Annotated in this window: 38 protein-coding genes and 2 rRNA genes (1 of these 40 only partly in view); 13 read left to right on the top strand and 27 right to left on the bottom strand. The window is 67.9% G+C overall.

From position 1 onward, the window contains the following. The 5 genes from B5X90_RS12215 to B5X90_RS12195 form a co-directional block, all read left to right on the top strand. Window positions 1-112, top strand: a 23S ribosomal RNA gene (locus tag B5X90_RS12215); the annotation flags it as partial. A gap of 229 nt (window positions 113-341) precedes the next feature. Beyond that, window positions 342-458: ribosomal RNA gene (rrf, locus tag B5X90_RS12210) — 5S ribosomal RNA — on the top strand. Window positions 459-838: 380 nt separating this feature from the next. Further along, window positions 839-2,242: an alkaline phosphatase family protein gene (locus tag B5X90_RS12205; RefSeq protein ID WP_179129120.1), complete on the top strand. Its 1,404-nt coding sequence runs from the start codon at window positions 839-841 to the stop codon at window positions 2,240-2,242. Between the two features lie 136 nt (window positions 2,243-2,378). Beyond that, window positions 2,379-3,227 (top strand): SDR family NAD(P)-dependent oxidoreductase, encoded by an 849-nt coding sequence (locus B5X90_RS12200; protein ID WP_079553354.1) that lies wholly within the window; start codon window positions 2,379-2,381, stop codon window positions 3,225-3,227. A 94-nt stretch (window positions 3,228-3,321) separates the two neighbouring features. Next, entirely contained in the window at window positions 3,322-3,612 is a 291-nt protein-coding gene (locus B5X90_RS12195; RefSeq protein ID WP_256860197.1) for an excalibur calcium-binding domain-containing protein, read from the top strand. Between the two features lie 121 nt (window positions 3,613-3,733). Here the strand turns inward: B5X90_RS12195 and B5X90_RS12190 are convergent, their stop codons facing one another. From B5X90_RS12190 to B5X90_RS12165, 6 genes are all read right to left on the bottom strand, one after another. After that, window positions 3,734-5,572: a putative bifunctional diguanylate cyclase/phosphodiesterase gene (locus B5X90_RS12190; RefSeq protein ID WP_256860196.1), complete on the bottom strand. Its 1,839-nt coding sequence runs from the start codon at window positions 5,570-5,572 to the stop codon at window positions 3,734-3,736. A 179-nt stretch (window positions 5,573-5,751) separates the two neighbouring features. Continuing rightward, entirely contained in the window at window positions 5,752-7,854 is a 2,103-nt protein-coding gene (locus B5X90_RS12185) for a putative bifunctional diguanylate cyclase/phosphodiesterase (RefSeq protein WP_256860195.1), read from the bottom strand. A 137-nt stretch (window positions 7,855-7,991) separates the two neighbouring features. Continuing rightward, window positions 7,992-10,265: a putative bifunctional diguanylate cyclase/phosphodiesterase gene (locus B5X90_RS12180; RefSeq protein ID WP_256860194.1), complete on the bottom strand. Its 2,274-nt coding sequence runs from the start codon at window positions 10,263-10,265 to the stop codon at window positions 7,992-7,994. Between the two features lie 139 nt (window positions 10,266-10,404). Further along, the gene (locus B5X90_RS12175; RefSeq protein ID WP_079553345.1) at window positions 10,405-11,586 is read right to left on the bottom strand and encodes a glycosyltransferase family 4 protein; all 1,182 of its coding nucleotides are present in this window, start codon (window positions 11,584-11,586) and stop codon (window positions 10,405-10,407) included. A gap of 386 nt (window positions 11,587-11,972) precedes the next feature. Further along, a complete protein-coding gene (locus tag B5X90_RS12170) occupies window positions 11,973-12,212 on the bottom strand; it encodes a hypothetical protein (protein ID WP_143264731.1) in 240 nt (79 codons plus the stop codon). Between the two features lie 66 nt (window positions 12,213-12,278). Continuing rightward, complete coding sequence (locus B5X90_RS12165) at window positions 12,279-13,715, bottom strand: flotillin family protein (RefSeq protein ID WP_079553343.1); 1,437 nt, start codon at window positions 13,713-13,715, stop codon at window positions 12,279-12,281. 356 nt (window positions 13,716-14,071) lie between these two features. Here B5X90_RS12165 and B5X90_RS12160 point away from each other — a divergent pair, with 356 nt between their 5' ends. Beyond that, window positions 14,072-15,508, top strand: a complete 1,437-nt coding sequence (locus B5X90_RS12160) for a phenylacetate--CoA ligase family protein (protein WP_079553384.1) — start codon at window positions 14,072-14,074, stop codon at window positions 15,506-15,508. A gap of 41 nt (window positions 15,509-15,549) precedes the next feature. On the opposite strand, the gene B5X90_RS12155 is transcribed toward B5X90_RS12160, so the two are convergent. The 10 genes from B5X90_RS12155 to B5X90_RS12110 all read right to left on the bottom strand — a co-directional run bounded on the left by B5X90_RS12155 (window position 15,550) and on the right by B5X90_RS12110 (window position 26,057). After that, the gene (locus tag B5X90_RS12155; protein ID WP_079553340.1) at window positions 15,550-16,557 is read right to left on the bottom strand and encodes an HNH endonuclease; all 1,008 of its coding nucleotides are present in this window, start codon (window positions 16,555-16,557) and stop codon (window positions 15,550-15,552) included. A 127-nt stretch (window positions 16,558-16,684) separates the two neighbouring features. Further along, on the bottom strand, window positions 16,685-17,893 hold the full coding sequence (locus B5X90_RS12150) for a serine hydrolase domain-containing protein (protein ID WP_079553338.1): 1,209 nt from the start codon (window positions 17,891-17,893) through the stop codon (window positions 16,685-16,687). 192 nt (window positions 17,894-18,085) lie between these two features. Then, complete coding sequence (gene fdxA, locus B5X90_RS12145) at window positions 18,086-18,415, bottom strand: ferredoxin (RefSeq protein WP_026537861.1); 330 nt, start codon at window positions 18,413-18,415, stop codon at window positions 18,086-18,088. A gap of 6 nt (window positions 18,416-18,421) precedes the next feature. Beyond that, window positions 18,422-19,897 carry an aldehyde dehydrogenase family protein gene (locus B5X90_RS12140; RefSeq protein ID WP_079553335.1) on the bottom strand — a complete coding sequence of 492 codons (1,476 nt, stop codon included), beginning with the start codon at window positions 19,895-19,897 and terminating at the stop codon, window positions 18,422-18,424. A gap of 40 nt (window positions 19,898-19,937) precedes the next feature. Then, window positions 19,938-20,726 carry an SDR family oxidoreductase gene (locus B5X90_RS12135; protein WP_079553333.1) on the bottom strand — a complete coding sequence of 263 codons (789 nt, stop codon included), beginning with the start codon at window positions 20,724-20,726 and terminating at the stop codon, window positions 19,938-19,940. Continuing rightward, a complete protein-coding gene (locus tag B5X90_RS12130) occupies window positions 20,726-21,658 on the bottom strand; it encodes a dihydrodipicolinate synthase family protein (protein WP_079553331.1) in 933 nt (310 codons plus the stop codon). The genes B5X90_RS12135 and B5X90_RS12130 overlap by 1 nt, the downstream gene beginning before the upstream one ends. A 61-nt stretch (window positions 21,659-21,719) precedes the next feature. Next, entirely contained in the window at window positions 21,720-22,550 is an 831-nt protein-coding gene (locus B5X90_RS12125; protein WP_079553328.1) for an enoyl-CoA hydratase-related protein, read from the bottom strand. Continuing rightward, on the bottom strand, window positions 22,547-23,809 hold the full coding sequence (locus B5X90_RS12120; RefSeq protein ID WP_079553326.1) for a CaiB/BaiF CoA transferase family protein: 1,263 nt from the start codon (window positions 23,807-23,809) through the stop codon (window positions 22,547-22,549). Before B5X90_RS12120 ends, B5X90_RS12125 begins: the two co-directional genes overlap by 4 nt. After that, window positions 23,806-25,188 carry an FAD-dependent oxidoreductase gene (locus tag B5X90_RS12115; protein WP_079553323.1) on the bottom strand — a complete coding sequence of 461 codons (1,383 nt, stop codon included), beginning with the start codon at window positions 25,186-25,188 and terminating at the stop codon, window positions 23,806-23,808. The genes B5X90_RS12120 and B5X90_RS12115 overlap by 4 nt, the downstream gene beginning before the upstream one ends. A gap of 260 nt (window positions 25,189-25,448) precedes the next feature. Beyond that, a complete protein-coding gene (locus tag B5X90_RS12110) occupies window positions 25,449-26,057 on the bottom strand; it encodes a helix-turn-helix domain-containing protein (RefSeq protein WP_028277301.1) in 609 nt (202 codons plus the stop codon). Between the two features lie 590 nt (window positions 26,058-26,647). On the opposite strand from B5X90_RS12110, the gene B5X90_RS12105 reads away from it, so the two are divergent. Beyond that, window positions 26,648-27,952 carry an MFS transporter gene (locus tag B5X90_RS12105; protein WP_079553321.1) on the top strand — a complete coding sequence of 435 codons (1,305 nt, stop codon included), beginning with the start codon at window positions 26,648-26,650 and terminating at the stop codon, window positions 27,950-27,952. 87 nt (window positions 27,953-28,039) lie between these two features. Continuing rightward, a complete protein-coding gene (locus tag B5X90_RS12100) occupies window positions 28,040-28,549 on the top strand; it encodes a hypothetical protein (RefSeq protein ID WP_079553319.1) in 510 nt (169 codons plus the stop codon). A 234-nt stretch (window positions 28,550-28,783) separates the two neighbouring features. Here the strand turns inward: B5X90_RS12100 and B5X90_RS12095 are convergent, their stop codons facing one another. Further along, window positions 28,784-29,203, bottom strand: a complete 420-nt coding sequence (locus B5X90_RS12095) for a DUF4383 domain-containing protein (protein ID WP_256860192.1) — start codon at window positions 29,201-29,203, stop codon at window positions 28,784-28,786. 220 nt (window positions 29,204-29,423) lie between these two features. On the opposite strand from B5X90_RS12095, the gene B5X90_RS12090 reads away from it, so the two are divergent. Further along, window positions 29,424-30,743 (top strand): cell division protein PerM, encoded by a 1,320-nt coding sequence (locus B5X90_RS12090; protein ID WP_079553315.1) that lies wholly within the window; start codon window positions 29,424-29,426, stop codon window positions 30,741-30,743. 21 nt (window positions 30,744-30,764) lie between these two features. Here the strand turns inward: B5X90_RS12090 and B5X90_RS12085 are convergent, their stop codons facing one another. Next, window positions 30,765-31,208 (bottom strand): hypothetical protein, encoded by a 444-nt coding sequence (locus B5X90_RS12085; RefSeq protein WP_079553313.1) that lies wholly within the window; start codon window positions 31,206-31,208, stop codon window positions 30,765-30,767. Between the two features lie 39 nt (window positions 31,209-31,247). Between B5X90_RS12085 and purN the strand changes: the two genes are divergently transcribed. Beyond that, window positions 31,248-31,835 carry a phosphoribosylglycinamide formyltransferase gene (gene purN, locus B5X90_RS12080; protein ID WP_079553311.1) on the top strand — a complete coding sequence of 196 codons (588 nt, stop codon included), beginning with the start codon at window positions 31,248-31,250 and terminating at the stop codon, window positions 31,833-31,835. A 230-nt stretch (window positions 31,836-32,065) separates the two neighbouring features. Next, window positions 32,066-33,010: a collagen-like protein gene (locus B5X90_RS21795; RefSeq protein WP_079553382.1), complete on the top strand. Its 945-nt coding sequence runs from the start codon at window positions 32,066-32,068 to the stop codon at window positions 33,008-33,010. Between the two features lie 73 nt (window positions 33,011-33,083). Here the strand turns inward: B5X90_RS21795 and B5X90_RS12070 are convergent, their stop codons facing one another. After that, entirely contained in the window at window positions 33,084-34,436 is a 1,353-nt protein-coding gene (locus B5X90_RS12070) for an MFS transporter (RefSeq protein ID WP_079553309.1), read from the bottom strand. A 148-nt stretch (window positions 34,437-34,584) separates the two neighbouring features. Between B5X90_RS12070 and purH the strand changes: the two genes are divergently transcribed. Further along, window positions 34,585-36,270, top strand: a complete 1,686-nt coding sequence (gene purH, locus B5X90_RS12065) for a bifunctional phosphoribosylaminoimidazolecarboxamide formyltransferase/IMP cyclohydrolase (protein WP_079553307.1) — start codon at window positions 34,585-34,587, stop codon at window positions 36,268-36,270. Between the two features lie 513 nt (window positions 36,271-36,783). Here purH and B5X90_RS12060 read toward each other — a convergent pair. Further along, a complete protein-coding gene (locus B5X90_RS12060) occupies window positions 36,784-37,782 on the bottom strand; it encodes a trypsin-like serine peptidase (protein WP_079553304.1) in 999 nt (332 codons plus the stop codon). A 246-nt stretch (window positions 37,783-38,028) separates the two neighbouring features. Here B5X90_RS12060 and B5X90_RS12055 point away from each other — a divergent pair, with 246 nt between their 5' ends. Beyond that, window positions 38,029-40,251, top strand: coding sequence for an NADP-dependent isocitrate dehydrogenase (locus B5X90_RS12055; protein ID WP_079553302.1), 2,223 nt, complete (start codon window positions 38,029-38,031; stop codon window positions 40,249-40,251). A 131-nt stretch (window positions 40,252-40,382) separates the two neighbouring features. Here the strand turns inward: B5X90_RS12055 and B5X90_RS12050 are convergent, their stop codons facing one another. From B5X90_RS12050 to B5X90_RS12020, 7 genes are all read right to left on the bottom strand, one after another. Continuing rightward, window positions 40,383-41,027, bottom strand: a complete 645-nt coding sequence (locus tag B5X90_RS12050) for an SRPBCC family protein (RefSeq protein WP_256860190.1) — start codon at window positions 41,025-41,027, stop codon at window positions 40,383-40,385. A gap of 158 nt (window positions 41,028-41,185) precedes the next feature. After that, window positions 41,186-41,677, bottom strand: a complete 492-nt coding sequence (locus B5X90_RS12045; RefSeq protein WP_079553298.1) for a mucin-associated surface protein — start codon at window positions 41,675-41,677, stop codon at window positions 41,186-41,188. 47 nt (window positions 41,678-41,724) lie between these two features. Then, entirely contained in the window at window positions 41,725-42,954 is a 1,230-nt protein-coding gene (locus tag B5X90_RS12040) for a serine/threonine-protein kinase (protein ID WP_179129124.1), read from the bottom strand. Window positions 42,955-43,390: 436 nt separating this feature from the next. Further along, window positions 43,391-44,710, bottom strand: a complete 1,320-nt coding sequence (locus B5X90_RS12035) for a hypothetical protein (protein ID WP_079553293.1) — start codon at window positions 44,708-44,710, stop codon at window positions 43,391-43,393. A gap of 152 nt (window positions 44,711-44,862) precedes the next feature. Next, complete coding sequence (locus B5X90_RS12030) at window positions 44,863-45,933, bottom strand: Gfo/Idh/MocA family protein (RefSeq protein WP_079553291.1); 1,071 nt, start codon at window positions 45,931-45,933, stop codon at window positions 44,863-44,865. A gap of 237 nt (window positions 45,934-46,170) precedes the next feature. Further along, complete coding sequence (locus B5X90_RS12025) at window positions 46,171-46,878, bottom strand: ABC transporter ATP-binding protein (RefSeq protein ID WP_079553288.1); 708 nt, start codon at window positions 46,876-46,878, stop codon at window positions 46,171-46,173. 2 nt (window positions 46,879-46,880) lie between these two features. Next, window positions 46,881-47,672, bottom strand: partial view of an ABC transporter permease gene (locus tag B5X90_RS12020; protein WP_079553286.1) — the 3' portion only. The gene runs 645 nt beyond the window's last position; only the last 792 of its 1,437 coding nucleotides appear in the window; the start codon falls outside the window, past its right edge; its stop codon occupies window positions 46,881-46,883.

The raw sequence follows: 47,672 nt of genomic DNA, 5'->3' as shown, positions 1-47,672 counted from the left end.
TTGCGTGTGAGAGGCCCCCAGCCAGACCACTGGGTTGATAGGCCGGATGTGGAAGCGAGGACTAACGACTCGTGAAGCTGACCGGTACTAATAGGCCGATAACTTACACCACACACCACCCCGCAAACCCGTTTCAAAAGGGGTTCGCACCCAGGGGTGGTACAAAGAAACAAGACTGCTTGCGTCCACTATGTGGTTCCCAGACAACAAACCCGTTGCCAGAGGAACAAACCACAACAACATAACAACACCACAGCTGCGGACCGAGTCCGCAGAGCACATGTTGTAACCACAGATTTCCCCACCCCCGCGACCACGCGGGTCCGTGGCGGAGCAAGGGTTACGGCGGTCATAGCGTGGGGGAAACGCCCGGTCCCATCCCGAACCCGGAAGCTAAGACCCACAGCGCCGATGGTACTGCACCCGGGAGGGTGTGGGAGAGTAGGTCACCGCCGGAACACCATTCACGGTCGAGGACCCCAACCACCAGGTTGGGGTCCTCCCGCATTTAACCCACAAAAGCCCCTCATGAATCAGGCGGGCAGTTCTGGCACATGCCTATGGACCATGGAAAAACCTTGGGAATTCCCTTAACCGGTAAAACCTTGGGAATACCTTTAAAGCGGCCGGCTAATTTGGCTATCAGCATTGAGAGGCCGGATTTGACCGGCTAGGGTTTGGATTCCCACGGACCACTAAGGCGCAGGGTGCGTCGACCGGACCTTATAGGAGTCCCGCGATGCGCGTAGATCCTGGATTCGCCTCGGGCAAGAACGCACCAAAGAGGCATCGGTTTGCCCGTTCCTTTGCAGGGCGTCGAGGGGTTTCCCTGGCGTCAGTGGTCTTCCTGGTGGCTGCCACAATTTCTCTTATTGCGGGCCCCGCCGAAGCCGCCACGCTGACGTTTTCTAATACGGCCGACGCCGTCGTGAAGCGTGACAGTCCCACCATTAACTTCAGAACGGCGACCGGCCTCAAGGCTGATAATTCGCCGGTCGAAATGATCTTCCTCAAGCTCACGGTAACCGGCACCGCCGGCAGTACAGTGACCGGCGCCAAGCTCCGGCTGTTCGCCACGGATCCATCCAACTCAGGCGGCCAGATCAGACGGGTCCTCAACAACTCCTGGAGTGAGAACACGATCACCTTCAACAATGCGCCCGTTGCGGAAACTCCGATTGTGGCTTCGCGCGGCGCTGTTGCCGACAACACCTTTGTGGAGTTCGATCTCTTCAGCGCGATTAAGGGTGACGGGACCTATTCGTTCCGCATCAGCACCACATCCTCTGACGGCGTCATTTACAGTTCCAAGGAAACCTCCGTCACCACGCAACGGCCTCGATTGACTGTCACCACGAACGCGACGCCGCCGCCGCCTCCGCCGCCGCCCCCGCCGCCGCCTCCGCCCCCCGGCGACAACCCGTGTGGCACGGCGACCGCCCCACCGGCGAAATACGACCACGTCATGTGGGTGCTCTTTGAAAACAAGACCTATTCACAGGTCATCGGGAACGCCAGCGCGCCGTACATGAGCACAAAGGCGACCCAGTGCGCCTCGGTGAGCACCTGGGCTGACGCCGGCCTGGGATTGCCCTCATTGCCGAGCTATCTGGCCATGACTTCCGGCAGCACACAGGGCGTCACTTCCGATTCGAGCCCGAGCGGCCTGCCGCCCATTACGGCGGACAATATCTTCCGGCAGGTGCGTACGTCCGGCCAGTCCTATAAGAGCTACATGGAGGACATGCCTTCGAACTGCCGGCTGAGTGCGTCCGGGCTGTATGCCGAGCGGCACAACCCCGAAATTTACTACCAGGGGACGGGGGACAGGGCGGCATGCGCGGTCAACAATGTGCCCCTGGGCACCGTGAGCGCGGGGCAGCTGGCGGGCGACCTTGCCAACAACACTCTGCCGAATTTCTCCGTGGTCGTGCCGAATGTTTGCAATGACATGCATGACTGCAGCGTCGCGACGGGAGACACGTGGCTTTCGCAATGGCTGCCGGTCATCCTGAATAGCCAAAGCTACCGGGCGGGACGCACGGCGATCTTCGTGCTCTTTGACGAAGATACTCCGGTACCCAATTTCGTGGTGGCACCATCCGTGGTCCCGGGCACCGTGATCCAGGGCAACTACAGCCACTACTCCCTGCTCCGGACCACCGAAGAAATGCTGGCCATCGGCCTGAAGCTGCAGAACGCCAGCACGGCCCTGAGTTTCCGGTCGCCGCTGCGCATCTAAGCGCTGCGGGAGATTCCCAGCAGAGTCCCGGAAAGCTCCCGGCTCCGGCGGAACGAACTCCCAGTTGCACTCGTTAGAATTCGACGGGGCTGGATTCCAAAAGACCAGCCCATCGCATCGTTCTAAGGACACCTCAATGCCCGAGCGCACTATCGTCATCACCGGAGCCAGCGACGGCATCGGCGCGTCCGCCGCGCGGACCTTCGCCCGGCAGGGGGAACGTGTGGTCGTCGTCGGGCGCTCCGCGCAAAAGACCGAGGCGATCGCGAACGAAATCGGCGCCGATTTCTTTGTCAGCGACTTCGCCGACCTTGCCCAGGTGCGGACCCTGGCCGCGCAGCTGAAGGAAAAGTACCCGCGGATCGACGTCCTGGCGAACAACGCCGGCGGCATCATGGGGCCCCGTGAGCTCACTGTGGACGGCCACGAGAAGACCTTCCAGGTCAACCACCTGGCACCGTTCCTGCTCACCACCGAGCTGATCGAGGTGCTGGCCGCCAGCCAGGCCACCGTCATCAACACCTCCAGCGTCGCGAATTCGCTCTTCGCCAAGTTCGACATCGACGACCTCGACGCGGCCCAGAGCTACTCCACCAACCGCGCCTACGGCAACGCCAAGCTCGCCAACATCCTCTTCACCGCCGAACTGCACAACCGCTACAACACCGAGGGGATCTCGACGGCGGCGTTCCACCCGGGCGGTGTGGCCACCAACTTCGCGGCCGACTCCACGAGCCCCATGCGCCTGGCCTACAAGTCCTTCCTCAAGCGCTTCATGCTGACCCCCGATCAGGGCGCGGACACCCTTGTGTGGCTCGCCAACGCCACCCCGGGCCACGACTGGATCTCCGGCGCCTACTACGCAAAGCGGACGCTCTCCAAGGCCAACAGGCAGGCCTACGACGCGGGCCTGGCCAAGGCCCTGTGGCAGCGCAGCGAGGCGATGGTGGCCCAGGACCTCGACAAGCTGGACCCCCGCCCCTGAGCCTGACCGGAAACGCCGAATTCGTGGGTTAGCATTTTCCTGCCCCTCGCCGATCCGCGGCTGAGGGCTTCTACCTGGGGGAGTGCTCTTAAACGTGCGCCTGAAGAAATTGCTTATCGCGTCCCTGGCGGCATCCGCCGTCGTCCTGAGTGCTACGGCGGTGCCGGCATCCGCCGCGCCCGCGCCGAAGTCGTACAAGAACTGCACGGAGCTGAACAAGGTCTACCCGCACGGCGTCGGCAAGAAGGGCGCCCGCGACAAGACCAGCGGAAAGCCGGTCACCACGTTCCGCGTTGACAACACGCTGTACAACCTCAACGACGGCGGTTTCCGCCAGTACGATCTCGATCGCGACAACGACGGCATCGCCTGCGAAAAGCGCTAGGTCCGGTCCAACGATTGGCCAAGAACGGCCGCTAAGCCATGCTGCTTAGCGGCCGTTTGCGTCCAATGGCGGGGTGCAGCACCGATGGGGCGCCGCAGGCGTCGACTGAGGTTCCGCACGCCTACCGCGCGGCGTCGACCTTGTCCAGGGCGTTCAGGGCACTCTCCATGGTCCCGGCCAGGTGGCTGGCGGGGGCCGGCTTGGCGAACAGGTAGCCCTGCAGGGAGTCGCAGCCGCGGTCCATCAGGTATTTGGCCTGCGCGGGCGTCTCGATGCCTTCCGCCGTCACTTTCAGGCCGAGGGCATGCGCCGCGCTGATCATGGTGGCGAAGAACGGGAGCTGTTCCTGGCCGGTCTTGATCATGGCCACGAAGGAGCGGTCGATCTTGACCATGTCCAGGGGCAGTTCCTGGAGCCGGCCGAGCGTTGAATACCCGGTGCCGAAGTCGTCCATGGCGATCCGGACGCCGGCGCCGCGCAGCTGCCGCAGCTGGCCCAGCACGTCCGAGGACGCGTCGAAGAACACGCTCTCCGTCAGCTCAAGGGTGAGCTGGCGCGGGTCAACGCCCGTGGACCCGGCAATCGCCAGCACGTCCGCGGCGAAGTCCCGGTGCTGGAACTGCAGGCCCGAGACGTTCACGGCGACGCTGTACGCAGGATCGCCGGCCAGCCACGGCCGGATCTCGGCGCAGGCGCGGCGCAGGACCTCGTCGCCGATCTCGCGGATCAGGCCGCTCTGCTCCGCGACGGGCAGGAACTGGTTCGGCGGCACCAGTCGGCCGTGCCGTTCCCACCGCGCGAACGCCTCGAATTGCACCACCGAACCGATGCCGGGCGAGACCACGGGCTGGTAGTGCACCGAGATCTGGCCCAGTTCGACGGCGCGCCGCAGCCCGGAATCGCCGTCGGCCTTGTGGGCCGCGGTGTTCAGCATCTCCGGCCGGAACCGCACCCAGTTGTTCTTCCCGGCAGCCTTCGCGGCGGTCATGGCGGCGTCGGCCTGCCGCAGCAGTTCCGCGCCGTCCAGCGTCTGCACTGACTTCGACGCCAGCCCCATGCTGACGCCGGGCCGGACCATGGAGCCGCCGACGCGCAGGGGCGCGTAGAGGGACTCGGCGATCCGCTTGGCCACCGCGTCCGCGTTGAGGCATTCGGTGAGCAGCACCGCGAACTCGTCGCCGCCGAGCCGGGCTACCGTGTCATGCGGGCGGACGCAGTTGCGCAGCCTGCTCGCCACCTCCACCAGCAGCTCGTCGGCCGCGGAGCGTCCCAGCACGTCATTGAGGTGCCTGAAGTCATCGAGGTTCAGCAGCAGGATGTCCACCGGATCCGGGCGGCGCAGGGCCGCCGCGAGCCGCTCGTTGAAGAGGGGGCCGTTGGGCAGCGCCGTCAAGGGGTCGCGGAGCGAGCCCGCCTTGAGTTCGTCGTCATGCTCGGCAAACGCGGCAGGGGCGGCAGTTGCTGGACCTCCGGAAAGAGAAGCTCCCGCTGCAGAAGTACGACGGCGGGCAAAGTCGCCGCTGAGGGTGCGCCCGGCGGTACCGGCGCTGCCGGCGCCCGGGTTCCGCCCTGCGGCGCCGCGGACCGAGAGTGCAACGGACGTTCCCGGGTCGGCCGCTCCGGCCGGGGCGGGGACCAGCGAGCACGTGATTTCGACCGGGAGTTCGGTGCCGTCGGCGCGGCGGCCCGAGCCTGCGAACGGGGAGCCTGCGGACGGCGAACCGGGGGACGGCGAGCCGGGGCTCGCGGCCTTGGCCAGCCCGGCCAGGACTCCGTGGAATTCCTCCCGCGAGGCCTCGGCCAGGAGCATGCTGTGGTCCGCGCCCAGGAGCTGCGCCCGGGGGTAGCCGAAGAGCCGTTCCGCGGCCGCATTGAGGAAGGAGATGGCTCCGTCCTGAGCGACCAGCACAAGTGCGTCCGGGCTGTACTCCAGCAGTTGTTGTGCGAAACCAGCTTCCACGATGTCTAACAGCCCCCCGGCGATGAATACGGATAGCGGGCACCTTGCGGAGAGCAGGCGCACTGCGCTGACTGAATCATATGCGGTGCGGGCTCCCCGGACGTGATGGCCATCATGCCGCAACCAAATGTGTCGACTGCGCCTGTCGAAAAGGCAGCGGCGGCGCGGTCTGCGACCGGCTACCCGGGCAGCGGCACGCCCTCGAGGTCGGCGATGGCCGCCGCCGAGTTCCGGACGGCGCGCTGCCTGGCCGGCCCGGGTTCCGGGCGGGAGAAGAGGAAGCCCTGCAGGGCATCACAGCCGTGGTCCATGAGGTAGCGTGCCTGGGCTGGTGTCTCGATGCCCTCGGCCGTGACCTTCAGGCCCAGGCTCCGGGCCATGTGGATCATGGAGGTGAGGATGGGCAGCTTTTCGACGCCGGTCTGCAGCATCGACACAAAGGACTTGTCGATCTTCACCACGTCCACCGGCAGGTCCTGCAGGCGGCCCAGCGAGGAATAGCCGGTCCCGAAGTCGTCCAGGGCCACCCGGATGCCGGCCTCGCGCAGGGTCTCGAGCTGGCCGATCACGTGGGAATGGGCGTCAAAGAACACGCTCTCGGTCACCTCCAGGACCAGCTGGCGCGGGTCCACGCCGCTCCACGCCGCAATGTCCAGGACCCGCTCGGCGAAGTCCCGGTGCTGCAGCTGCACGCCGGAGACGTTCACGGCCACGCTCCGGAACGGGTCCTCCGCGAGCCACGGGGAGAGCTCGGTGCAGCTGCGCCTGAGCACCTCGGCGCCGATTTCCCGGATCAGGCCGCTGCGTTCGGCGGTCTCGATGAACTCGTCCGGCGGAATCAGCTCGCCGTCCCACTCCCAGCGGGCCAGGGCCTCGAACTGCACCACCTCGAGCCGGTCACTGGAGATGACCGGCTGGTAGTGCACGGTGATCTGCCCCAGCTCCACCGCCCGCCGCAGCCCCGCCGTGAGCTGGGTGCGCTCCAGTAGCGCGGCCAGCATCTCCGGCCTGAAGTGCACATAGCAGTTCTTCCCGGCCTCCTTGGCCGCGTACATGGCCAGGTCCGCCTGCCGGAGCAGTTCCGACGACGTCACGGTGCCGGCGTCGCGCGATGCCACGCCCAGGCTGAGACCTGGCCGCATGAGCGTTCCCTCGATGGAGACGGGGGCGTTCAGGGTGCTGACCACGCGCTGGGCCACGGTGTCGGCATCCCTGCAACCGACCAGCAGGACCACGAACTCGTCCCCGCCCAGCCGGGCGACGGTGCCGTGCGGACCCACGCAGTTCTGGAGCCGGCGGGAAATCTCGACCAGCATCTCGTCGCCGGCATGATGGCCCAGGACGTCGTTGACTTCCTTGAAGTCGTCCAGGTCCAGGAGCAGCACGTGCACTGGTTCCGGGGTCAGCAGTGCCGCGGCGGCCCGTTCGTTGAAGAGCATCCGGTTGGCCAGCCCGGTGAGCGGGTCCTGAAACGCGAGTTCCTTGAGCTTGCCCGCCTGCTCGGCCAGTTCGTCCATGGCGCGGCGGGCCTGGTCCTGGGCGCGCCGGCGTGAGGTGATGTCCCGGAAGTTCCAGATCCGTCCCACGATCGCGTCCGCCACCTTCTGCGGCCGCGAGTACAGCTCCACGGTGCGGCCGTCGGCGAACTCGAGGACGTCGTGGCTCTGCATCAGGTTGTCCGCGTAGAGCGCAGCAACCTTTTGCAGGAAGGAGTCGGGATCCACCAGCTGGTCCGCGATGAACCGTACCAGCGCCTCGGGGTCCTCGGCCGCGATCAGTTCCGGCGGCATGCCCCACAGCTTTAGGTACTGGTCGTTGATTCCGGTGATTTGGCCTTCGTTGGAGAGCACGACGATACCGTCCGACGTCGATTCCAGCGTGGCGTCCACGAGGGAGAGGGCCAGCCGCCGGCCGGAATCGGGGTCGTTGCGGTGCCCGGCGTCGCGGACGGCTACCGCCATGGTCGTGCCGCCGTCGCCGCTCACCAGCGAGCACGTGATCTCCAGGGCGAGGTCCGAACCGTCCCGGTGCCGTCCGGCGGCCGCGAACGGGCGGCTTCCGGCCGGGCTCTTGCGCCCCAGCCGGCCAAAGACCCGCAGGAAGCCGCCGTGGGCTTCCTCCGAGAGCAGGATGGTGTGCGGAACGCCGAGGAGTTCCTCGCGGGGGTAGCCGAATAACCGTTCCGCGGCCGAATTCACGAAGGCGATGGTCCCGTCCGCGGTCAGCAGCAGAAACGCATCAGGACCCTGCTCCAGCAGGTCTTCACCAAATCCAGTTCCCACGACGATACCGGCCCCCAAGCGACGGAAGTTCATAGAGCGATGATGTTCCCGGCCGAGGTGCCCGGAGCAATGCGTTTCACTGAATCATAGGGTCCTTCGGCCCCGTGTCCAGCACATCGGCCATGGAACTTTGTGGGTCACCGGTTGCCCGGCACCCGATCGCCCCGCAGCGCGGCGATGGCCAGGGCCGCCCGGTCCAGCGCGGGCTGGAGCGTGGCCTCCGGCTGCGGGCCGGAAAACAGGAAACCCTGCAGGGAATCGCAGTGCAGACTCATCAGGTAGCCGGCCTGGGCGGCCGTTTCCACGCCCTCCGCCGTGACGGTCAGCCCCAGTCCGTGGGCCATCCCGATCATGGCGTTCAGGATCGGCAACTGCTCGGTGCCGGTGTTGATCATGGCCACAAACGACTGGTCGATCTTCAGCGTGTCCACGGGCAGGCCCTGCAGGCGTCCCAGGGAGGAGAACCCGGTGCCGAAGTCGTCCAGCGCCACGCGGGCGCCGGCCGCGCGCAGGGTCATGAGCTGCTGGATGACGTGGCAGTCGTCCTCGAAGAAGACGCTCTCCGTGACCTCCAGGACCAGCTGGCGCGGGTCCACGCCACAGGATTCCGTCACGGCCATGACCAGCTCGGCGAAGTCCCCGTGCTGCAGCTGGACACCGGAGACGTTCACGGCCAGGGACCGGGAGGAGTCCTCGTCCAGCCAGGGCTTGAGCTCCGTGCAGCCGCGCAGCAACACCTCGGTGCCGATCTCGACGATCAGGCCGCTGCGTTCCGCCGCCGGAATGAAATGCTTGGGCGGGACGAGCGCGCCGTCGCGCACCCAGCGGGCCAGGGCCTCGACCTTGGTCACGGTCCCGCTGCCGGCGGAGACGATCGGCTGGTAGTGGACGGCGATCTGTCCGCTGTCCACGGCGCGCCGCAGGCCGGCCTCGAGGTCGTTGCGGTCCACGAGGGCCTTCATCATCTCCGGCTTGAAGCGCATGTACCGGTTCTTTCCGGCGGTCTTCGCGGCGTACATCGCGACGTCGGCACGGCGCAGGAGCTCGGAGGCGTCCACGGCGGACTCGCCGATCGAGGCCAGCCCCAGGCTGAGGCTGGGCCGCAGCATGGTGCCGTCGATCCACACCGGGACGCGCAGCGAGTCGACGATCCGGGCTGCAACCCCCTCGGGCTCCAGCGAGTCGAGCAGGAGCACCACGAACTCGTCGCCGCCCAGCCGGGCCACGATGTCGCTCGGCCGCACGCACGCGCGCAGCCGCTTGCCGACCTCAATGAGCATCTGGTCCCCGGCGTGGTGGCCCAGGATGTCGTTGACTTCCTTGAAATCGTCCAGATCCAGGAGCAGGACGTCGACGGCGCCGCCGTGCTGGTCCGCCAGGGCGCTGGCGAGGCGGTCGTTGAACAGCTGGCGATTGGACAGCCCGGTCAATCCGTCCCGGAACGCCAGCGCCTTCAGCTGGGCGGACTGTGCGGCGAGGTCTGCCATGGCCCGGGTGATCCGGTCCTGGGCCACCTTGGCCGCGGTCACATCCCGGAAGCTCCACACCCGTCCGACCACCTGGTCCGCGACTTTCTGCGGGCGGGAATAGCGTTCAAAGGTCCGGCCGTCGCGGAATTCGAGGATGTCGTGGCTTTCCGCCGCGGGATCGGCGTAGAGGGCCTCGACCTTCTCGACGAACTGGGCCGGATCCCGCAACTGGTCCAGGACGAAGGCCATGACCGCCTCGTCCTCCCCGGTGGCCAGCATCTCCCGCGGGATGCCCCACATGGTGACGAACTGATTGTTGACGCCGGCGATCTCGCCGTCGCTGCTGACCACCAGGATGCCGTCGGCGGTGGATTCGAGCGTCGCGCTCAGCAGCGACATGGCCTCGCGGAGGCTGTCATCGTTCTCCGGCCGGTGCGAGGTGTCCCGGACCGCGGCGATCATGCTCGCGGAACCATTACCAGTCCCGTCCCGGGCGCCTGAACCGGTGAAGAAAATAGATCCGGCCACCTCGGCCTGGAACTCCGTACCGTCCCGCCGCACCCCGTAGGCCTCCACGGGAGCAGTGTCAGTGTCAGTTCCGGCGGCAACGGCGTCGCCGCCGGTGTGGGCGCCGCGGCGGAGGTTGAAGAACAGCCGCTCGAGGCCGTTCCGGAACCCCTCGGCCAGGAGCATGCGGTGGTCCGAGCCCACGAGCTCCCCGCGGGCGTACCCGAACATGCGCTCCGCGGCGGTGTTGACCATCCTGATGGTCCCGTCCTCGGCCACCACCAGCAGCGCATCGGGGCTGGATTCCACCAGGTCCCCGTAGCCCGGGACCGCGGCGGAAACTTCCTTGGGGACTGTGTTGGGGACTGCGCCGGGCGCTTCCTCCGGGTACGACGACGCCGTCACCCGGCTACCGCCGTGCGAACCTGAGACCACCAACGAGACATTTAGAACCCTCCCATCGGGAAATCATAGGCGCCGGAAGCCTCCCTTGGGGGTCAAGAAGGTGTCAACACGTGGGCGGGGCCGGATCCGTGCCCGTGGCGGAGGACCAACCGCCCCGTTGCGCCATCACCTAGGGTGCTTGAAACCCCGGTTTGGCAGCCCTCAGGGATAAGGCAAGGCGGGGGGAGTGGCCCACCCGGGACTCACCGATCACGGCCTGGTAGTGGCCAACGAGTTCGGCGCCGAGCACGGGCCACGTCCGGCCCTGGACCGAGGCGTGCGCGGCCGCGGCGAACGCTCGGCGCTTGGCGTCGTCGCCCATCAGGTCCATCACCCGGGCACGGAACCCGGCGAGGTCGCCGGGCTCGTACAGCCAGCCGGTCCGCGAGTTCTCCACGAGGTCCAGCGGGCCGCCGCGGCCCGTGGCCACCACCGGCACCCCGGACGCCATGGCCTCCTGGATGGTCTGGCAAAACGTCTCGAACTCGCCGGGATGGACGAAGAGATCAAAGGAGGCCACCGCCCGGGCGAGGTGGTCGCCGCCGAGAAATCCTGTGAAGACCGCCTGCGGCAGGGCAGCTTCCAGGGCCGCCCGCTGCGGCCCGTCGCCGACGATCACCAGCCGGGTCCCGGCAACATCCGCCAGCACCGCCAGATCCTCCACTTGCTTCTCGGCCGCCAGCCGGCCCACGTAGCCGATGAGGCGCTCGCCGCCGGGCGCCACGGCAGCCCGCCAGCCGGCGTCGCGCTTCGCGGGGGTGAACCGCTGGGTATCCACGCCGCGCCGCCACATGTCCACGCGCGGAATGCCGCGGCCGCGGAGCTGGTTGAGCGCGAAAGTGGAAGGGACCAGGGTGCGCGAGGCCAGCAGGTGGATCTGGTCCACCCGGTTCCAGGCCCAGTTCTCCAGGAAGGGGACGCCGTAGCGGCCCGCATAGCCGGGCACCTCGGTCTGGTAGATGGCCACCGTGGGAATTCCGAGCTGGTGGGCGGCCTGCGCTGCCCGCCAGCCGAGCACGAACGGGGACGCGAGGTGCACGACGTCGGGCGCATAATCGGCAAGGATTCGCTTGACCCGATACACACCGCCCATCGCCACCCGCAGATTCGCATAGCCGGCCAGCGGGACCGAGGGGAGCCGGAGGACGTGGGCGCCATGGACCTCGTCCGGTATATCCGTGTCCTGCGTGGACGGCGCGATCACCAGCACCTCGTCCCCGCGCTCCTGCAGATGCTCCAGCACGCGCAGGATGGAGTGGGTGACCCCGTTCATGAGCGGCAGGAATGATTCGGCGACGATTGCGATCCTCACCCCTCCACGGTGGGGGCGGCGGTTTGCGGCGCGGGGGAGCAGGCGTGGCCTGGAGGGGAAGAGTGGGTTAACAGGTGGGCGAACTCAGGAGGGACCCGCCAGAGGGCACGAACAAAGGCGGACGGTTGGCGGGACCTACTCGGGCACCCTCAAGCGGGCGCACTTCAGCGCGGCCATGCGTCCACGGCGCAAACCCTACAAAGCAGCGGTGCCGGATGGCATGACGAAAGTCGAGCTACAGCGGGTCGGGCCAGTTGCCGACCGGGAAGCGGGCACGGATGCCCGAAACCGGACCGCAACGCGCACGCTTGTTGCCTTCCATCAGAAATACCTCCAGAGGCTACGGAACTTCAGAATACGCCCGTCGCCTCCTACCGTCCAGAGGGTCAATCGGCCTTGAGGACATCCGGAAGTTCGTCCACAAACACCGTCTGTGGCGGCTCAAAATAGATGACCAGTACCTGCTCACCCACGGCGAAAACGCTGGTCTTGTCGAAGGGATGCGCGTGGAAGGCACTGGTTCCCCCGCGGACCGGCAGCATGACCTCGCCGATGGTGCCCGGGCCGATCCGTCCGGTCACGCGGCCGATCTTTCCGGTCAGGCTCCGGTCAACATCCTTATGCATCAGAACTCCAGTACATCAGGATCCCAGTACATCAGGTCCTCCGGTTCCCCGCGCGCATTCCCGCCCCTACGCCTCAGGCGCCTTCGCGGGCCGTTTCCCGCCATCCCGGGTGTTTTTGAGGGCCGTGGAGAGCGCCGGCAGGTAGTCGCCCACCTGTGCCAAAATACCGCCGATCATCCGGTTGACCCCTTCGCCGCCGTTGAGGACGGTCATCTGGCCGACATGCGCGAACGGCTCTGCCGCCGCCGCCACGATCGCCGGCATGTTCTCGGCGAGCTGCTGGGAGATGACGGCGTCCTGGTTGGTGCCCAGTGCTTCGGCGCGGGCCTTGATGCCCTCAGCCTCGGCCAGTGCCTTGGCCTTGATGGCGGAGGCGGCGGCATCGCCGCGGGCTTTCGTGGCGGCGGCCTCGGCCTCGCCGGTGACCTTGGTGGCCCCGGCCGCTGCGGCTGCCGCCGTCGCGTTCGCCTGCGCCTGCACCTCGGTCCGCCGGGCGTTGGCCTGGGCCTCGAGCTCGGTGCGCCGGGCCAGCGCCTCGGCCGCGCTGATGTCCGCGGACTTTTGGCCTTCCGCGTCGGTGCGCTTGGCGTATGCCCTCGCGTCGGCGGGCTTGCGCACGGTGGTCTGCAGTTTCTGTTCCTCCCGGTCGGCCTCGAGCTTGGCCACCTCGGTTTCCTGGACCACCACCTGCTGGCGCGCCGTCGCGTCCGCCAGCGGCCCGGCCTGGGCCGCGTTCGCCTTGGCGCGCTCGGCGTTGGCCTGCGCCTCGGACTGCCGGATGGCGGACAAGCTCCGGGCGTCGGCAATCAAGGCCTCGGCCTCCGCTTCCTTTTCCGCCGCCTCGCGGTTCCGGGTGGCCTCCGCGATGCGGGCCTCCATCTTGACCATGGCGATGTGCGGCTTGGCGATGTTCTGGATGTAGCCCGTGGGATCCTGCAGGTCCTTGATCTGCAGCGAATCGACCACGAGCCCCAGCTTCTCCATTTCGACGCCGCTGGCGCTGCGGACCTGGGAGGCCAGCTTGTCGCGCTCGCGGATGATTTCCTCGACTGTCATGCTGCCGATGATCGAGCGCAAATGGCCTTCGAAGACGTTGTACACCTGGCTTTCCATCTTGGGCTGCTGGCCCAGGAACCGGCGCGCGGCGTTGGCAATGAACGGCGGGGCATCACCGATCTTGTAGATGACCACTCCGTCGACAATCACCTGAATGCCCTGGGAGGTCACACAGGAGACCTTGAGCTCGGTTTCGTTCAGCGTCAGGGACAGCGGCCGCACCGTCTGCAAGCCCGGCAGCACCAGGGCCCCCTTGCCGGTGACGATCTTGAAGTCCATGCCCTCACGGGTTTCCAGCGTGCCGCGCGTCAACCCGGAGATGATGAGGGCCTCGTTCGGTTCCGCCACCTTCCACATCAGTTTTGTTGCCACCCAGATGACGCCGACGACGGCGACCGCCCCCAGGATGATCGAAATGAGCGGATACAAAAATGACAAGTCCGGCATAACCAGGTCCTTTCACGGCGGTGGAAAAGAAAATAAGCAAAGCCCCAAACGATGCTGCTGGTAGTCCCCGGCCGGCCTGGAGGCAGGAATTCCCGCGCCGCCCAGCCAGCTGTTGTACACAGTCTGTGGTGCTTCCGGCCGGGAGTCCAGCAATTCGACGGTGTCCGGGCCTATGCGCCGGTCCCGCCGGTGCCTAAAGCCCCTGTTGGGAGCCTTCGCAGTCGTGCCAGCTTGGGAGAGGGTGCGGGCGTGGAAGGGCGGACGGGCGTGCCTGCAGGGACGAGCGGGAAGGGCGGACGCCAGGAGTGCTGGACCCGTGAAGGGGGTGATGGGTGATGCGCGGCTCTCCGCTCGGGATGACACGGACGGCCGGGATCGCGTGGGACATCTGGCGGGCCGGTCGGGGAAGTCAGGATGCGATCGACCGCCGGCAACGGGACCGTCTCGCCGCGCTGGTTGAGTGCGCACGGTCCGCCTCGCCCTTCTACCGCAGGCTGTACCGGGACGTCCCGGACATGGTCCCGGACTCAGCCGCGGACTCAGCCACGGACCGGGCCACGTATATAGGGGAGCTGCCTCCGGTGGGCAAGCGCGAGCTCATGGAGAACTTCGATGACTGGGTGACCGACCCCCACATCACGCTCACCGGGCTGAAGCGAGACCTGCTCGATGACCCCTCGCGGATCGGCAGCCTCTATCGCGGACAGTACCTCGTGGTGACGACGTCGGGATCCACCGGTGAACCCGCGGTCCTGGTCCATGACCGGACCTCGCAATTGGTGGCCAGTCTCCTGGGCCCGATCCGCGAACGGCGGACCTTAATGGCGGCCAAGGAGGCGCGGGCCTTCCTGCACCCGGGGCTGCGGGCCGCGGCGCTGATCGCGGACGGGGACCACTTTGCCGGCGTCGTGCTGACCGAATCCGCGCGGCGGCGCAGCCCCCGCATCGCCCGCCGGGTGCGCGTATTCTCCGTGCTCAGGCCGCTCCCGGACCTCGTGGCGGACCTCAACGACTTCCTGCCGACCGTGCTCTACGGGTATCCGAGCGCCATGGTGCAACTGGCCGCCGAACAGAAGGCGGGACGGCTACGGATTCATCCGCTGCTGGCGGTCGCGTCCGGGGAGAGCCTGGCAGCCCACGCCGCGGCCGAGATCGAAGCGGCCCTCGGCTGCCGGATCACCGTGCGATACCTTGCCTCGGAGGCGCTCGCCCTGACCAGCCGCTGCCGGCAGGGGCTGCTGCACGTCAACGCGGACTGGAACATCGTGGAGCCGGTGGACGACGCCTTCCGGCCCGTCCCGCCCGGCGAGCTCTCCCACACGGTGCTGGTCACCAACCTGGCCAACCGGGTCCAGCCGCTCATCCGGTACAACCTGGGCGACCGGGTGCAGCTGGCTGCCGGCCCGTGCGCCTGCGGCAGCCCGTTTCCCACGCTGCGGGTCGGGGGCCGCAGCGGCGATGTGCTGAGCTTCGCTGCCGCCGGCGGTGCAATGTTGCAAGGGGCAAGGTTGGACGGCAAAGTGGTCACCGTGCTGCCGTTGGCGCTGGGCACGGTGATCGAGGAGACCGCCGGCGTCCGACGGTTCCAGGCGATCCGCACCGGACCGGGCTCGCTCACCGTGCGGCTCGAGCTCTGGCCGGGGGCCGCGACGGCGGCCGTGCGGACGGCGGTGGGGGAGCGCCTGGGGGCGTTCTTCAGAGCCCAGGGCGCCGCCGGCGTCGACGTCCTGTTTAGCGATGAGCCGCCCCGGCCGGACCGTAGCGGCAAGTTCCGCGAGGTGTGGTCCGCCTGAGCCGGCTGCTGCTGCCGCGGCTGTCAGTGCTGTTAATGCTGCTAGTGCTGTTCCAGGATCCGCCGGGCGTCCTGCTGGGCCTGGAGCTGCTCCGGGGTCACGGACTGTCCGGTCAGGAACCCGGCGGCGGCCATGATCCGGCGCAGCTCGGCGACGCTGCGCGGGGTCCGCACCCCGTGGTGCGCCATGGCGTGGCAGTTGGCGCAGAGCGGGACGAGGTCTGTGATGGGGTCCAGTTCATACGCGCTGCCCAGCTGTGATGCCGGGACCAGGTGGTGGACCGGAATGAAGTCCTTGCCGATCTCGCCGTAGGCGATTTCAAACGAGAATCCGCACGCGGCGCAGCTGGTCCCGTGGTGGGCGACGCAGACCCGCCGGGCGTCCGGACTGTATTCGTACTTGTTCACTTCGACCCGGGTGACCGCCGCCGCGGGGACGGTACCGGGCACGGGCTGGGTGGGGTCCGCCGGCACCGGGCCAAACTCACCCCAGAGTCCACGGAGCAGGGGCTCGACGGCGGGGTCGACGGCCAGCGCGGGGCCGTGAAGGGCTCCCCAGTCGATGCCGGGCACAGTCTCGGCGAGGACACTGGCCGGGATCTGGTCGCCGGCGGGCAGGAGTGCGTCGAAGTCCACCTGGATGTAGAGCGGGGATGGGGCTTGTGCGCCGGGATGTGCGTCGGCCCGGGTGGCGCCGGGCTGTGCATCGTCCTGCGCGCCGGCCCCGGCGGCGCTCGCGGAGTCGGGTGTCTGGATACGGGGAGCCGGCCGCTCCGAGACGATGATGCCGTGGCCGATCAGGCCGCGTCCGTGGCGGCCCTGGAGCACCAGCCACGCATCCGTGCCGGCCGCCTCCGCGCCGGCCGCAACCCCGGCGGCGTCCGCGCCGACCGCGTTGCCGGCACCAGCCGGGCCAGCCGCGCTGCCGAGAGACGTCCCGATGTCCCAGCTGGCCAGGTGCCGGCCGGTTTCGGCGACCTCTTCCAGCACGGCCGGGTAGGTCCAATCGTTCCATTCGTCGGGGTTCCAGACGAGGATGATCGCTGTCATCTTCACATTGTCGCAGTCACCTTTGCCTGATGGTCAGAGCGGCGGCTGATTGTCACTTCTACGGCCCATTGCCACGGCAACGGCCCATTGTCACTGCGGCGGTCCATTGTCACAGCGGCGGCCGCCGTCAGCCCGGACTGCCTGCGGCATTGTTGAGCGGCCCGGTCGGCCCGGTCTTGCACGTTGCGTTGAGGGTGTCCTCCGCGATGGATTCCATCTGGTGCAGAATGTGGGTGTCCCCGCGTGGGAGCGGTTCCGGCGGGTAGGCCACGGCCATGGTGAGCTGCCGGGTTCCGTCCGCACTGGTCATGGTGATGGTGCCGTAGCCGGGCACGTCGCCGGGATGGCCGTAGTAGAAGTCGTTGGTGCACAAATCGTTCCAGCGGACCACGCCGAGCCCGTACCTGGCGTAGAGCGGGCTCTCCATTTGCGTGATCGTGGCCGGCTTGAGCAGCTTGTTCTGCAGCAGCGCGCGGTAGAACGTATTCACGTCGGCCACGGAGGACACCATGCCGCCTGAGGCGTTGTCGATCTGGGCGGCCGGATAGGTGACGTCGAGTTGTTTGCGGTCCAGCGCGATGTAGCCGTGGATCATGGACAGCGGCGCCGGCCCCGCCGCCGTCATCATGGTCTCACTCAAGCCCAGCGGCTCGATGATGTCGGTGCTGATCATCTCGCCGATCCGCCGGCCGCTAAGGCGCTCGACGATCAGCGCCAGGGCAATGTAATTCGAGTTGGAGTACTCAAATCCCTGGGCCAGCTTCGCCTGCCAGGAGATCCGCCCCGCCATGGCCAGCAGATCCGCCAGGCTCACCTTGGTGGTGAGGGCTTCGCGCACCGTGGCCGGATCGAACAACGGCCCGTCCACCGACGGCATGCCGGAGCGGTGCTGCAGCAGCTGGCGGACGGTGACCGGTCCCGGCGGGTGCATCACCTTGTTGAACTCCGGCAGGTAGGTGCTGACCGGCGCGTCCAGTTCCAGCCGGCCCTCCTCGGCCAGTTTGAGCACGCAGACGGCCACCATGGACTTGGTGACGCCGCCGATGTGCACCGGGTCCGTTATCTCGGCCCGGGTCGGGCTGTTCAGGTTCCGGACCCCGTAGGCCGCGGACCACTCGTCCCCGCCCACGCGGACCTGGATGAGGACGGCCGGGGCGCCGTCGTCGAGCAATCTCCGGCCGAACTGTTCGAGCACGGCCCGGTAGCCGGAGTCGGGCGACACCGGCGCCGGCGGTTTCGGCCCGGGGACGCAGCCGCCGAGGGCGGCCGTCAGCACGACGGCGAGGATTGCGGCCGTGAGCCGGCGGAACGGTGCGCGGGTCCAGACCATCGGCATGAGGGTCCTTCTTGCAGGTCGGGAGTGCAGTCAGGGCAGGAAGATGCCCCCAGCCAGGCACAGTCCTAATGCTTGTGATGGTCCTCAGGCGGGGTGCAGCCGTCAAGGGCCAAAGGGGTGTCTTCATACGAAGACGGCCGCCAAGCAGTTGTGCTTGGCGGCCGTTTTTCGGCAGGCCGGCGTCAGGGAGAGTCAGCCCGTGGCGCCGGCGCCTAGAGGCGCACGCGCCACCACAGGGTGGTCGCGGTGCAGGTTTCCGAGTGCTGAGGCGCCCTGCGGCGACCCCAGTTCCTCGAAGAACTCCACGTTGGCGCGCACGTAGTCGGCCCACTCGTCCGGGACATCGTCCGAGTAGTAGATCGCCTCGACCGGGCAGACGGGATCGCAGGCGCCGCAGTCCACGCATTCGGACGGGTGGATGTAGAGCGAGCGTTCACCCTCATAGATGCAGTCCACCGGGCATTCGTCGATGCAGGCCTTGTCCTTGACGTCCACACAGGGCTGGGCGATCACGTAGGTCATGGCTGGCTACACACCCGTGTAGACGGTCTTGCCCCACGTGAAGAAGTCCAGTGCGGACTTCCCCTGTTCGCGGAACGTGTTGGTGGAGGAGTCCTTGACGCCGCCGAACGGCACGTTCAGGTCCAGGCCCGCCGTCGGACGGTTGACCTTGATGACCCCGGCCTGGGCGCGGGCGGCGAAGTCCGTGGAGAACGCCAGGGAGTCGGTGCAGATGCCGGCGGTCAGGCCGTAGCGGGAACCGTTGACCGCGGCGAGCCCGGCCTCGTAGTCCGGGACTTCGAGGACGGCCACGACGGGTCCGAAGATCTCTTCGGTCACGGCGGCGTCGTCGAAGGGCAGGTCCGTGAGGATAACGGCCGGGAAGAGGAATCCGGCGTCCGTGCCGCCGTCGTACTCGCCGTGCAGCAGCGTGGCGCCGCGTTCGACGGCGGTGCGCACCGCGGCCTGGTTCTGTTCGAACTGCTGGCTGCTCACCACGGCGCCCATCTTTGCGGCCTCGAGGCCGTCGCCGGCGGTGTACTGCGCGGCTTCCTCGATGAGGGCCGCCAGGAATTCCCCGCGGATGCCGGGCGTGACGTAGACGCGGGACGTGGCGGTGCAGGCCTGGCCGGTGAGGCCGAACGCGCCGGCCGCCACCACCTGGGCAGCCTTGCGGGGATCGGCGTCGTCCAGGACCAGCACGCCGTTCTTGCCGCCCATTTCCAGCTGGACCCGGGCGCGGCGGGCGTTGAGGATCTCCTGCAGCCCGAGCCCGACGTTGGTGGAGCCGGTGAAGGACAACCCGGCGATGCGGGAGTCGCGGGCCAGGGCGTCGCCCACCACGCGTCCCTTGCCGTGGACCACGTTGAACACGCCGGCGGGCAGGCCGGCGTCCTGCAGGGCGCGGGCCAGGTGCGTGGCGGAGAGCGGGGTGAGCTCGGCCGGCTTGATGACCACGGCGTTGCCGCTGATCAGTGCCGGGGCGGACTTCCAGGCCGGGATGGCGATGGGGAAGTTCCACGGCGTGATGAGCCCGACGACGCCGAGCGCCTCGCGGCGGGTGGTGATGGTGGTGTCCGGCAGGCCGCTGGGCAGCACCTCGCCGGTGGCGGCCCAGCCGAGGGAACCGAAGAAACGCAGCACGTCGGAGGCGCGCTTGACCTCGCCCTTGGCCTCGGCGAGGGTCTTGCCCTCTTCACGGACGAGGTCCTCGGCGATGGCGGTCTGGCGCTCCAAGAGCAGGTTGCCGGCGGTCATCAGGATGGCGCCGCGGGACGGGGCTGGCAGGGCTGCCCAGGCCGGCTGCGCGGCGGCGGCGGCGGTGATGGCGGCGTCGACGTCGGCTGCGGTGCCGCTGGGGGAGAGGGCGGCGAGCTCGCCCGGGCGGGCCGGGTTCATCCGCTCGGTGTCCGCCCCGCCGAGCCATTCGCCGTTGATCAGGTGCCGGGCGGTGAGAAGATCCAGCGCTGTTGCGGTTGAGGTGTCTGTGTCGGTGGAAGTCATGGTGTTCCTTCGTGAGAGTCGGGAAGAACAGGAGGCGGGGTTAGAGCCCGCGGATCAGGCCGCCGTCGCAGCGCAGTGCCACGCCGGTGATGTAGGAGGCCGGGGCGCTGCAGAGGAACGCCGCGGCGGCACCGAATTCCTCCGGTTCGCCGTAGCGGCGCGCGGGGATGGTCCTGCGGGATTCGAGCTGGATTTCCTCGGGCGTGGTGCCGCGCCGTTTAGCGGCGGCCTTGTCCAGTTCCGCGACCCGGTCCGTGGCGATGCGTCCGGGAAGGAGCATGTTGACCGTGACGGCGTCAAGCGCCACCTCGGCGGCGAGGGTCTTGAGGTAGCCGGCCAGCGCCGCGCGGCCGGTGTTGGACACAGCCAGGTTCGGCAGTGGTGCCACGACGCCGCTCGACCCGACGGCCAGGATCCGGCCCCAGCGCCGTTCCCGCATGCCCGGCAGGATGTGCGAGATCAGGGCGTGGTGCGGTTTGACGAGTTGTTCGAACGCCGCGGCGATGTCCTCGGCGCCGAGGGTGGCGGCCGCGCCGGGCTTCGGCCCGGGACCGTTGAGGACCAGGATGTCGATGGGCCCGAGTTCCGCGACTGTCTGTTCGACGGCGGCGGCCACGCCTTCGGCGGTGCTCAGGTCCGCTTCGATGGCGACGGCGCCCGGTCCGTAGGCGTCCGTCAGTTCGGCCACGATCTCCTTGGCGCGGACTTCGCGCCGGCCGGTGATGGCCACCCGGACGCCTTCGGCGGCGAGGGCCCGGGCGATGGCGAGGCCCAGGCCGCCGGTCGAGGCGGCCACAAAGGCGGTCTTTCCGCTGATTCCGAAATCCATCAGTTCCTCCCCGCCGTGGTCAGCACGGCGGCCGGGTTCGGGCCGAGGGCCTCGGCGGCCTCGGCCAGGTGCGTGCGCAGCCCGGTCCGGAGAACCTCCGGGAACGGCGCGGCCGGTGCCCGGACGCCGGCGTCGGCAATGAGTCCGCGCTGGTGCAGGCATTCCTTGCGGATCGCCAGCGCGATTTTCGCCTGCTGCTCGAAGTTGATCAGCGGCAGGTAGGGCAGCAGGGCGTCGCGGGCGGCCTCGTAGCCGTCTTTCTGCCAGGCCCGCACGCAGGCGATGAGCGCTTCCGGGTAGGAGAAACCGGTCATCGCCCCCGCGGCGCCGGCCATGAGTTCGTCCAGCAGCCCCTGGCCGCCGAGACCGCCGAAGACAGAGACGTCGAGGGCTGCGGTGAGGTGCCCGATGGCCACGGAGGTGGGCGGCGCCTCGGCCTTGACCGCGGTGACGAAGCCGCAGGCCTGCACCACGGAAATAAGCGCCTCGGTGCTGATGTGGACGCCGCTGGCCAGCGGGTAGTCCTGCAGCACCACGTTGGCGCCGGTGGACTGGTGGATGGCGTTCAGGTGCGCGATGACCACACCGGGGTTGGCGGAGTTGGCCTGGACCATGACGGCCGAGAGCCGGTCCCCGGTGGCAGCCTGGATGGAACGGATTTCATCGACGGCCGTGCCGGTGAAGAGGGATGTCACTCCCACCACGAGGGGCAGGCGCGTTTCCTCCATGACCACTTCCAGGACCAGGCTGCGCTCGGCCGCCGTCAGGGCCGCGGCCTCGCCGAACACGCCCAGGACCGTGAGTCCCGTGGCGCCGATCGACTCGTAGTAGCCCACGAGCCCGGCCAGGCTGTCCGTGTCCACATCCAGGGTGCTGCCCTGGAACGGTGTGGCGACGACGCCCCACACGCCGGGTGTCAGTGACTCCCGCATTGGTTTCTCCTTCTAAGCTCTTGTTGTTTTTCGAGCGGCCGAATATCAGGCGGTGGATCCGCTAGCGGCCCGGCCAGTGCGGCGCGCGCTTCTCCTGGAAGGCGCGGACGCCCTCGGCGGAGTCTTCGCTGTCCAGCGCCGCCATGAGGGCCGGGAGCCGGAGGCCGCGGGCCTCGGTGGCGGTCAGGTGCGCGGTCTGCGTGACCATCTGCTTGACCGCCCGGACCGAGGTGGGGGCGCAGGCGAGGATCTGGTCCACCCAGCGCTGTACCGCGGCGTCGAGCTGGTCCGCGGGGACCACCTCATTGACCAGGCCCATGGACTGCATCTCTGTGGCCTCGGCCTTCCGCCCGGTCAGGAGCATGCCCATTGCCTGGGTGTACGGGATCCGGCGCACCAGCTGGTGGATGCCGCCGTCGAGCGCCAGGCGCCCGACACGCGGTTCCGTCAGCCCGAAGCGGGCCGTGTCCGCGGCGATCACGATATCCGCGCCAAGCACGATCTCCATGCCGCCGCCGAGCGCATAACCGTTGACCCGGGCGATCACCGGGATGTCCAGCGTGGTGCGCAGGCTGAGCCCGCCAAAGCCGTTAGTGTCCAGCCCCGCCCAGTATTCGAGCCCGGTCTTGTCCACGGCGGAGGCGGACATGTCCGCACCGACGCAGAAGGCCCGGGTCCCGGCGCCCGTGATGACCACGGCGCGGACGTCCGGATCGGCTTCGAGCTGGTCCCAGATCTCGTTGAGCCGGGCCTGCGCGCCGCCGTCGACGGCGTTGAGCACGTGCTGGCGGTCGATGACCACGGTGGCGACGTGGTTCTCGATGGTCAGGGTGACCTGGTCAACGGCGGTGGGAACTGAGGCGGTCGTCCCGGCCTCTGAAAGGGCGGTCATCGCAGGACCCCCAGCTGCTGCAGGCGCTCGATGGTCTCGGCGTCGAAGCCGTTCTCCAGCAGCACCTCGACGTTGTGTTCGCCGAGGCGCGGGGCCACCCGGCGGATGGTGGGCGGGGTGGCGGAGAGCCGGATGGGTGCGTTGAGCATCTTCACGGTGCCGACGCCGGGGTGTTCGGCCTCGACGATCATGTTGTTGGCGTGGGTCTGCGCATCGGCCAGGGTCTGCTCCAGGGTGTGGACCGGGGCGTTGAGCAGTCCCTGCTCTTCGAGCCGGGAGGTCCAGTATTCGGTGGTGTTGGTGGCCATGCGCTCGCGGAAGATGGCCTGCAGGGCCGGCTTGTGCTTGAACTGCTGTTCGAGGTTGGCGAACTCGGGCCGCTGGGTGAGGTCCTCGTCCAGACCCAGGGCCTCGGAAATGCGCAGCAGCGGGTCCGGGGTGAAGCCGCCCACCATGCAGACGGCGCCGTCGGTGGTTTCAAAGACGCCGCTGAGCGGCATGGCGCCCCAGTTGACCTCGTAGCCGCGGTTGAGCTGCATGCAGGCCTCCTGCATCTGCAGGTGCAGCATGGAGTCGTACATGGTCACCTCCACCTTTTGCCCGACGCCGGCGGACTCGCGGGTGCGCAGTGCCAGCAGGATGCCCTGCATGAGGTGCATGCCCGTGATGTAGTCGCACAGCGTGGTGGGGTAGATGGCCGGCTTCATGTCATCCGACTCGCGCCGCCACATGACGCCGGAGTAGGCCTGGGCGATCGCGTCCTGGCCGCCCTTGTGCGAGTAGGGGCCCTCGGGGCCGAAGCCCGTGCCGGAGGCCCAGATGATGCCAGGGTTCTGCTCCTTGAGGTCCTCGTAGCCGAAGCCCATTCGCTCCATCACGCCGGAGCGGAAGTTGCTGACCACGACGTCCGCGTCGGCGAGCAGCCGGCGCAGGACGGCTTTGCCCTCATCGGTGCGGGTGTCCACCGAGATGCTGCGCTTGTTCCGGTTGATGGACAGGAAGATCGGGTTGTCCTGGCCGTCCTTGTCCGGGAACGAGTTGCGGGAGATGTCCCCGGCGCCGGGGCGTTCCACCTTGATGATGTCCGCGCCGTAGTCACCCAGCAGCTGGGTGCAGGACGGGCCCATGAACACCTGGGTGAAGTCCACGATCTTGATGCCCTCGAGGGGGAGCGGGGTGCCGGCCGCTTCGGGGGCGGCCGCCGTCGTGTCTTCTGCCGTTGATTCCGCGTTGAAGAGTTCGTCGATGACGGTGCTCATGCCCCCACCACCGCGTCCAGGTCAAGGGTGGCGTTCGACGACGGGACGTCGCCCGGGTCGGCGCCGTGCCGGCGCATGCCCTGCTGGATGTCCAGGGCGGAGACGTCGCGGACGAGGGTGCCGTTCTGGATCGCCAGCGCGGCGGCGACGCCGACTGCCTGGCCCATGGCCATGCAGGGCGGGATCTCGCGGGACATCTTCTGGGCCTCGGGGGTGGCGGAGTAGTGCCGGCCGGCGACGAGCAGCTGGTCAACTTCCTTGGGCAGCAGCGAGCGGAAGGGGTAGTAGTAGTCGCGGCCGCGGGCCACGGTGTCGGAGAAGTGGCGGCGGGAGGTGACATCTTCCTTGGTCATGACGTACTCGCCTTCGAGCAGGCGGGTCTGGCGCACGCCCATCTGGGATGCGACGTCGAGCATGTAGCAGTTCTCGAAGCCGGGCAGGTTGGCGCGGACGTAGTCCACGGCCTCGGTGATGCGGTCCCGCGCGGCGAACTCCGCGGCCGTCATGTCCGCCGGGTCGACGCCGTCGAACCCGGTCATGTGGGGTGCGTTGCACCAGACGACGCCGTCGATGGGGGTCTTGAGCCACCACAGTTCCCAGGCGCCGCCGAGGAGGCGCTTGATCTTGCGGTTGATGGCGCGGGCTTCCTTCGGGTTGGCCTGTTCGAAGGCCTCCGCGGCGTTGGTGTCCACGTTGCCCAGGCGGAAGACGAGCGTGGTGAGGTAGCTGTCCTTGACGTAGCTGGCGCCGGCCCGGGAGGCGACGTCGATGTCGCCGGTGGTGTCGATGACGATGTCGGCCATGAAGGCCTGCGGGCCGGACTTGGTCTCGCAGATGACGCCCTTCATGACGCCGTTGTCCACGACGGGGCGGGAGAACCAGGAGTGCAGGCGCAGGTTGACGCCGGCCTCGCGGACGAGGTCGTTGGAGACACGCTTCCAGCCGTCCGGGTCGAAGGCGGCGGCGTAGCAGACCGGCTTGGGGGTGGTGTGGGAGTGGAAGTCGAAGGTGCCGTAGCGGCCCCACTTGTTCCACAGTTCCTCGGAGGTCTTGCGGTCATCGGCCGGCGGGACGATTGCCAGGCCGAGCTTCTGCAGCCGCTCGACGTACTCGGAGACGATGCCGGTGACCGTGATTTCCTGGCCGTTGATCATGTCATCGAGCACCAGGACCATGCCGCCGGAGGCGAGGCCGCCCAGGGAGGAGTAACGTTCCAGCAGCGTGACGGAGGCGCCCGAGCGGGCCGCGGTGACGGCTGCGGCCACGCCTGCGGGGCCACCGCCGACGACGAGGACGTCGGAGCGGGAGATGACGGGGGCGGTGAGGTCCGCCGTGGTGGTGCTGAGTTCCAGCGACGACATGGCTGTGGACGGGTTCATGGGGATCCTTACTGTTTCGGCCGAAGTGCCGTTAGAGGCGTGCCGTGGGAACGGGTGCCGTGGGAACGGGTGCCGGTGACGTAGAAGACGGTGCCCGGCAGTAACGCGGCAACGCTGACCGCGAAATCGACCCGGCAGAGGGTATGACGCATCGCGGCCCGTTGCGGGCCGTGGTGCGGGCTGATGGAGGGGTTCCGGCGGACACCGCGGTATAGAGGCGTCCGGACCGGCGAAAGGTGACGGCGGCTAGGGCCGGCGGATCACCACGCGTGAGGTGCGTTAACCCAGATTGCTACGCAGACCTCTTCGTAGCTGTTCTTGTACCAGTGGGGCGTATCCGAGGAGAAGGTGATCGAATCGCCCTCTTCCAGGGTGTACTTCTCGCCGTCCAGGAAGATGTCCTTCCGGCCGGAGAGCACGATGCCGAATTCCTCGCCGCTGTGCCGGAAAGGAGTGGCGCTGGTGTCGTGGCCTGGCGGACTCACGATCCATTGGGCCTCCAGCGCACCGTTGAGGTCCGGGGTGAGCAGTTCGTAAACCGCTTCACCCACGGACTTCTTGGTGACGCCCTTGAGGTTCCGCCGCTCGGCCTTGCGGACCACGGGGGACCTGGTTTCCTCCTGTCCGAGGAAGAACTTCCCCACCGGAATGTCCAGGCCGTGTGCCAGCTGCGCCAAGGTGGTGAAAGAGGGATTGGCCAGGCCGCGTTCGATCTGGCTGACGATCGCCGGGCTGAGGCCAGTGACTTCCGAGAGCTTCGCAAGGGTCATTCCTTTGTCCTTGCGCATGTTGCGGACCTTGTTGCCTACGGTGGCAAGAAGGACGCTCGTGCCGGCGGGGGAATGTCCCGTAACGATTTCGTTGGTCATGCTCCGACTCTCTCTCGGTGAGCTAACACACATAACTATAGTGAAAACTTTTAGCGAATCAAGGTTTTGCTGAATATTTTTACGATTCCGGGCTGAATCTGCGCCTGACGTGGGGCTTTGCAATCCGGCCCTGGGCCGGCCCGCTGCGGGCGGATGGGACTTCTCCGAAAACCATTGACTCTGTGAAGATCTTCAATATAGTTGTGTGAGCCGCAACACTTTGGGGAAGAACGCTTCAAACAGGTTAGGGCGCACAGCCTTCTGGCGAAAGGTGCATCCGACCCGCGAACACGTTCCCTTCCTTAAGCAAAGCTGCCGTGACATCTGCCAAGCCATCCGCAGAACACGATGTTGGCCGGCCACCAGGGACCAGTTCCTTGGTGCCGTGCTGGATGGCCCGTTTGCATTCAAGCGCTACGAAGAGGCATGCGTAGCTATCTGGGCTAACTCGCCTCCCATGTGGTGAGCCGGTCCCGCCCCGCGGACCAAGCCAAACGATAGTTTCGATTGCCGGCGACCCCAACAGGGGTGCCCGCCGGCAATCCGTACCCTCACGCACCCCGAAAGTGCGGGGGAAGGAAAAAGGAATCATGACTGACACTGTCGTCAAGACTGACCTGGAGACCGGCCGCAAGTCCCGGCTGTCTCCGGAAGTCCGCCGGGGACTGCTCGGCCTTGGACTTGGAAACACCCTGGAATGGTACGACTGGATGGTCTTCGGCCTGCTGTCGGCCTTCATCGGACCCAAGTTCTTCCCGTCGCAGGACCCCGTTGCCGCGACGCTGAGCGCGCTGGCAGTCTTTGCCGTCGGCTTCGCGTTCCGTCCGCTGGGCGGCATCCTGCTCGGCACCTTCGCCGACAGGATCGGACGACGGCGGGTAATGCTCTGGTCCATCATGATGATGGCGATCACCACCCTGATCATTGCCGTGTCGCCGACCTATGACCAGATTGGCCCCGCGGCCGGCGTCATTCTGCTGGTCTGCCGCATCGTTCAGGGCATCTCCACCGGCGTCGAAGCTCCGCTGTCCACCGCCCACGCCGTCGAACTCGTCCCCGAGGGACGCGAGGGCTTTGTCGCCGGCATCATCTCCTTCTACGTCAACGCAGGCATCCTGCTCGCCTCGCTGGTCAGCTACCTGTCGTCCCTGATGCTCGGTGGGGCCGTCATGGCCGACTGGGGATGGCGTGTGCCGTTCATCGTCGGCGCAGCCTTCGGCTTCGTCGTTGTCTACCTTCGCCGGACGCTTCCGGAAACCATGAAGCCCGAAGAACTGGCGAACAACTCCGCCAAGACCGTCTGGGGCGGGGTGCGCAAGCACTGGCTCAGCGTCCTGGCCATCACCTTCGTCGTCGGCGCGGCGCAGGCCTACAACTACGCCTGGAACACCGGCCTCCCGACGGCGGCCCGCACCGGCTTCAAGGAGGACGCTACCGCCGTCTTCGCGCTCACCACCATCCTCGGCGTCGTGCTGGTTGTCGGCAGCCTCATCATCAGCAAGGTCGCTGACGGCAAGTCGATGTCCAAGTGGTTCCTGATCACCCGTGCGCTGGCCATTCCGTCCGTCTTCCTGATGCTGATGTACGTCAAGCCCGGCATCGCCGGCTTCGCGGCCGTCCTCCTCGGCGGCTCGGTTGTGCTGGTCCTGAACATGACCCTGTACAACGTGGTCACCAGCTCCCTGATGCCGAAGGGCTGCCGCGGCGCCGGCACCGCGCTCGGCTACGGCCTGGGCGTCGCGCTCTTCGGTGGCACGGCCTCCTACCTCCTGGTCTGGCTCCAGTCCATGAACGCCTCCTGGATCTTCCCCGTTTACGTGGCCGTCCTGTCGGCGCTCAGCATCGTCTTCTACCTCCTCGCCCGGAAGAAGAACGGCATCTTCATCGGCAGCTAGCACACACAGCCGGGCGAACACAGCCGGCCACGAAACAGCCAGGCCAGAACACAGGCACGCAAGAACAGCGGTAAGCAGGAACGGAAAGTGGGACCCCTCATGGACGCCAGTCGCCCGGACACGAACGGTTTGCAGGCAAGCGTGATCTCCTTTGATCTCGACGCCTCCGACGTGGAGCTTTACGAGGCAGCGCGCGCGCTGTTGCTCACCGCCCACCACAGCGAGAACCACCGGGTCGCGGCCGCCATGCGCGGTGCGTCGGGGGCCATCTATCTCGGACTGCACATCGGCGCCAAGCGCATCAATGTGTGCGCCGAATCCAGCGCCCTCGCCAATGCCCGCATGGCACAGGAGCCAGCGATCCACTCCGTGGTGGCCGTCAGCATGGACGGGCAGGGACACCCCCAAGTCACCAACCCGTGCGGCCTCTGCCGGGAGCTGCTGCGTTCTTACGGAACCGAGACGTCTGTACTGGTCGATGCCGGGGGCGAGGTGGGCAGGGTCCGGATCAAGGAACTGCTGCCTTTTCCCTGGATGCGTGCCACCGAAACGGAGTGGGACACTGTTCCGCCCCGCGTTCAGGAACACGCAAGCTAACGAGCCGCCGCGGCACCCGCACCATCACCGGCGGCAACGGCAGCGGTAAAAGCATCACGGAAGGCCGGGACTCACAAGGTCCCGGCCTTCCGGCGTGCCGGGACGTTCCGCCGTCGGACGAGCCCAGACGCCACACAGAAAGCTGGTGCAGCCGCCGCGTTTCCGCTAAACCACTGCACCAGCAGGTAGTACGAATTTTCTGAATACTATGAAACGTTACTCATTCGCGGCTCCCTATGTCCCGGGGGTTGATGACCGGGTCTCTACGTCTTCTTCCAGGTGCCTCGTCATCAGCCAGCCTGCGCCGGCCATCACCACGCCCATTACCATGAAGGCCCAATTGTCCATGGTGTTCAGCGACAGGAAGTTGGCCGCCGAATCCACGCCGACGATGAAACCGTAAATGCTAAGGACGATGTACAGCAGACCGGAGCCCATGAGGAAATTCCGGGCGCCCAGGGCAGTCCGGGACATGGTCAGGCCGGTGGCGCCGATCGCGAGCTGAACGATGTTCAGCAACATCGACACCTGGAACAGGCCCAGGAACAGGGCCTTGGAAGCGGGCCCGAAGAACCTCAGTTCGCTGTAATTCGTAGTGATGCCGGGGATGAACCCCAAGATGCCCACGACGATCAGGACGATACCTGCACCCATGCCGACGTTCTGTACATCTGTCCGACCAAAATGAACGCCGTGTGCATGAGGAGATGCGGTAGTCATTATCTGCCTCCAACCACTGATTGCGGACATTTACAATTTTACGACCGGGGTGTGCAAAAAGCGCCGGGAGGCCCCGACGGCAAATCCGGCGGATCCGGCCAATGTGCCTGTCGGAAACCGGCCGGATGCCGGGCCCGTGGCACCATGGATCTCGATGAAACTGCGCGCTGATCAGACCGGACAACGTGGCCTTCCCATGCCCCTGTGGCTGCAGGGCTCCCTCGAGTCCGCCCAGGCCGCCGTCATTTCCGCCCTCGTGGTGGTGGCCCCGATCGTCATGGTCTGGGCCACGGCCGGATTCCAGCATGACGGATTCGACGTCCTGGCGCGCCTGGCCGGCCAGGCCTGGCTGCTGATTCACGGCGTGCCCCTGCTGCTGGACACCGCCGGCGCCGGCTCCGCCGCGCAACCGGAATCCGGGACGCTCTCGCTCATCCCGCTGGGCCTGGCCCTCATCCCGTTCCTGCTCGCCTGGCGCGCCGGACGGCGCCTTGCCCGCGCCTCATATACGGACCAGCTCTGGCAGGCGCTGCTCGGCTCCTGGCTGGCGTACGCCGGATTCGGGATTGCGACGGGCTTCGTCTGCCGCACGGCCGACGTCGGCATCAGCCTCTGGGCCGCCGCGTTCATTCCCCTCATCCCGTTCGGGCTCGGCATGGTGGTCGGCGCGCGCCGCGAGGCCGGGTCATGGAGCCGGCTGATCGGCGTCGACGCCGTGGCCTGGCTGTCCCGTACCAGCCAGCACTCGCGTTGGGCCGGGTCCTACCTGGGCTCGGCCATCAAAGCCGGATCGGTGGCGCTGATGGCGGGCCTGGCGATGTCCGCCGCGCTGCTGGCCGTCGACCTCTTCATCCACTGGAACCTTGTGGTCGCCGTCTATGAAGGGCTCGACGCCGGTGCCATGGGCGGCGGTGTCCTCACCATCGTGCAGCTTGGCTTCCTGCCCAACCTCGTCGTCTTTGCGCTGGCCTGGATCTCCGGTGCGGGGTTCGCCCTGGGCGTCGGTTCGCTGGCCGGACCGCTCGGGACCGCCGTCGGGCCGCTGCCGTCCGTACCGGTGTTCGCCGCGCTGCCGGCCGGTTCCCTCGACTTCGGCTTCGTGGCCCTGGTGGTGCCGGCGCTGGCCGGGGCGCTGGCCGGCTGGTGGTTCCTGCGCGAGGGCGAAAACCACTTCGACGAATGGCTGTCCATCAAGATCCGGGCCCGCTGGTTTACCGCCGCCGCCTCCACCCTGGTGCTGGGCGCGGTGATCGGCTCCGTCGCCGGGCTGCTCGCGGCGGGGCTCGCCTGGCTGGCCCGCGGTTCGGCCGGCATCGGTCGGCTGACGGAGATCGGGCCCGACCCGCTGCGCACGGCGCTGTTCGTGGCCGCGGAGGTCGGGATCGGCGTCGTGATCGGCTACGCGGCCGGACCGTGGCTGGAACGCCAGCAGAAGCTGCGCGAGGCAGACCTGGAAACGGTCAGCAGCCGCTAGCGCGGAGCGTGGGTGCAGCTGTTAGCGCAGCTGCGTGGGCAGTTGCGTCGGCAGGGACTTCTCCAGTTGCGTCCGGCATTCCGAGGTTGCCTGCTGCGTCAGGGCATAGCGGACGCACTGCTGGTAATCGCGGATCTGGTTGAAGAACAGCGTCGAGGCCAGGACCACCAGCAGCATCACCGCCGAAACCACGAGCCCGGAGATAGCGCCGTACAGAACCAGCCGCGACTCCTTGTACTTCACCGCGCGGACCAGCACCACGATGCCCAGCCCAATCCCCGCCACCGTGAGCAGCGCGGTCAGCCATACGTAGCCCACATCGAGCTGGAAGACGAAGAACGAGCCCAGGACCGCGATGACGAACAGCCGGAACAGGGTGTGCGTCAGCCGTGCGGAATCTTGTGCTGCCTGGCCGACCGGTTGCCGGTCCGACTGGCCGCTGCCGGATTCCGTGGGGGGATTCATGTTTTCCAGCCTACGCGAGCGGCCCCATAAGCTAGGACCATGCGCATAGTTGTCCTCGTTTCCGGCACCGGCTCCAACCTCCAGGCAGTAATCGACGCCGTGAAGTCCGGCGCGCTCGACGTCGAGATCGCCGCCGTCGGCGCCGACCGGCCGGGGACGTTCGGGGTGGAACGCTCCGCCGCCGCCGGTATTCCCACTTTTGTGGTGGACTTCAAGGCCTACCCGGACAGGGCGGCCTGGAACGCTGCCCTGACCGAGGCCGTCGCCGGCTTCGCCCCGGACGTGGTGGTGTCCTCGGGCTTCATGCGGATTGTCAGTGCCGACTTCATCGACGCGTTTGGCGGCAAGTACCTCAACACGCACCCGGCGCTGCTTCCGTCCTTCCCCGGCGCCCACGGTGTCCGCGACGCGCTGGCCTACGGCGTGAAGGTCACCGGCTGCACGGTGCACTGGGCCGACGCCGGGGTGGACACGGGCCCCATCATCGCGCAGGAAGCCGTGGCGGTCGGGGACGGCGAGAGCGAGGAATCCCTGCACGAGCGAATCAAAGTGGTGGAACGCCGGCTTCTGGTCTCCACGCTCGCTTCCCTCGCCGCGGCCCACACCCCGCCTGACTTCGCTGCCTGATAGCGCTGCCTGGTTTCCCCCTTCTGCCTGGTGTCTCCCTTCCTGACTTCCCCGGCCGCCTGGCGGCGTTCGCGGCCAAACCAAGTGGTCGGACCCGCAAAACTGAGTACACGTTCCGAAAGTCAGGTACTGCAGGGCCAAAGACAGGTATTTCCGAGCCGGTGCAAGTAGTGAAATGGGCAATAGTCTGACGCAGTCTCATTCATTCGTTGCATCTCCGGGGGTTCTTCATGTCTCGATTCAGCCTTGCCAAAACAAGTCCAAAAGTCCTGTGTCTCACTGCGGCGCTCGTTCTCGGAACGGGCGCTGTTTCTGCTGCCATCGCCGCCACTCCAACGTCGGGAACGGGCGAAATCAAGGGGTGCTTCAACAACAACAACGGCGGTGAGCTGCGGGTACTCCCCGCGGGCGCCTCGTGCGATTCCAAGAAGGAAACCGCAATCTCCTGGAACGCCCAAGGCATTCAGGGTATCCAGGGCATCGCCGGTGCCCAGGGGATCCAGGGACTGCCCGGGGTGAAGGGCGACACCGGCGCCACGGGCGAAACGGGTGCCACGGGGGCAACCGGTGAAACGGGCGCCACGGGGGAGACCGGTGCCATGGGCGAGACGGGTGCCACGGGCGCCACCGGTGAAACGGGTGCCCAGGGCGAGAAGGGCGACACCGGCGACAAGGGCGATACCGGTGCCACAGGTGAGACGGGTGCCGTAGGTGCCACAGGCGAGACGGGTGCCCAAGGCGTCCAAGGCGTCCAAGGCGAGAAGGGCGATACCGGTGACAAGGGAGACACCGGCGCCACGGGCACTGCCGGGGCCGCCGGACTTCAGGGCGAGACGGGTGCCACCGGTGCAATCGGTGCGGCCGGACCCATGGGTGCCATCGGACCGGTCGGCCCTGCAGGGGCCAAGGGCGAGAGGGGTGCCACCGGCGCCACCGGTGCCGCAGCGTCCACCAGTGTGAGCGTCGCATCGGCCAGCGGCTCAACGCTTACGGTCGTCGCCAGTTGCCCGGCCGGCGACGTCGCCACCGGCGGTGGCTTCACGATCAACAGCGGCAACGGCAACCAGGTCGTGGCCAGCCAGCCGGTCGTGGGCGGATCGGGTCAGCCCACCGGCTGGTCCGTCACCCAGCTCAAGGCAAACCTGCTCTCGGTGTCGGTGACCTGCATCCAGTAGCCGGGGGATCGGACCACAGACGACGGCGCCCCTCACCTGTCCCAGGTGAGGGGCGCCGTCGTAATTTGGCGCGTTACTCGAGCCGGCGCTGCTTGGTCTCCGGGGCGAAGAACGCCATCCACAGCACGGAGAGCAGCACGAGGCCGCCGGCCAGGGCGAACGACGTCGCGAGCCCCAGCTCCGGCCACAGGAAGGCCGCGAAAATCAGCGGGCCGAACCCGGCGCCGAGCCGGGAGAACGTCGAGGCCCAGCCGAAGCCGGAGCCGCGCAGCTCCGTGGGGTAGAGCTCGGAGACGTAGGCATAGAGCACCGGGATGGCCACCTGCACCACGAAGCCGAACACCAGGAGCCAGAACACGGCGGCGGTGGGAATGTCCACCACGATCGCCACGATCACCAGCGTCAGCGCGGACAGCGGTCCGGTGATCGCCAGGATCCACTTGCGGCCCACCCGCTCCACCAGCAGGGCGGCCACCACCACGCCCAGGAGTCCGACGGCGGCCATCGACGCCGTGGTCAGGAAGGCCTTGTACTCCTCGAAACCGGCGCCGATCAGGATCCTCGGCATCCACGTCAGCGACAGGTAGTACACGAGCAGGATGCTGAAGAAGAGGGCCCATGCCGCCGTCGTGATCTTCCAGTTGAACTGCCAGAGGGCGCGCAACTGCGTCCACGCGCTCCCTGCCGAGAGGCGTGGTGCATCCTGCGGCGCGGGCAGGCTGTAGACGCGGGCCTCGGCGCCGGTGGCCTGGACCAGGCCGTCGATCACCTTGGCGGCCTCGTCGCGGCGGCCCTTGCGGATCAGGAACAGCGGGGATTCGGGCACGCTGCGGCGGATCCAGAACACCAGCAGCGCCGGGAGCACCATGACCAGCATGGTCAGGCGCCAGTCCGCGAAGGCCGCGACCAGCCCGGCGGAGACAAAACCGCAGAGGGCCGCGCCGATCGGCCACCAGCCGTCCATCGCGGTAAGTACCCGGCCGCGCTGTTTGCGCGGGGTGAACTCGCCCACCAGCGCGTAGTCCACCGGGATGCAGCCGCCCAGACCGAACCCGGCCAGGAACCGGAACACGACGAACCACATGAAGTCGGGGGAGAAGGCCCCGAGCACGGTGAAGATGGAGAAAATCAGCAGGGTCGCGGTGAAGGCCTTCTTGCGGCCGATGGTGTCCGCGATGGTACCCCAGACAAACGCGCCCAGGGCCATGCCAATGAGGTTCGCCGCGCCGATCCAGGCGGCATCGCCCGGGCTCAGCGACCAGTGCTTTGACAGCAACGGAATGAGGATGCCGTTCAGGGTGACATCCCAGGCATCGAACATGAAGCCCAGTCCGCCGATGAGGAAGATCCGGCCTTGGACCTTCCACCGCCACGGCAGTTCCTGGACCACCTGTTCGCCGCTGGGCACAGTGGTGTACGTGTTCATCTTGGCCTCCTGTGAAAACTCTACGTGGCCGGGCCGCGGCCCGCGTGCTTCACACTCCGGCGTGCGGGAGGGCCCGGCGCCGGGACGCGATAAACTGGCCGCATCCCCACCACCCGCGGCCCCGCCGCGATATAAGACGGAGACTTTTGTGAGCTTCACGCAGCTTGACCGTGTATCCATCGACCGAGTTCCCATCCACCGGGCACTGATTTCGGTCTACGACAAGACCGGTCTGGAGGAGCTCGCTCAAGGCCTGCACGCCGCCGGTGTCAAGATCGTCTCCACCGGCTCCACGGCCAAGAAGATCGCCGCCGCGGGCATCCCCGTGCAGGAAGTCGAGGAAGTCACCGGCTCCCCGGAAATGCTGGACGGCCGCGTCAAGACCCTGCACCCGCGCGTGCACGGCGGCATCCTCGCGGACCGCCGCGTCCCGGCCCACATGCAGACCCTGGCGGACATGGAGATCGAGCCCTTCGACCTCGTCGTCGTCAACCTCTACCCCTTCGTGGAGACCGTGAAGTCCGGTGCCGCGCCGGACGACGTCGTCGAACAGATCGACATCGGGGGCCCCGCGATGGTGCGCTCCGCCGCGAAGAACCACGCCGCCGTCGCCATAGTGGTGGACCCGGCATCGTACGGTGCCGTGGTGGAGGCAGCCGCCTCGGGCGGTTTTGACCTGAATACGCGCCGCCGGCTCGCCGCCAAGGCGTTCGCGCACACCGCGGCCTACGACACCGCTGTGGCCACCTGGACAGCCAGCCAGTTCCGCGACGAGGACGGCGACGGCGTGATCGACTGGCCCGCCTACGCAGGCCTGGCCCTGGAACGCTCCGAGGTGCTCCGCTACGGCGAAAACCCGCACCAGCAGGCCGCACTGTACGTGGACAAGGCCGCGCCGGCCGGCATCGCCCAGGCCGACCAGCTGCACGGCAAGGCCATGAGCTACAACAACTTCGTCGACGCCGACGCCGCCCTGCGCGCCGCCTTCGACTTCTCCGAGCCCGCCGTCGCCATCATCAAACACGCCAACCCGTGCGGCGTGGCCGTCGGTTCCGCGTCCGCGGCCGACCCGATCGCCGACGCCCACGCCAAGGCCCACGCCTGCGATCCCGTGTCCGCGTTCGGCGGCGTCATCGCCGCGAACCGCACGGTCACCGCCGGGATGGCACGGACCGTCGCCGGCATCTTCACGGAGGTCGTCATCGCGCCGGGCTTCGACGACGAGGCAGTGGAGATCCTGTCCAAGAAGAAGAACATCCGCCTCCTGGCCCTCCCGAACGGCTACGGCCGCTACCCGACCGAGTTCCGCCAGGTCTCCGGCGGCATGCTGGTGCAGGCCACGGACAAGGTCGACGCCGACGGCGACACCCCTGCGAACTGGACCCTGGCCGCGGGCGACGCCGCCGACGCCGCCACCCTGGCCGACCTCGCGTTCGCCTGGACCGCGTGCCGCGCGGCGAAGTCCAACGCCATTCTGCTCGCGGACAACGGTGCCGCCGTCGGCATCGGGATGGGCCAGGTCAACCGGCTCGATTCCTGCAAGCTCGCGGTCGAGCGCGCCAACACCCTCGGCGTCACCGTGGAGTCCGACGTTGACGCTGCCGGCGGTGCGGCCGGTACCGACGCATCCGAAGCCCCCGAGCGTGCCCGCGGCGCGGTGGCGGCCTCGGACGCGTTCTTCCCGTTCGCCGACGGACTGCAGATCCTGGTCGACGCCGGCGTGCGCGCCGTCGTCCAGCCCGGCGGCTCCGTCCGGGACGAGGAAGTCATCGCCGCAGCCAACGCCGCCGGCATCACCATGTACTTCACGGGAGCCCGCCACTTCTTCCACTAGGGCTCCACCTCTCGGGCTGCGGTTCGCGCACAAGGGACCCGCGCGAGGGGCCCGCACTGGAGACCCCCGCACAAGAGACCCCCGCACAAAAAATGGACATGCCCTCGCTATCCGGGGGACATGTCCATTTTTTGTGCCATCGAGTGGGCTGGTGGCCGGACCGCGGGACATGCCCACTCTTTCCGCGGGACATGCTCATTCTTCGCGGCAAGGAGTGGGCATATGGGGTATATGTCCAGGCTTCGGAGTGTGGGGAGGGCATGTCCAGCGGGCCGGGGGCGATCCGCTGTCGCACACAAAGCCAGCGCGGGGCCACTGCGTCCTCCCCACTGCTGAAGATGGGACGCAATGACCCCGCGCTGGGGTAAACAGGGTAGGCAGGGGAAACAAGCCAAGCTGCACGGGCCCCGCGAACGGAGCACGGGCCCCGCGAACGGAGCACGGGCCCCGCGAACGGAGCACGGGCCCCGCGAACGGAGCACGGGCCCCGCGAACGGAGCCCGTGCCCTCAGGTTAGGAAGCGGCCGCCGTGGTGTAGGCCTGCTGGATCACGCTGCCCCAGTACGGGCCGTACATCTTGGTGGAGTTGCTGCCGTAGCCGTAGCTGTTGATCGAGTTCTGGTAGCCGGAGGCGCTGGTGCCGATGAACCACGGACCGCCTGAGGAACCGCCGGTCATGTTGCAGGGGATCCCCTGGGTGTTGAACTGCGGGTTGTAGGGATCGTTCGTGGCGGTGCCGGAGCAGCTCTTGAGGGACTCACCGTTGAAGGGCGCGGCGGCGGGGTAGCCGAATGACTTGTAGCTCAGGCCGCGGGCGGCGTTGAACTGCAGCCCGGAGCCGCCGACGACGTCGCTCAGGTACTGGCCGTTGAGCGTGGACATGACGGCGAAGCCGGTGTCGTAGGTCATGTCACCCGAGGAGCTCCACTGGGTGGGGGCGTAGAGGGCCTTGGCCGTCCACTTGCCGTAGGGGGCCGCGCCGTTCAGGTACGCCGGGACGAACGTGAACTTGGTGGCGAAGGCGCCCGGGCCCTCATTCACGCAGTGCCCGGCCGTGGAGACCGTGCTCTTGTTGCCGGAGGAGACCGAGTTGCCGGAGCAGACGTAGTTCGTCCCGCCGAGGGTGAAGAAGACCTTGCCGATGTGCGGGACGGGGTTCTCGCTCGCATTGGTCTTGGTCTGGAGCGTCTGGGACTGCAGCTTGGGAGCCGCGGCCTCGACCTTGCTCGGCGCGCCCGTTTCCGCCGGGCCCCTGGCCGCGGAGGCCTTGCCATTGCGCTTCATGGCCCTGTCGGCTAGGACGTCGCCGGGGACGGCGCTGCGCATGCGTTCCGCGGTCCAGTAGTCGGCCGCGCCCGTCTCGGTGACGGCGTGGCTGGCGACATCGGAGGCGGAAACCGGTGCCTTGGCCGGTGCGGGGGAGGCCGTGGCCGCCCCCGCGGCACTCAAGGCCAGCAGCGCGGCGGCCGAAAGAGTCAGCAGGCTGGTGGCCAGAGTCTTGGGTGTTCTCATGGGTGTCCTAACCGGTGGAAAAGCGGGGCGGCCGCTGTTGGCGGCCGCTGGATGGAACGAAACTACGGCAATTTGACTAACCTGTAAAGTCGCTTGTCAATTTTTGTTATGCCGCGTCGGGATGTCACTCAGCCGTCCGCGCACGACGCCGGTAGGCGCCAACGGGGGCACCTCGGGTAAGTTAGGGGGTGTTGAGATAACACAAGATTCCGGAAATACCCAGACCTTCAGGGAGACGCCCGCGCAATGGCAAAGATTATCTATACCCACACCGACGAAGCGCCGATGCTGGCCACCTATTCGTTCTTGCCGATCATTGAGGCGTTCGCCTCGACGGCCGGTGTGGAAGTGGAGACCCGCGACATCTCGCTGGCCGGCCGCATCATCGCCGTGTTCGGCGACTACCTCACCGAAGAGCAGCGCGTCAGCGACGCCCTCGCCGAGCTTGGTGCCCTCGCCAAGACGCCCGAAGCCAACATCATCAAGCTGCCCAACATCAGCGCCTCCGTGCCCCAGCTGAAGGCCGCCATCGCCGAACTCCAGGGCCACGGCTACGCGCTGCCGGACTACCCGGACAACCCCTCCTCGGACGAGGAAACGGACATCCGGTCCCGCTACGACAAGATCAAGGGCTCCGCCGTGAACCCGGTCCTGCGCGAAGGCAACTCGGACCGCCGCGCCCCGCTCTCGGTCAAGAACTACGCCCGCCAGAACCCGCACAGCATGGGCGCCTGGACGCCGGAGTCCAAGACCAATGTGGCCCACATGGACGCCGACGACTTCCGCTCGAACGAGCTGTCCGTGGTGATCGAGGCCGACACCAACATCAAGATCCAGCTCGTCAAGGAAGACGGCACCGTCAAGGTCCTCAAGCGTGCCTTCCCGGTCCTGGCCGGCGAGGTCATCGACGGCACCGTGATGCGTGCCGCGGCCCTGGACGCGTTCCTCGCAGCCCAGGTTGCACGGGCCAAGAACGAGGGCGTGCTGTTCTCGGCCCACCTCAAGGCCACCATGATGAAGGTCTCGGACCCCATCATCTTCGGCCACGTCGTCAAGGCCTACTTCGCGGACCTCTTCGCCACCTACGGTGAGCAGATCGCCGCCGCCGGCCTCAGCCCCAACAACGGCCTTGCCTCCATCCTCAACGGCCTCGAGGACCTGCCGGAGGAGATTCGCGGCGACGTCCAGGCAGCCATCGAAAAGGGCCTCAACGACGGCCCCGAACTCGCGATGGTCGATTCCGACAAGGGCATCACCAACCTGCACGTGCCCTCCGACGTCATTGTCGACGCCTCGATGCCGGCCATGATCCGCAGCTCGGGCCACATGTGGGGCCGCGATGGCCAGGAAGCCGATACGCTCGCCGTCCTCCCGGACAGCAGCTACGCCGGCATCTACCAAGTCGTGATTGACGACTGCCGCGCCCACGGGGCCTTCGATCCCACCACCATGGGCACCGTCCCGAACGTCGGCCTCATGGCCCAGGCCGCCGAGGAATACGGCAGCCACGACAAGACGTTCGAGATCCAGTCCGCCGGCACCGTCCAGATCGTCGACGACGCCGGCACCGTGCTGATCGAGCACAAGGTTGCCCCGGGCGACATCTGGCGCGCCTGCCAGACGAAGGACGTGCCGATCCGCGACTGGGTGAAGCTGGCCGTCACCCGTGCCCGCGCCTCCGCCACGCCCGCCGTCTTCTGGCTGGACAAGGGCCGCGCGCACGACGCCCGGATGATCGCCAAGGTGGAGGAATACCTCAAGGACCACGACACCGAGGGCCTGGAAATCGCCATCATGTCCCCGGACGAGGCGACGGCCTTCACGGTGGAACGCCTCCGCAAGGGCGAGGACACCATCTCGGTGACCGGGAACGTGCTCCGCGACTACCTCACCGACCTCTTCCCGATCCTGGAACTGGGCACCAGCGCCAAGATGCTGTCGGTGGTGCCGCTGATCAACGGTGGCGGCCTGTTCGAGACCGGCGCCGGCGGGTCCGCCCCGAAGCACGTCCAGCAGTTGCTCAAGGAAAACCACCTGCGCTGGGACAGCCTGGGTGAATTCCTTGCACTGGCCGTCAGCTTCGAGCACCTCGCCACCAGCACCGGCAACGCCCGCGCCCAGGTCCTGGCCGACACCCTGGACCGTGCCACCGGAACGTTCCTGCTCGAGGACAAGTCCCCGAAGCGCAAGGCCGGCGAGCTGGACAACCGCGGCAGCCACTTCTACCTGGCCAAGTTCTGGGCCCAGGAACTGGCCAGCCAGAACGACGACGCCGAGCTGGCCGCGGCCTTCGCCGCCGTTTCTGACGCGCTGAACTCCAACGAGGACACCATCACCGGCGAACTCCTGGCCGTGCAGGGTTCCCCGGTGGACCTTGGCGGGTACTACCGGCCGGATGCGGCCAAGGCCGCAGCGGTCATGCGCCCGTCGGCGAAGTTCAGCGAAGTGCTTTCGACGCTGACCAAGTAGTCCCAGCCGCAGCGCTCCGGCAGCGCGGCAGGTCGCCACGCAGAACGCCCCGTCTCCCGAAAGGGAGGCGGGGCGTTCCGCTGTCCGCCCGCCGGAGCAAACAAACCAGCCAGATCAGTGCGAACGTCCGGTCAGCGCCGCTGGTCGTGGCCGAAGGGCGGCTCGGGGGCGAGGTCGGGATCGGCGTCCACGCGCTCGAACGCGGGCTCCGCGCCATATCCCACTTCTTCTTGGAGCGGCACGGCGGTGGTGGCGCCCGGAGCGACTCCGTCCACGCGTCCGCGCCAGCCGCCCGTCTCGGCCCCCCGTTCTTCGATAAACTGCTTGAATTTCTTCAGGTCGGCAGCAACCTGACGGGAGTCAAGGCCGATTGCGGCGCCGATCTTTTCCGCCGCCGAGTCCGGCTCCCAGGTCAGCTCGACGTTGACCTTCGTTGCGGCCTCGCCGAGGTCCTCGAACCAGACGGTGCCGGCGTTCCGCGGTTCATCAAGGCTCTCCCACGACACGCGCTGGTCCGGTTCCTGCGTGGTGATCCGCGCATCGTACTCACGCCGGACTCCACCGATGCTGGTCTTGAAATGGACAGTGGTGTCATCCAGCTGATTAACCGATTCCACGCCGCTCATGAAGTGCGGAAATTCCTCGAATTGCGTCCACTGGTTGTAGGCCTGGCTTAGCGGAACATTGACTTCGATGGATTCCTGAACTGTTGCCATGCAGGCGCCACTCCTTCGATTGGCGGACCGCAGTCCGCGATTCTTGTCGTTGACCGGCATCAAGCCGTTCCTCCACGCTAGCGGGCCTCCGCCGAAAAGGTAAGCAGGCTGACGATAGTGACGGCGGAGGCGCCGCGTTCGGTATGCGGGGAGGCCGATGCCGGTCGCGGCCTCATGTGTCGTGGAATCCCGTGCGGCAGCAAGGTAAGCGGCGCGCCTTAGCCCTTACCCTTCCCTTTGTCCCTCGACTTCCCCTTTCCGGCCGGGGCCGGGGCCGGGGCCGGGGCGACGGCGGCCGGGGCCGTCCGCGCGGCAGCGACCTGGGCTGCTGCCTGAGCCGCGGCAGCCTGCTCAGCCGCTGCTTTGTCGGCCGCCGCTTTGTCAGCCGCTGCTTTTTCTGCAGCCTTGCGGGCCGCCTCGGCCGCCTGCTGCGCGGTAAGGTCCGCCCGGACGGCGTCAATCGATGACTTGATGCTCTGGTGGCGTCTGAAGGACACCTCGCCGCTCGCGGCGACGGCATCCAGCCGGGTCAGCAGCTCGTCAAGGTGCTTCAGGGAACCCTCCGGGTCGTTGGCGGCTGCAGCCTCGCTGACAGCCAGGACTTCGGATTGCAGTTGCCGGGCCGCGCCGCTGCCCAGTTCGGGGGCCGGGGAGCCGCAGCCGGCCAAAGCCCCGGCGGCCAGCAGTCCGGCGAGGAGGCTGGCGGTCATCCGATACCTGACCCGGCCGCGGTCTTGCCCGGCGGTTTGCGAATCGCTCACGGTTCCACGCCCTTCTGCAGTTCCCTCAGGTGATCGCCGAGTGGTCCGGTGACGGTGGGGTAGGGGACGACGTCGGGCGCGGCGGGGGCGGACAGGGCGACCGCGATCGTCGCCACGAGGGCAAGGACTGCCAGCACGGCGAGCAGCACGGCCACGCGGGTGCGGGGCCGTGCCCGGAGGAACCATGCGGCCCCGCGCGACACGGAGCGGCGGCGGCGCGGGCGCAGCGGCAGGGCATCCGGGTCCAGCAAGTTCAGGTGGCGTGTTCCCGACGCCGCAGCCGTTGCGGCTCCGGGCCTGGGTGGGCGGGGCCGCCTTGCCGGCGGGGCCGGGAGGACCCGGGTGGGTTCCGCTGTGACCGGTCCCGGCAGGGATCCGGGGGAAACGAGGGCAACACGGAAGGCTGCCTCGAGCTCGGCCGCCGCGGGGCGGTCCAACGGGTCCAGGACTGTCATGGCCTGGATGAGCCGGGCCCACTCCTCGGGCACGGAGTCCGGAATGACAGGGGCGCGGTGCAGGCGGGCGACGGCGGATTCGACGGCGCTGCCCGGGTACTCCACCTCGCCCTTGAGGCATTCGAGCAGGACCAGGCCCAGCGAGTAGATATCGCTCGCCGGACCGAGGTCGGCCCCGCGGGCCTGTTCGGGGCTGAGGTAGGCGGCGGTTCCGACCATGGTTCCGGTGGCCGTCAGCCGGGTCCCGTCGATGATCCGGGCGATGCCGAAGTCTGTGAGCTTGGGCCGAAGCGGCTCTCCCGGCCGGACCGGCACCAGGAGGATGTTGGCGGGCTTGATGTCCCGGTGGACAATGCCGAGGCTGTGGACATAGGCGAGGGCATCGGCGATCCCGGCGCCCACCACGGCCAACTCGGCCAGCGGCAGGGGACTGTGGCGGATCCGGGCCCGCAGATCCTGGCCGTCCACGAGCTCCATGGTCAGGAAGGGCCGGGGCTCCTCGGGGATCCGGGTGTCCGTCCCGGCGTCGAACAGCGTGACCAGGCTTGGATGATTCAGGGTGGCCAGCAGCTCGATCTCCGCTTCCTGGCGGCGAAGCTCGTCGGGATCGGCCGATTGCGGTGCAAAGAGTTTCAGAGCGACGTCCCGGCCAAGGTTCAGGTCCTTGGCCGTGTAGACCGACGCCATGCCGCCCCGGCCAATCACCTCCCCCAGCTGATAGCGGCCGCCCAAGGGCTCCGCCGTGATGCTGTTGGGCGAACTGTTCACGATGTCCCCGTATCTTCCGTGTGCGCACCGACGGCGCACCTAAAGAATGATAAGGGTAATTAGTATCCGCTTCTGTTCAGAGTGGCGCGCCGGTCCCGGTATCGAGGCGTATTCCCTCACCGGCCGGCCACCCGCGGGCGCCCCCGCCGGAGCGTGCCGTTCGGTCCCCCAGCGGACCCAACGACCTCGCTCCGGCGGTACAGGACCTTCATGGGAGCGGTGGCATGCGCTAGGGCGGGCGGGGCTTGCAGCCGGGCCTGGGCTGCGGACCGGAGTACTCCGGGTGGACGGGCGCTGACGGGGTCAGGCTGGCGGGAATTGGGGTGCCGGAAACCCGGCGGTGGACGGTCGTGTCCATGGGGGATTCTCCTGGGTGACTGTTGGCGGGCGGCAAAAGCAGCCCGACGGGCCGTGCTCTGCGGAGGCAGAGACGGCCCGACTAGTCAGGAGAAGAACCGGGATCAGCGCTAACGGCTGCGTACTCGTGCTGGAGCGGACCGCCGATGGCGTCGGCCACGATGGTGGGCAGGTAGAAGACCAGACTGGGCATCCACGCAGCCGTTCCGGCAGGCCCGCCGCCGGAGTGCCCGCTGCCGGACCCCGAGCCCGGAGCCGGCGGGAGTGCGTCAGGCGCAGGCAGTCCCGTGCCGCCATGCCACGGGCTCGGACCAGGGTTGCCGGAGGGAGCCGGCGGTTCACCGGTCCCGGCAGGGGGCTTGGCTGGCGGGGCAGCGCCGGACTGGATGGGTGCCGCGCCCCGGGGTTCAGGGATCAGCACAGCGGGATAGGCAACCGTGGCACCCGGTGAAGGAGATGCCGGGAAGGGACGTGCCGCCACGGTGCCGGTGGGAGCAGGCGCCGGCGGTTCAGCTGGTGCCGCGACGGCGGCGGTTGCTTTTGCGGCGCCCGGTGCCGATGCGCCATCGACGGCGGCCGGCGATCCCGCCGCGACGTCGCCGCCTGGCACGGTGCCGCCTGGAACGACGCCGCCTGGTGCCCCGGCCGCCGGGTCGCCGGGGAGCGGTGTTGCTGGAACCGGGGCCGCGGGGTCGCCGGGAAGCGGTGTTGCTGGAGCCGGAGCCGGGGCCGCGGGGTCGCCGGGAAGCGGTGTTGCTGGAGCCGGAGCCGGGGCCGCGGGGTCCATGACCGACGGATTGACGCCGGGAACCGGTACCGCAGGGTCCGCCACCGGCGGAACAACACCGGGAACCGGAACCGCAGGGTCCACCACCGGCGGAACAACACCGGGAGCCGGAACCACGGGGTCAACCACGGGCCCGGTTGCCGGCGGGGTGACTGCCGGCGCAGGGAGCGAAGTGTCGGGGATCGCCGGCGCAGGCGCAGAATCCGGTGCCTCCTGCCCGGGGGCGGGCGGTGGCGCGTCGGGAACGGCCGGTTCAGGGGCGGTGTCCGCGGGCCCGTTCGGGTCGGCGGAAACGACGTTCGAGGAAGCTGCTGCCGGCCCCGGAACAGCGCCCGCCGCCCAGGTGCCCGCCGGGACTGCGGGGATGTCCACGGAAACCACGCCGTCGAGGGAGGGAACAGGGAGGTCGTCGGCGTCCGAACAGGAGGCTGCGGATGCGCTCCCCCCGGCGTCGTCGGCCGTTCCATAGAACGCGCAGGCATCGTCCGCTTGAGCGGCAGTGCAGGTCAGCGTCAGCCACGCGGCGCCTGCGACGGCGGCCAAAAGTACGCGGCGCACGGGGCGCAGGGGGCGCAGGTTGCGGCCCGCGCGGGAGGGCGCTGCTGCAGGATCCATGCGCGCACCCCCGCTCCCGGAAGACTGGACAATTGCCTACAGGGTAAGTCGGCTCCAACAGGAGAGTCCAGAGCGGGGCCGAAACTGTAGGCATACCGAGACACTTGGAATGCGCCGGGTCCGGTGCCTGGGGCGTGGAAAGTGGGAGGGGGTTAGTGGGCGTCGTTGGGGTAGCTCACGCCGAGCTGCGCGCGTACGCCGTCGAAAAGCCGCATGGTGTTCAGGGAGTCCTCCAGCGGCATGACCGGGCTCTCGGTGAGGCCCTGCTGGATGCACCGCGTGACCTCACGGAGCTCGTAAGTGTAGCCGCGTCCCACCACGGTGAACTGCTCCGTCCGGGGCGCCTCGAAGCCGATCCGGACCAGCAGTTCCTTCGGGTTGTTGATGGAGCCCGGGCTCTGGAGGTAGCCCTTGGTGCCGGCGACGGTGGCCGTGCGGGGTCCGTAGGCCATTAGTGATGAGGTCAGTTGGGCCTGGGCGCCGTGGTGGTAACCGAGCGTCAGCGCATTCTGGGCGTCGACGCCGTCGTCGTTCAGCCAGCCTGTGGCGCTGACCGTCTGCGGGAACCCCAGGGTGCCGAGCGCCCAGAGCAGGGGATAGACCGTCATGTCCAGCAGGGCGCCGCCGCCGTCCTTGGGTGCCCAAAGCCGGGAACCGGGCGAGTACGGCGCCGGAAAGCCGAGGTCCGCGCCGACCCATTTCACCTCGCCGATCTCGCCCGAGGCAGCGATCTCGAACGCCCGCTGCATGCTGGGCAGGAACCGGCTCCACACGGCCTCCATCAGGAAGACGCCGTTGGTCCGGGCCGCCGCCATCAACTCGGCTGCTTCCCGGGCATTGATCGTGAGGGCCTTCTCGCAGAGCACGTGCTTGCCGGCGTTGAGGGCGGCGAGGGCTATTTTGTGATGGTGGGCGTGCGGGGTGGCGATGTAGACGACGTCGACGGCGTCATTGGCGAGCAAGCGGGCGTAGCCACTGACGCCGTCCTGGTCACCGTAGGCGTGGACAAAGCCGTAGTCGGCCGCGAACGCGTCCGCGGCCGCTTGTGTGCGGGAGCTGACGGCGTACAGTTCCGCATCCGCCAGCAGCCCAAGGTCACGTGTGACCGAAGCGGCGATCCCGCCGGTGGCGATGACACCCCAGCGCAGCCTGGCACCGGTGGCTGTGCGGGGATCCTGGTCCGGCTGGCTGAACAGCCACGGCTTTGCGATGAGGGCAGACATGGTGCCATCTTCTCACCCAGGGGCGGACGGGCCGCGGTGTTGACCCCCCGGCATGGCGGAGGTTCGACGCGGGGATCCAGTCTCATGAAGTTCAGCCCCTGCGGCTCGACGCCGGAGCCGCGGGCGGGCCCCCAAGGCCTGCCCGCAGCTCCGACGCCGAAGTCCGCGCCGCCGGGCGGACCTCAGGGGGTCGGCCGCCCGCCGGATCTCATCAGGCGGTTCTCAGCCGGCCGGTCCTCAGCCGGTCAGGGCCGCCGTCGCACGGGTCCGGGCCGTTTCCTCCGTGAGCCGGCCCTGCTGGAGCCGGAAGCGTCGGTCCGTCTTGTTGGCCAGGGCACGGTCGTGGGTGACCACCAGGATGGTGGTGTTGTGGTCCCGGCTGAGCATGCTGAGCAGCTCGATGATGTGCTCACCGGTCTGCTCGTCCAGGTTGCCGGTGGGTTCATCGGCCAGGATCAGCTTGGGTTCGTTCGCCAGCGCCCGGGCGATCGCAACCCGCTGCTGCTCGCCGCCGGAAAGCCGGTTGATGCGCCGCCCGTGCTTGTCCGGATCGAGCTGGACCTGTTCGAGCAGCTGCCGGGCCCGCTCGGCCCGCGCCGCCTTCCGCACGCCGGAGAATTCCATCGGCAGCATCACGTTGTCCACAGCCGAAAGGTTCGGGATCAGGTTGAACTGCTGGAAGACGAAGCCGATGTCCCGGCGCCGGTAGTTGGTCAGTTTCCCGTCCGGCATGCTGGCCAGGCTCACGCCGTTGACCACCACGTCGCCGCTGGTTGGCTTGTCCAGCGCCCCGAGCAAGGAGAGCAGGGTGCTCTTGCCGCTGCCGCTCTTGCCCACGATCGAGGCCAGCGTGCCTTGCTCGAGCTCGAAGCTGACATCGTTGACCGGCTTGATGGTCCGGTCGCCGGACTTGAACGTGCGGACCAGGTTCTTGACTTCGATCATGGCTATTCTCCTCGGAGGACTTCGATGGGACGGATGCGGGCGGTCAGCAGGGCCGGGACGAGCGCGCCGATGATGGCGACGCCGAAAACCGCGGCGATGCCCGCGGCAATGACACCGGGGGAGGCGCTCGCCGTCACGGAGGTCAGCAGCTGGCTGGCCCCGCCCAGCGGGCCGCCCGCCCCGCCGGGGAACCCGCCAGGGCCGCCGCGCTGGCCGGTGGCCGCCGCGTTCGTGCTGCTGCTTGAGCTGATGAGGGCGCTGGCGATGCCGCCGCTTGCCAGGGAGGCGACGGCGGCGCCCACCACGCTGCCGAGGGCCACCAGCACGAGGGCCTCCAGCACAAACTGCAGGCCGATGGTGCGGTTCGGGGCGCCGATGGCCTTCAGGACACCGATCTCGCGGCGGCGTTCACGGACCAGCATGACCACGATCAGGAGGATGATCAGGCCGGCGGTGCCAAGGGCCGCGACGAAGGCGATGAAGGAAATGTTCTTGACGCTGTCCAGCGAGCTGACGGCGGTCTGAAGGTTCCGCTGGCCCTGGGTGACGTCGGCCTTGTCGGAGCCCAGCGCCGCCTGCAGGGCGGTCTTGGCGGCATCGACGTTGTCCATGCTGTTGACCGTGACGATCATGGTGGAGAGTTCGTCCGGCAGCGCGGCGAGGGTCTGGGCGGCCGGCAGCGTCACGTAGAGCGCATTGTTGCCGAACGCGGTCCCGGCGTCGAACAGCCCCTGGACGGTGAAGGTTTTATCACCGATGGTGAACGTCGAGCCCACGCTGAGACCGTTCTTGGT

Source organism: Arthrobacter sp. 49Tsu3.1M3, assembly GCF_900168135.1.
GTDB lineage: Bacteria > Actinomycetota > Actinomycetes > Actinomycetales > Micrococcaceae > Arthrobacter.
Note: the sequence above shows the minus strand (reverse complement) of the source record. Positions and strands in the feature narration are given on the sequence as shown.

What these genes read in the sequence shown, in the direction of transcription:
- B5X90_RS12200 (WP_079553354.1), top strand. Translation starts at nt 2,379, where the DNA reads ATGCCCGAGCGCACTATCGTCATCACCGGAGCCAGCGACGGCATCGGC.
- B5X90_RS12170 (WP_143264731.1), bottom strand. Translation starts at nt 12,212, where the DNA reads ATGCATAAGGATGTTGACCGGAGCCTGACCGGAAAGATCGGCCGCGTG.
- B5X90_RS12165 (WP_079553343.1), bottom strand. Translation starts at nt 13,715, where the DNA reads ATGCCGGACTTGTCATTTTTGTATCCGCTCATTTCGATCATCCTGGGG.
- B5X90_RS12160 (WP_079553384.1), top strand. Translation starts at nt 14,072, where the DNA reads ATGACACGGACGGCCGGGATCGCGTGGGACATCTGGCGGGCCGGTCGG.
- B5X90_RS12155 (WP_079553340.1), bottom strand. Translation starts at nt 16,557, where the DNA reads ATGACAGCGATCATCCTCGTCTGGAACCCCGACGAATGGAACGATTGG.
- B5X90_RS12150 (WP_079553338.1), bottom strand. Translation starts at nt 17,893, where the DNA reads ATGCCGATGGTCTGGACCCGCGCACCGTTCCGCCGGCTCACGGCCGCA.
- fdxA (WP_026537861.1), bottom strand. Translation starts at nt 18,415, where the DNA reads ATGACCTACGTGATCGCCCAGCCCTGTGTGGACGTCAAGGACAAGGCC.
- B5X90_RS12140 (WP_079553335.1), bottom strand. Translation starts at nt 19,897, where the DNA reads ATGACTTCCACCGACACAGACACCTCAACCGCAACAGCGCTGGATCTT.
- B5X90_RS12135 (WP_079553333.1), bottom strand. Translation starts at nt 20,726, where the DNA reads ATGGATTTCGGAATCAGCGGAAAGACCGCCTTTGTGGCCGCCTCGACC.
- B5X90_RS12130 (WP_079553331.1), bottom strand. Translation starts at nt 21,658, where the DNA reads ATGCGGGAGTCACTGACACCCGGCGTGTGGGGCGTCGTCGCCACACCG.
- B5X90_RS12125 (WP_079553328.1), bottom strand. Translation starts at nt 22,550, where the DNA reads ATGACCGCCCTTTCAGAGGCCGGGACGACCGCCTCAGTTCCCACCGCC.
- B5X90_RS12120 (WP_079553326.1), bottom strand. Translation starts at nt 23,809, where the DNA reads ATGAGCACCGTCATCGACGAACTCTTCAACGCGGAATCAACGGCAGAA.
- B5X90_RS12115 (WP_079553323.1), bottom strand. Translation starts at nt 25,188, where the DNA reads ATGAACCCGTCCACAGCCATGTCGTCGCTGGAACTCAGCACCACCACG.
- B5X90_RS12110 (WP_028277301.1), bottom strand. Translation starts at nt 26,057, where the DNA reads ATGACCAACGAAATCGTTACGGGACATTCCCCCGCCGGCACGAGCGTC.
- B5X90_RS12105 (WP_079553321.1), top strand. Translation starts at nt 26,648, where the DNA reads ATGACTGACACTGTCGTCAAGACTGACCTGGAGACCGGCCGCAAGTCC.
- B5X90_RS12095 (WP_256860192.1), bottom strand. Translation starts at nt 29,203, where the DNA reads ATGGGTGCAGGTATCGTCCTGATCGTCGTGGGCATCTTGGGGTTCATC.
- B5X90_RS12090 (WP_079553315.1), top strand. Translation starts at nt 29,424, where the DNA reads ATGAAACTGCGCGCTGATCAGACCGGACAACGTGGCCTTCCCATGCCC.
- B5X90_RS12085 (WP_079553313.1), bottom strand. Translation starts at nt 31,208, where the DNA reads ATGAATCCCCCCACGGAATCCGGCAGCGGCCAGTCGGACCGGCAACCG.
- purN (WP_079553311.1), top strand. Translation starts at nt 31,248, where the DNA reads ATGCGCATAGTTGTCCTCGTTTCCGGCACCGGCTCCAACCTCCAGGCA.
- B5X90_RS21795 (WP_079553382.1), top strand. Translation starts at nt 32,066, where the DNA reads ATGTCTCGATTCAGCCTTGCCAAAACAAGTCCAAAAGTCCTGTGTCTC.
- B5X90_RS12070 (WP_079553309.1), bottom strand. Translation starts at nt 34,436, where the DNA reads ATGAACACGTACACCACTGTGCCCAGCGGCGAACAGGTGGTCCAGGAA.
- B5X90_RS12060 (WP_079553304.1), bottom strand. Translation starts at nt 37,782, where the DNA reads ATGAGAACACCCAAGACTCTGGCCACCAGCCTGCTGACTCTTTCGGCC.
- B5X90_RS12055 (WP_079553302.1), top strand. Translation starts at nt 38,029, where the DNA reads ATGGCAAAGATTATCTATACCCACACCGACGAAGCGCCGATGCTGGCC.
- B5X90_RS12050 (WP_256860190.1), bottom strand. Translation starts at nt 41,027, where the DNA reads ATGCCGGTCAACGACAAGAATCGCGGACTGCGGTCCGCCAATCGAAGG.
- B5X90_RS12045 (WP_079553298.1), bottom strand. Translation starts at nt 41,677, where the DNA reads ATGACCGCCAGCCTCCTCGCCGGACTGCTGGCCGCCGGGGCTTTGGCC.
- B5X90_RS12035 (WP_079553293.1), bottom strand. Translation starts at nt 44,710, where the DNA reads ATGGATCCTGCAGCAGCGCCCTCCCGCGCGGGCCGCAACCTGCGCCCC.
- B5X90_RS12030 (WP_079553291.1), bottom strand. Translation starts at nt 45,933, where the DNA reads ATGTCTGCCCTCATCGCAAAGCCGTGGCTGTTCAGCCAGCCGGACCAG.
- B5X90_RS12025 (WP_079553288.1), bottom strand. Translation starts at nt 46,878, where the DNA reads ATGATCGAAGTCAAGAACCTGGTCCGCACGTTCAAGTCCGGCGACCGG.